51 protein-coding genes and 1 riboswitch (2 of these 52 only partly in view) are annotated in these 56,140 nt (G+C 73.7%); of the genes, 19 read left to right on the forward strand and 32 right to left on the reverse strand.

The genetic code is table 11. The features are described 5' to 3' along the window. The 4 genes in view from CNQ36_RS05590 to CNQ36_RS05605 are tightly spaced (at most 24 nt apart) and all read right to left on the reverse strand, a layout consistent with a single transcriptional unit that may run on beyond the window. On the reverse strand, positions 1-366 hold the beginning of the coding sequence (locus tag CNQ36_RS05590) for a hydantoinase B/oxoprolinase family protein (protein ID WP_121545182.1). 3,315 nt of this gene lie to the left of the window's left edge; only the first 366 of its 3,681 coding nucleotides appear in the window; the start codon lies at positions 364-366; its stop codon lies off the left edge, out of view. A gap of 24 nt (positions 367-390) precedes the next feature. Beyond that, positions 391-786, reverse strand: coding sequence for a DUF742 domain-containing protein (locus CNQ36_RS05595; protein ID WP_004934182.1), 396 nt, complete (start codon positions 784-786; stop codon positions 391-393). A 9-nt stretch (positions 787-795) separates the two neighbouring features. After that, positions 796-1,230 carry a roadblock/LC7 domain-containing protein gene (locus CNQ36_RS05600; protein WP_004934180.1) on the reverse strand — a complete coding sequence of 145 codons (435 nt, stop codon included), beginning with the start codon at positions 1,228-1,230 and terminating at the stop codon, positions 796-798. After that, entirely contained in the window at positions 1,227-4,220 is a 2,994-nt protein-coding gene (locus CNQ36_RS05605; protein WP_121545183.1) for a sensor histidine kinase, read from the reverse strand. The genes CNQ36_RS05600 and CNQ36_RS05605 overlap by 4 nt, the downstream gene beginning before the upstream one ends. Before the next feature lie 417 nt (positions 4,221-4,637). Here CNQ36_RS05605 and CNQ36_RS05610 point away from each other — a divergent pair, with 417 nt between their 5' ends. Both CNQ36_RS05610 and CNQ36_RS05615 read left to right on the forward strand, forming a co-directional pair. Further along, complete coding sequence (locus CNQ36_RS05610) at positions 4,638-5,204, forward strand: hypothetical protein (RefSeq protein WP_121545184.1); 567 nt, start codon at positions 4,638-4,640, stop codon at positions 5,202-5,204. A gap of 106 nt (positions 5,205-5,310) precedes the next feature. Then, a complete protein-coding gene (locus CNQ36_RS05615) occupies positions 5,311-6,108 on the forward strand; it encodes an IclR family transcriptional regulator (RefSeq protein ID WP_176116575.1) in 798 nt (265 codons plus the stop codon). Between the two features lie 24 nt (positions 6,109-6,132). On the opposite strand, the gene CNQ36_RS05620 is transcribed toward CNQ36_RS05615, so the two are convergent. From CNQ36_RS05620 to CNQ36_RS05635, 4 genes are all read right to left on the reverse strand, one after another. Further along, positions 6,133-10,755, reverse strand: a complete 4,623-nt coding sequence (locus CNQ36_RS05620) for a coiled-coil domain-containing protein (RefSeq protein ID WP_121545186.1) — start codon at positions 10,753-10,755, stop codon at positions 6,133-6,135. Positions 10,756-10,789: 34 nt separating this feature from the next. Beyond that, positions 10,790-11,671: a hypothetical protein gene (locus CNQ36_RS05625; protein WP_004934169.1), complete on the reverse strand. Its 882-nt coding sequence runs from the start codon at positions 11,669-11,671 to the stop codon at positions 10,790-10,792. 49 nt (positions 11,672-11,720) lie between these two features. Further along, the gene (locus CNQ36_RS05630) at positions 11,721-13,247 is read right to left on the reverse strand and encodes a hypothetical protein (RefSeq protein WP_121545187.1); all 1,527 of its coding nucleotides are present in this window, start codon (positions 13,245-13,247) and stop codon (positions 11,721-11,723) included. Positions 13,248-13,316: 69 nt separating this feature from the next. After that, entirely contained in the window at positions 13,317-14,033 is a 717-nt protein-coding gene (locus tag CNQ36_RS05635) for a GntR family transcriptional regulator (protein ID WP_121545188.1), read from the reverse strand. Positions 14,034-14,168: 135 nt separating this feature from the next. Here CNQ36_RS05635 and CNQ36_RS05640 point away from each other — a divergent pair, with 135 nt between their 5' ends. Genes CNQ36_RS05640 through CNQ36_RS05660 form a run of 5 tightly spaced genes read left to right on the forward strand, consistent with a single transcriptional unit; the run spans position 14,169 to position 18,622 of the window. Continuing rightward, positions 14,169-15,488 (forward strand): MFS transporter, encoded by a 1,320-nt coding sequence (locus CNQ36_RS05640; protein ID WP_121545189.1) that lies wholly within the window; start codon positions 14,169-14,171, stop codon positions 15,486-15,488. Next, on the forward strand, positions 15,485-16,330 hold the full coding sequence (locus CNQ36_RS05645) for a putative hydro-lyase (protein ID WP_206278429.1): 846 nt from the start codon (positions 15,485-15,487) through the stop codon (positions 16,328-16,330). Before CNQ36_RS05640 ends, CNQ36_RS05645 begins: the two co-directional genes overlap by 4 nt. 38 nt (positions 16,331-16,368) lie before the next feature. After that, positions 16,369-17,127, forward strand: a complete 759-nt coding sequence (locus CNQ36_RS05650) for a LamB/YcsF family protein (protein WP_121545190.1) — start codon at positions 16,369-16,371, stop codon at positions 17,125-17,127. Next, positions 17,124-17,753, forward strand: coding sequence for a 5-oxoprolinase subunit B family protein (locus CNQ36_RS05655; RefSeq protein ID WP_121545191.1), 630 nt, complete (start codon positions 17,124-17,126; stop codon positions 17,751-17,753). The genes CNQ36_RS05650 and CNQ36_RS05655 overlap by 4 nt, the downstream gene beginning before the upstream one ends. Next, the gene (locus CNQ36_RS05660) at positions 17,750-18,622 is read left to right on the forward strand and encodes a 5-oxoprolinase subunit C family protein (RefSeq protein ID WP_121545192.1); all 873 of its coding nucleotides are present in this window, start codon (positions 17,750-17,752) and stop codon (positions 18,620-18,622) included. Before CNQ36_RS05655 ends, CNQ36_RS05660 begins: the two co-directional genes overlap by 4 nt. Before the next feature lie 157 nt (positions 18,623-18,779). Here the strand turns inward: CNQ36_RS05660 and CNQ36_RS05665 are convergent, their stop codons facing one another. The 5 genes from CNQ36_RS05665 to CNQ36_RS05690 form a co-directional block, all read right to left on the reverse strand. After that, positions 18,780-19,649, reverse strand: coding sequence for an SGNH/GDSL hydrolase family protein (locus tag CNQ36_RS05665; RefSeq protein WP_121545193.1), 870 nt, complete (start codon positions 19,647-19,649; stop codon positions 18,780-18,782). Then, a complete protein-coding gene (locus tag CNQ36_RS05670) occupies positions 19,646-20,839 on the reverse strand; it encodes a glycosyltransferase (protein WP_121545194.1) in 1,194 nt (397 codons plus the stop codon). The genes CNQ36_RS05665 and CNQ36_RS05670 overlap by 4 nt, the downstream gene beginning before the upstream one ends. Then, positions 20,836-21,960 carry a glycosyltransferase family 4 protein gene (locus tag CNQ36_RS05675; RefSeq protein WP_121545195.1) on the reverse strand — a complete coding sequence of 375 codons (1,125 nt, stop codon included), beginning with the start codon at positions 21,958-21,960 and terminating at the stop codon, positions 20,836-20,838. The genes CNQ36_RS05670 and CNQ36_RS05675 overlap by 4 nt, the downstream gene beginning before the upstream one ends. Before the next feature lie 163 nt (positions 21,961-22,123). Further along, positions 22,124-23,542, reverse strand: a complete 1,419-nt coding sequence (locus tag CNQ36_RS05680; RefSeq protein WP_121545196.1) for a HEAT repeat domain-containing protein — start codon at positions 23,540-23,542, stop codon at positions 22,124-22,126. A gap of 300 nt (positions 23,543-23,842) precedes the next feature. Then, entirely contained in the window at positions 23,843-24,235 is a 393-nt protein-coding gene (locus tag CNQ36_RS05690) for an ankyrin repeat domain-containing protein (protein WP_121545197.1), read from the reverse strand. A gap of 263 nt (positions 24,236-24,498) precedes the next feature. Between CNQ36_RS05690 and CNQ36_RS05695 the strand changes: the two genes are divergently transcribed. Both CNQ36_RS05695 and CNQ36_RS05700 read left to right on the forward strand, forming a co-directional pair. Then, positions 24,499-24,693: a hypothetical protein gene (locus CNQ36_RS05695; RefSeq protein ID WP_040907711.1), complete on the forward strand. Its 195-nt coding sequence runs from the start codon at positions 24,499-24,501 to the stop codon at positions 24,691-24,693. Between the two features lie 49 nt (positions 24,694-24,742). Further along, complete coding sequence (locus CNQ36_RS05700) at positions 24,743-26,437, forward strand: P-loop NTPase family protein (RefSeq protein ID WP_121545198.1); 1,695 nt, start codon at positions 24,743-24,745, stop codon at positions 26,435-26,437. Positions 26,438-26,449: 12 nt separating this feature from the next. Here the strand turns inward: CNQ36_RS05700 and CNQ36_RS05705 are convergent, their stop codons facing one another. Then, positions 26,450-27,949, reverse strand: a complete 1,500-nt coding sequence (locus CNQ36_RS05705; protein WP_121545199.1) for an SCO1417 family PLP biosynthesis transcription factor — start codon at positions 27,947-27,949, stop codon at positions 26,450-26,452. A gap of 64 nt (positions 27,950-28,013) precedes the next feature. On the opposite strand from CNQ36_RS05705, the gene yczE reads away from it, so the two are divergent. The 4 genes from yczE (at position 28,014) to CNQ36_RS05725 (ending at position 31,530) form a co-directional block, all read left to right on the forward strand. Beyond that, positions 28,014-28,715 (forward strand): membrane protein YczE, encoded by a 702-nt coding sequence (gene yczE / locus CNQ36_RS05710; RefSeq protein WP_176116583.1) that lies wholly within the window; start codon positions 28,014-28,016, stop codon positions 28,713-28,715. Continuing rightward, positions 28,712-29,479, forward strand: a complete 768-nt coding sequence (locus CNQ36_RS05715; protein ID WP_004934140.1) for a glycerophosphodiester phosphodiesterase family protein — start codon at positions 28,712-28,714, stop codon at positions 29,477-29,479. The genes yczE and CNQ36_RS05715 overlap by 4 nt, the downstream gene beginning before the upstream one ends. 51 nt (positions 29,480-29,530) lie before the next feature. Beyond that, positions 29,531-30,877, forward strand: a complete 1,347-nt coding sequence (locus tag CNQ36_RS05720) for an MFS transporter (RefSeq protein WP_121545201.1) — start codon at positions 29,531-29,533, stop codon at positions 30,875-30,877. 278 nt (positions 30,878-31,155) lie between these two features. Then, complete coding sequence (locus CNQ36_RS05725) at positions 31,156-31,530, forward strand: RNA polymerase-binding protein RbpA (RefSeq protein WP_003977404.1); 375 nt, start codon at positions 31,156-31,158, stop codon at positions 31,528-31,530. A gap of 103 nt (positions 31,531-31,633) precedes the next feature. Here the strand turns inward: CNQ36_RS05725 and fxsA are convergent, their stop codons facing one another. The 4 genes from fxsA to CNQ36_RS05745 form a co-directional block, all read right to left on the reverse strand. After that, complete coding sequence (fxsA, locus tag CNQ36_RS05730) at positions 31,634-32,215, reverse strand: FxsA family membrane protein (RefSeq protein WP_121545202.1); 582 nt, start codon at positions 32,213-32,215, stop codon at positions 31,634-31,636. Between the two features lie 69 nt (positions 32,216-32,284). Next, on the reverse strand, positions 32,285-33,160 hold the full coding sequence (locus CNQ36_RS05735; RefSeq protein ID WP_228312921.1) for a polyprenol monophosphomannose synthase: 876 nt from the start codon (positions 33,158-33,160) through the stop codon (positions 32,285-32,287). A 539-nt stretch (positions 33,161-33,699) separates the two neighbouring features. Next, positions 33,700-35,304, reverse strand: a complete 1,605-nt coding sequence (locus tag CNQ36_RS05740; RefSeq protein ID WP_121545204.1) for an amidohydrolase — start codon at positions 35,302-35,304, stop codon at positions 33,700-33,702. 78 nt (positions 35,305-35,382) lie between these two features. Next, positions 35,383-35,823 carry an Lrp/AsnC family transcriptional regulator gene (locus CNQ36_RS05745; protein WP_040907705.1) on the reverse strand — a complete coding sequence of 147 codons (441 nt, stop codon included), beginning with the start codon at positions 35,821-35,823 and terminating at the stop codon, positions 35,383-35,385. Positions 35,824-36,090: 267 nt separating this feature from the next. On the opposite strand from CNQ36_RS05745, the gene CNQ36_RS05750 reads away from it, so the two are divergent. Next, the gene (locus CNQ36_RS05750; RefSeq protein WP_004934097.1) at positions 36,091-36,525 is read left to right on the forward strand and encodes a hypothetical protein; all 435 of its coding nucleotides are present in this window, start codon (positions 36,091-36,093) and stop codon (positions 36,523-36,525) included. A gap of 335 nt (positions 36,526-36,860) precedes the next feature. Here CNQ36_RS05750 and CNQ36_RS05760 read toward each other — a convergent pair whose 3' ends face one another. Next, entirely contained in the window at positions 36,861-38,033 is a 1,173-nt protein-coding gene (locus CNQ36_RS05760) for an acyl-CoA dehydrogenase family protein (protein ID WP_121545206.1), read from the reverse strand. A gap of 334 nt (positions 38,034-38,367) precedes the next feature. Here CNQ36_RS05760 and CNQ36_RS05765 point away from each other — a divergent pair, with 334 nt between their 5' ends. Further along, positions 38,368-39,600, forward strand: coding sequence for a glycoside hydrolase family 18 protein (locus tag CNQ36_RS05765; protein ID WP_004934090.1), 1,233 nt, complete (start codon positions 38,368-38,370; stop codon positions 39,598-39,600). 65 nt (positions 39,601-39,665) lie between these two features. On the opposite strand, the gene CNQ36_RS05770 is transcribed toward CNQ36_RS05765, so the two are convergent. From CNQ36_RS05770 to CNQ36_RS05780, 3 genes are all read right to left on the reverse strand, one after another. Next, complete coding sequence (locus tag CNQ36_RS05770) at positions 39,666-40,322, reverse strand: TetR/AcrR family transcriptional regulator (protein WP_121545207.1); 657 nt, start codon at positions 40,320-40,322, stop codon at positions 39,666-39,668. A gap of 93 nt (positions 40,323-40,415) precedes the next feature. Then, on the reverse strand, positions 40,416-40,556 hold the full coding sequence (locus CNQ36_RS05775) for an SCO1431 family membrane protein (RefSeq protein ID WP_106429083.1): 141 nt from the start codon (positions 40,554-40,556) through the stop codon (positions 40,416-40,418). A 142-nt stretch (positions 40,557-40,698) separates the two neighbouring features. After that, positions 40,699-42,087, reverse strand: coding sequence for a peptidase C39 family protein (locus CNQ36_RS05780; protein ID WP_121545208.1), 1,389 nt, complete (start codon positions 42,085-42,087; stop codon positions 40,699-40,701). 225 nt (positions 42,088-42,312) lie between these two features. Here CNQ36_RS05780 and CNQ36_RS05785 point away from each other — a divergent pair, with 225 nt between their 5' ends. Together CNQ36_RS05785 and CNQ36_RS05790 are read left to right on the forward strand one after the other, a co-directional pair. Further along, positions 42,313-42,948 carry a uridine kinase family protein gene (locus CNQ36_RS05785; RefSeq protein WP_121548378.1) on the forward strand — a complete coding sequence of 212 codons (636 nt, stop codon included), beginning with the start codon at positions 42,313-42,315 and terminating at the stop codon, positions 42,946-42,948. A gap of 451 nt (positions 42,949-43,399) precedes the next feature. Then, positions 43,400-45,259, forward strand: a complete 1,860-nt coding sequence (locus CNQ36_RS05790) for an AAA family ATPase (protein WP_121545209.1) — start codon at positions 43,400-43,402, stop codon at positions 45,257-45,259. Between the two features lie 43 nt (positions 45,260-45,302). Here the strand turns inward: CNQ36_RS05790 and CNQ36_RS05795 are convergent, their stop codons facing one another. The 9 genes from CNQ36_RS05795 to CNQ36_RS05835 all read right to left on the reverse strand — a co-directional run bounded on the left by CNQ36_RS05795 (position 45,303) and on the right by CNQ36_RS05835 (position 52,722). After that, positions 45,303-46,376, reverse strand: a complete 1,074-nt coding sequence (locus CNQ36_RS05795; RefSeq protein ID WP_121545210.1) for a hemolysin family protein — start codon at positions 46,374-46,376, stop codon at positions 45,303-45,305. Beyond that, the gene (locus CNQ36_RS05800; RefSeq protein ID WP_121545211.1) at positions 46,373-47,701 is read right to left on the reverse strand and encodes a hemolysin family protein; all 1,329 of its coding nucleotides are present in this window, start codon (positions 47,699-47,701) and stop codon (positions 46,373-46,375) included. The genes CNQ36_RS05795 and CNQ36_RS05800 overlap by 4 nt, the downstream gene beginning before the upstream one ends. A 246-nt stretch (positions 47,702-47,947) precedes the next feature. Further along, on the reverse strand, positions 47,948-48,418 hold the full coding sequence (locus CNQ36_RS05805; protein WP_004934069.1) for a PH domain-containing protein: 471 nt from the start codon (positions 48,416-48,418) through the stop codon (positions 47,948-47,950). A 20-nt stretch (positions 48,419-48,438) separates the two neighbouring features. After that, entirely contained in the window at positions 48,439-49,323 is an 885-nt protein-coding gene (gene hisG / locus CNQ36_RS05810) for an ATP phosphoribosyltransferase (RefSeq protein WP_004934066.1), read from the reverse strand. Between the two features lie 47 nt (positions 49,324-49,370). Then, positions 49,371-49,643: a phosphoribosyl-ATP diphosphatase gene (locus CNQ36_RS05815; RefSeq protein WP_103543716.1), complete on the reverse strand. Its 273-nt coding sequence runs from the start codon at positions 49,641-49,643 to the stop codon at positions 49,371-49,373. A gap of 34 nt (positions 49,644-49,677) precedes the next feature. Further along, positions 49,678-50,163, reverse strand: coding sequence for a 6,7-dimethyl-8-ribityllumazine synthase (ribH, locus tag CNQ36_RS05820; RefSeq protein WP_004934060.1), 486 nt, complete (start codon positions 50,161-50,163; stop codon positions 49,678-49,680). 20 nt (positions 50,164-50,183) lie between these two features. Further along, entirely contained in the window at positions 50,184-51,473 is a 1,290-nt protein-coding gene (locus tag CNQ36_RS05825) for a bifunctional 3,4-dihydroxy-2-butanone-4-phosphate synthase/GTP cyclohydrolase II (protein ID WP_004934056.1), read from the reverse strand. Continuing rightward, complete coding sequence (locus CNQ36_RS05830; protein ID WP_121545212.1) at positions 51,470-52,111, reverse strand: nicotinamide mononucleotide transporter family protein; 642 nt, start codon at positions 52,109-52,111, stop codon at positions 51,470-51,472. Before CNQ36_RS05830 ends, CNQ36_RS05825 begins: the two co-directional genes overlap by 4 nt. Further along, entirely contained in the window at positions 52,108-52,722 is a 615-nt protein-coding gene (locus tag CNQ36_RS05835; protein ID WP_040907699.1) for a riboflavin synthase, read from the reverse strand. Before CNQ36_RS05835 ends, CNQ36_RS05830 begins: the two co-directional genes overlap by 4 nt. Positions 52,723-52,868: 146 nt before the next feature. Beyond that, positions 52,869-52,999: riboswitch (FMN riboswitch) on the reverse strand. Positions 53,000-53,405: 406 nt separating this feature from the next. Here CNQ36_RS05835 and CNQ36_RS05840 point away from each other — a divergent pair. Further along, a complete protein-coding gene (locus CNQ36_RS05840; RefSeq protein WP_121548379.1) occupies positions 53,406-54,164 on the forward strand; it encodes an SDR family oxidoreductase in 759 nt (252 codons plus the stop codon). Between the two features lie 457 nt (positions 54,165-54,621). Here the strand turns inward: CNQ36_RS05840 and CNQ36_RS05845 are convergent, their stop codons facing one another. Next, positions 54,622-55,806, reverse strand: a complete 1,185-nt coding sequence (locus CNQ36_RS05845; RefSeq protein WP_121545213.1) for an ROK family transcriptional regulator — start codon at positions 55,804-55,806, stop codon at positions 54,622-54,624. Positions 55,807-55,961: 155 nt separating this feature from the next. Here CNQ36_RS05845 and CNQ36_RS05850 point away from each other — a divergent pair, with 155 nt between their 5' ends. Continuing rightward, positions 55,962-56,140 carry the 5' end (the start) of an MFS transporter gene (locus CNQ36_RS05850; RefSeq protein ID WP_004934044.1) on the forward strand. 1,030 nt of this gene lie beyond the right edge of the window, so the window shows 179 of its 1,209 coding nt (coding positions 1-179); its start codon is at positions 55,962-55,964; its stop codon lies off the right edge, out of view.

A 56,140-nucleotide genomic window follows, 5' to 3' on the forward strand; every position in this document is an offset into this window, starting at 1 on the left:
CGGCAGGTCGATGCGGCGGGCGAAGATGCGGGGGCGGTTCTGGTAGGCGATGCGCAGGGCGTCGCGGAAGCCGCGGGTGACGACCAGCAGGGTCCGCTCGCCCTTGCGTTCGAGGAGGGCGTTGGTGGCGACGGTGGTCCCCATGCGGACGGCGTCGACGGGATCGCCGGACCCGGCCAGCAGCGCGCGGACGCCCACGACGGCCGCGTCGGCGCCGCCGCTCCCCCGGCTCCCGTGCGGCGCGGCGGGGTCCGGGGCCGGATTGTCGGACAGCACCTTGTGCGTCAGCAGCCGGCCGTCGGGGCGCCTCGCGACGATGTCGGTGAAGGTGCCGCCTCGGTCGACCCAGAACTGCCAGCCAGTCACGTCAGTATCCCGCTTCCGCGCCGGTCACAGCGCCCGGAGGCCGTTGATCACGTCGCGCAGAATACTCTCGTCCGGCAGCTCGGCCGGGGGTACCGGCCGGTTCACATGGACGAATTCCGCATCCACGAGATCGCCGACGAGGACCCGGACCACTCCGATCGGCAGATCGAGTTCGGCGGAGAGCTCGGCGACCGTCTGCGAGGTGTCGCGGCACAGTTCGACGATGTCCACGTGCTCCGGGGAGAGCGTGGGGTCGGCCTCCGGATCGTCCGCGAGCGGCTCCGTGACGACCACCGCGATCAGGTCGAGGCGGTGCTGGGCCGCACTGGTGGTGCGGCCCCGCGTCATGGCGTACGGACGGACGACCGGTCCGGCCTCGTCGTCGAACCAGTGGTTTCCGCCCTGACCGTCAGCACTCATGTCATCCCACTACCCGCCCGCGGACAGATCGGTGCGTGGGGCGGCTCCCAGATGCACACCGACCCGCTTCACGAGCAGCGTCATCTCGTAGGCGACCTGTCCGACGTCCGAGTCGGCGTCCGCGAGGACGGCGAGGCAGCTGCCGTCGCCCGCCGCGGTGACGAACAGGAACGCCTCGTCGAGTTCGACGACGGTCTGCCGGACGTCACCGGCCTCGAAGTGACGGCCGACGCCCTTGGCGAGGCTGTGGAAGCCGGACGCGACGGCGGCCAGGTGCTCGCTGTCCTCCCGAGTGAGATCCTTCGAGGCGCCCGTGGGCAGGCCGTCGCCGGAGAGCACGATCGCCTTGCGGATGCTGGCGACGCGGTCCACCAGGTCGTCGAGGAGCCAGTTCAGCTCGCCCTTGTCGGTCGCGGTGTGGCCGGTGGCCCTCGGTGCGGTCATCGACCGTCCCCCTCTGTCGTTCGTCGTGGTGCTGTGCCGCTGCCGGCTTCGTCGCCAGCGGCGTTCTCCTCGCGGCCGCGCTGCCAGCCGCGCTGGAGCGAGGCCATGCGGCTGCGTACTTCGTCGGCGTCCCGTTCAACGGGCCGGGCCGGCTCCTCGTTCCGCCGCTCGGCACTCCGTTTGAGCTGCGGGGCGAGGCTGGCCTGGCGTACCCGCCGGGGAAGCGATCCGCCTCCGGGCGGCGCGGCGTCGGTGTCCGTCGCGGCCGGGGCGGGCGAGGAGTCGTCGGGGCCGCTCGCCGTGACGGCGGGACGGCGGGTGCGGCGGGGCAGGCCGGTGGAGGGCTCAGGGCGGTCGTCGCGCGGGGGTCCGGAGGCCGCCGGGGCGTCGTCCCGCTCCGCGGCACCGGCCGGGTCGGGGTCCGGGCCGCGTCGGCGGGCGGGCAGCGGAGGAAGCGACTCCGCGGCGTCCCGCGCTTCGCCCTCCGAGCCGGAGGAGGGTCGGTCGGCACGGCGGCGGGCGGGGAGCGGGGAGAGCGGCTCCGGGACCGGGCGGCCCGGTCCCCGGCGTCCCCCGGCCTCCTCGCCGCGGCGGCGGGCGGGCAGCGGGGGCGCCGGCTCCAGCTCGGGACGGGACGGCTCGGCGGTCCTGCCCTCGTCGTCCGTCCGCTCGCCGCGCGCGCGTGCGTCGCGGACGGGGCGCCCGTGGGAGCTGACCAGCTTGGGGGTCCGCCGGCGGGCCAGCGGGACCGGGGCGCTCGCCGGGTCGCCGGCCGCCGGGTCCACGGTCTCGCGGGTGTCGGGGTTCCGCTGGTGCTGATCGCGGCCGGGCCGCTCCTCCGGGGAGCCGGTGAGGGAGCGGCGGGGGCGGAAGAGGCCGCCGTGCTCGCCGTCCTCGTCGGCCGGTGTGCCGGGGAAGCCGTCGGCCGCCCTCAGATCGACGGGGGCCTCCAGCTCGACCGGCCCGTCGAGCAGCGAGGCGGGGAGCCGGGGCAGTTGCACGGGCGCCCGGGAGTGCGCGACGCGGCGGCCGTCCTCCGGTTCGCGGTCCTTGGAGCGCTGCGGCCGGTCGAGGCGGAAGCCGACACCATTGGTGTCCGGAACGTCGTCCGTCAGCAGCGCGTCGGGAAGGAAGACGACCGCCGTGGTGCCGCCGTACGGGGAGGGCTGCAGGGAGACCCGGACGTTCTGGCGCTGCGCGAGCCGGCTGACGACGAACAGACCGAGCCGGTCCGTGTCGGAGAGCTCGAACTCGGGGGTCTCGGCGAGTCTGAGGTTGGCGTCCAGCAGGGCGTCGGCCGCCATGCCGAGCCCCCGGTCGTGGATCTCCAGGGTGAAGCCGTTGGCCACGCGCTCGCCGAGGACCTGGACCGCGGTGTGCGGCGGGGAGAACACCGTCGCGTTCTCCAGCAGTTCGGCCACGAGGTGGGTGAGGTCGGCGACGGCCGGGCCGGTGACGGCGACCTTCGGCAGCCGGCGGACCTCGATGCGCTCGTAGTCCTCGACCTCGGCGACGGCGGCGCGTACGACGTCCATGAGCTGGACCGGTTTGCGCCACTGCCGGGAGGGCGCGGCGCCGGAGAGGATCACCAGGCCCTCGGCGTGCCGGCGCATGCGGGTGGTCAGGTGGTCCAGCCGGAACAGGTCGGCGAGTTCCTCGGTGTCGTCGGTCCGGCGCTCCATGGTGTCCAGCAGGGTGAGCTGCTTGTGCAGCAGGACCTGGCTGCGGCGGGCGAGGTTGACGAACACCTCGGAGACTCCGGCGCGCAGTTCGGCCTGCTTGACCGCGGCCTCGACGGCGGCGCGCTGGAGGGTGTTGAGGGCCTGGCCGACCTCACCCATCTCGTTCTTGTCGTACTCGAGACGGGGGACCTCGGTCTCCACGTCGACCTGTTCGCCCGCCGAGAGGCGGCGCATCACGCTGGGCAGCCGCACGCCGGACGCCTCGTGGGCCTCCAGGCGCAGCTGCCGGAGGTCCCGGATGAGCCCGCGGCCGACGCGTACGGAGAGGAAGAGGGAGACCAGCAGCGCGACCAGACCGAGGACGCCGGCGACGACGGCCTGGGCGATGACGCCCACGGCGATGGGCCGGACGCGGTCCTGATAGCGGTCGGCGGCCCCGTCGTTGAGGGTGCCGAGTTCGGAGAGCACCTTGCCCGCGGCGACGTCCCAGCTCTTGGCCGTGATGCCGCGGGGCTCCCCGGTGCCGGCGGCGACGGCCGCCTCCTCGCCCACGCGCAGCGGGGCGGAGGTGGCGTTCTTCCAGAAGGCCTCGTAGCGGTCGCGTTCGGACGCGGGCAGCTGCGGCAGGCCGGCGTCGTACATCAGGGTGCGCTGGGCCATGAGGTCGGAGACGTCCCGCACTTCGGAGCGGGACAGTCTGCCGACGATCAGGGCGGAGCCGAGCAGGGCGTCCTCGCGGGAGAGCAGTTCGCGGGCGCGGGCGAGGCTGACCAGTGCGCGGTACTGCTTGTCAAGCTCCACGTCCTCGACCACATGCAGATTGGCCAGCAGGACGTAACACGGGTCGATCAGCCTGTTGTACAGGTCGAGGGCCTGGGAGCGGTCGACGGTGCCGTCCTCGACGCTGCGCCGCAGGGACTCGATGCCCTCGAAGGAGTCCAGCACCGCGCCCAGCTCGCCGGAGTCCTCGTGCATGGCCTTGCCCATCTCGACGTTCTCCGCGTTCCTGCGGACCTTGTCGACGGCCTGGTCGGTGGCGACGCGGCTCCGTCTGAGGGCGGCGAGCCCTTCGGAGGCCCGGGGGTCGGCGAGATGAACGAGGGTCTGCCGGCGCTCCTGCTGGAGGACGCGGACCGTGTCCTCGATGGGGTAGCCGACCTCCTCCATCACCGAGGAGACGTCGAACAGATGGCTTGCCTCGCGGCCCGTGATCACTGTGGTGAAGGCCCAGATCGTGGTCAGGGACAACAGCGGCACGAGAAGCAGCGCCACGATCTTCCGGCGGATGGACTTCCCGCGAAAGCGCATGGCCTCCCCCAGCTCGGCCCCCGAGCGGCCGGGGGTACACATGTGCGTCAACAAACGGCGCGAGCCTACTACCGCGCCGGGGTGAACTCTAAGAGCCGTCCGGAAGCTGCAGTTCCGTACCGAGGCCGGGAGATGGGGAGTTGTCCCGCCATTGCGGGGCATTGCCGCCCGGAATCGGGAGCGCGCCCGTCGGCGCGAACTCCCGTGCGAGGAGGAAGTGTTGGCCGATTTCTTTCCCATCGGGAATCTTCACGACGTGCCGTTCGTCCTTCTCTGTGGGAGATGGGGGCGGAATCGGCCACAGGAGCCGCGCCCCGCATCCGGGCGGCGTAGAACGGCGCAAGCAGGGCAGCCACTGGAGAAGCGGGTCTTCGGACACGAGTGCGCGGCCTGCCGGCGGAGGGGAGTGGCACGGTGATGGGCACGGCGGAGCGCCGCGAGGCGCCTGACGAGGGCGTGGTGGCGCAGGTGAGGACGCGGCCGGACGGCGGAGCGCCGGGGCGGGGTACGGCCGCGGCCGGCCACGGGACATTTGGAAGGCGCGACGACGTGGAGTACGTCGGCGGGCCCGAGGACTCCCGGGGGAAGGCCTCCTACCGGCCACTGTGGGTCGAGGAGCCGGCCCGGCGGCGCCGCCTGCCGGATCCGGTGCGGACGGCGGCCGTTCGGGCGGTGCTCCTCATCGCGGTGACGCTGATTCAGGCCATGGTGGCCTTCCTGAGCACGCTGGCGGGGTCCTGGCTGGCCTTCCCCATGGTCATCAGCAGCGTCGTCAGCACGATCCTGGCGACCTGGGGGGTGCTGGACGTCTGGGTGACCCGCCAGGTCTGGAACCAGCGCAACGGTGTGGTGTCCGTGCCCAGCAGCACCGCGCGGGCGCTGCGGCGTGAACGGCGCCGTGCCCGCCGCCGGGAGCGGTCCGCCCAGCGGGCGGAGGCCCGCATACGCCGGCGCGGCGGCGCGGGGCAGCTGTCGCACCCCTGAGACCGCTCCCCCACCGCGCCACGGGCCGTGGGTACGCTGAGGTCGCGTACCGCGCGACGGCAGGCGCCCCGCGCGACGGTTGCCTACGGATGGTGAGAGCCGAGCCATGACCCGCCCGCAGAGCCCGCCCGGGGGGAACGGGAAGGGCACTCCGAGTGCCGTGCAGTCGGTGGACCGCGCCGTGACGGTGCTGGAGATCCTCGCCCGCCACGGCGAGGCGGGAGTCACGGAGATCGCCGGCGAACTGGGCGTGCACAAGTCCACGGCCTTCCGGCTGCTCGGTGTCCTGGAGAACCGCGGTCTGGTGGCGCAGACCAAGGACCGCGGCAAGTACCACCTGGGGGCCGGGGTGCTGCGCCTGGCGGGCGCGGCGGCCGTACGGCTGGACATCTCGCAGGAGGGCGTCCCGGTGTGCCGGGAGCTCGCCGACGAACTGGGCGAGACGGTGAACATAGCGGTGCTGGACGACGACGCGGCCGTCAACATCATGCAGGCCCGGGGCACCGCGTCGGTCACGGCGCAGAACTGGCTCGGCAGGCGCACCCCGCTCCACGCCACCGCCGGGGGCAAGGTGTTCCTCGCCCACGTGGAGCCCGCCGTCCGGGAGGCCCATTTCGGCCGCCCGCTGCGCCGGTTCACGGAGCGGACGGTGACCACGGCCTCGGCGTTGCGCGGTGAGCTGGAGACGGTGGTCGAGCGGGGGTACGCCACGACGCTGGAGGAGCTGGAGCCGGGCCTCGCGGCCGTCGCCGCACCGGTCCGCTCGCACGACGGCTCGGTGATCGCGGCGATCAGCGTCTCGGGCCCGGTCTACCGGCTGACCGCGGTCCGGCTGCCCGAGCTGGGAAGCCGGACGGCGACGGCGGCAGCCGGGCTGTCCCGGCGCATGGGCTACGGATTCTGAGCAGCGCCGGGGCGTCGCACCCGGTCAGCCGGCCGCCGGAGCGGGCCGCTTGAACATGCGGGTCGCCGTGATCTCGCTGTGCGCCTCCTCGGCGGGGTCCTGCTGCGGCAGTCCCGGCCTCAGGTGCTCCTCCACGCTGATGTACTTCAGTCCGGCCCTCAGGTCGGCGTCGTTGCGCAGCCGGATGACCAGCGGGAACTCGGCGAGCGCCGTCGTGTCGAACAGACCGGTGGTGTAGAGGAGCTGCACGCCGAGCGCGTCGGCGACCGCCCGCTGGAGCTCCAGCAGATAGGTGGCGTTGGCGCGGCCGATGGGGTTGTCCAGGAACAGCGTGCCGGCGTGCCGGTGCCTCTCCCTGCCCCGGTCGTTGGAGCGCAGGGCGGCCATCGTGCAGTAGAGCGCGATGGCGGCGGTGAGCAGCTGGCCGCCGGAGAACACGTCGCCCATCTGGCCGACCGGCACACGTTCGGCGCGCAGTACGGCGTCGGGCTTGAGGATCTCGACGGCGACGCCCTTCGGCTGGAGGGCGGCGGCGACCCCGCGCAGCAGCAGGGACATGCCGTCGCGCCGCAGGTCGGAGTTCTTCCTGACGGCCGCACGGGTCGCCTCGTCGATGACCTCGCCGAGCCGCTCGGTGAGGGTGGCCTGGTCGGGTTCCTCGAAGCGGATGCGCAGGAACTCCTGTCCTGACCACTCGCCGAGCCCTTCCGGCAGCCGGGACAGCCGCTGGGCCGAGCGGAGGGTGGCGAGGGCGGACTCCACCAGCCCCCGCAGCCGGTCCACGATCGAGTCGCGGTTGCGCTCCAGCTGCGCCAGCTCGTCGGTGAGGACCCGCAGCCGGGGCGCGAAGGCGTCCGCCCACTTCTGGGCGTGCTCGGGCAGCGCGGAGGCGGGCAGCTCGCGGATCTGCTGGCGCGCGGGGGTGCGGACCTGCTCGTAGCGGGTGGAGTTGGCGTGCCGGACGAGGATGTCGCTCGCCTCGCGCACGGCGGACTCGGCGGCGGACAGGTCGGCGGCGCAGCCGCGCAGCGAGCGGCGGGCCTCGGCGGCGGACTGCCGGGCCTCGTCGAGGCCGCCCGGGTAGGGCTCGGGCTGTTCCTGCTCCTCCTCGGCCGCGTGGTCGCGCAGCAGGTCGCGGAGCATGGCGGCGATCTCGTCGAAGCCGCCGGCCGCGTCCTCGGCGGCGCGGTGCGCGTCGAGGAGTTCGGTGTGCGCGTCCCGGGTCCGGCTCAGGGCCTCGCTGTGGGCGGCGAGTTCGGACGTGGCGGTGCGCAGCAGCGCCTGCGCGTGCTCGGCGTCGCGCGGAACGAGCTCCTCGGCAAGCTCGGTGTGCGTCTCGCCTTCCCGGGGCGCGAGCCGCTCGGCCTCGCCGCGCAGCCGCCCGAGCTGTTCGCTCGCGCCGGACATCCGGGTCTCCAGAAGCTGCACCAGTTCCTCGGCGCGGGCGGCGGCGGCCTGCCGGCTGGGCCCGTCGGAGCCGTCGGGTGACTGCAGCAACTGCTCCGCGCGGGTGCGGACCTTGTTGCTGAGCCGGTCCAGTTCGGCGCGGGCGGCGCTCTCGTCGCTCTCCGCGCGGGCCTGTTCGGCGCGCAGGTCGGCGCCGACGCCGACCTTCTCGTACACCTGGGAGGCGGCCCGGTAGGCCTCGCGCAGGGCGGGCAGGGACGACTGGGGCGCGCCGGCGCCGTCCTCGGGCACGTCGTCGGGGGCGCCGGCGATCTCGGCGCGCTCGGCGCGCAGCGCACGGGCGGTGCGCCGGGCGTCGTCGGCGGCGCGCTGGGTGCCGCGCCGGTCCTCGTCGGCGGCGCGCGCCCGCTCCAGGCAGGTCTGGGCGCGTGCCTCCGCCTCGGTCGCGTCGTCGGCCAGCTCCCGCAGTTTGACCTGCCAGCCGGCCCGCTCGCGCAGCCGGAAGGCGAGGCCCGCGAGGGCGTCGGCAGCGCGCCGTGCCTTCTGCGCCGCCTCCTGCCGCTCGTCACGGACGCGGACGGCCTCGGCGGCGGCTTCCTCGGACTCCGCCCGTACGGTGCGCGCCTCGGTCAGTTCGGCCTCGGCCTCCTCGGCGAAGGCGCGGGCCTCCTGCGCCGTGCCGGCCAGCTCCGTGAGCCGGCCGGCCGGGCAGCCGGTGCGCCAGGAGGCGAGCCGCGCGGCCAGTTCGCGGTCCTTGCCGAGCCGGGCGGCGAGCGCGCGGATCTCCTCGTCCCGCTCGGTGGCCCGCGCGCGCAGTGCCTGCCGTTCCTCGTCGGCGGCGTGCTCGTCGTGCATGGCCGGGTTCGGCGGTACGAGGAAGACGTCCCCGGTGTCCGTGCCGGGCGCCGGGGTGGGGGCGAGCAGGGCGGCGGCGGTGCCGACGGCGACGGCGGACCGGGGCAGCAGGGCGGCGTCGCTCAGCGCCTCCCGGGCGCGCAGATGGGAGTCGGGGTCGGTGATGACGACGCCGTCGACCAGCTCGGGGCGGGCGGCCAGCACCCGCGCGTGGTCGGCGGGGTCGACGGCCTGGGCGAGGTAGCGCCACCCGGGGAGCGCCGGGATGCCGTGCTCGCCGAGGAACTCGACCGTCGCCAGTACGTCGGGGCCGGGCGGCAGCAGTCCGCCGTCGCCGAGGGCGCCGAGGATGCGGGCGTCGTCGGCTGCGGCGGTGCGCAGGTCGAACAGCTGCCGTTCGGCGGAGGAGACGGCGTCGTCGAGGAGTTCGCGCAGTTCGTCGGCGAACCGGTCGAGCCCGTCGGCGGTCAGGGCGCCTTCGCCGGGGCCGGGCCCGGCCCCGGAGTCGCCCGCCGCGCCGGTCCCCCGGACGCCGGAGGCTCCCGGAAGGCTCAGCAGCTCCGCCGGACGGGGCTCGGCGGCGAGCGCCTCGGCCGTGCGGCGCTCGACCTCGTGGGCGCGCTCGGCGGCCGTGGCCGCGTCGGCGGCGCGGGCCGCGGTGAGTTCGGCGCGGCTCTCGGCGGCGGCCGACTCACGCGCCTGCTCGGTGGCCCGGCGGGCCGCCTCGCGGGCGGTGTCCCAGGCGGCGACGGCCGTCTTCTCGGCGTCGCTGGCGGCGAGGGCGGCCCGGGCGGGGTCGGCGTCGGGGGCACTGTCGTCGAGCCAGCCGGCCCGTACGGCCTCGGCGGTCTCCTGCTCGACCTCGGTGAGGCGCTGCCGCAGGTGCCCGATCTCGCTGCGGGCCCGCTGCGCCTCGGTGGCGGCGGCGGTGGAGTCGCGGTAGGCGCCGTCGCTGACCTCCTGGAGGGCGGCGGAGCGCTCCTCCTGCTCGTTGGCGAGGTCCTCGGCTTTCTGCGCGGCCGCGTGCAGGGCGCGGACCAGGTCCGCGGCGGCCCTGGAGCGGGCGGCCAGCGCCGGCGCCGCGTCCCGCTCGGCCTCCTGGATCGCGGCGGACACCCGCGCGACCCGGTCGGCGGCGGCACGGTGGCGCAGTACGGCCTCGGCTGCCTGCCAGGCCGCGTGCAGGGTGCGCGCGTCGGCGAGTTCGCGTTTCTGGGCGGCGGCGGACTTCTCGGCGGCGGCCAGTGCCAGGGAGGCGTGCCGGTAGGCGAGTTCGGCGGAGATCAGCGCGCTGTGCTCGCGCGCCGACTCGGCGTGGGTGACCGCGTGCGCGGCCGCGGTGACCTGGTGCGCCAGGTCGGCGGCGCGGACGCGTTCCCGGGCGCCGCGTGCGGAGAGCCGGCGGGCCAGGGTGCGGGTGCGGCGCTCGGCGGCGGTGTGGATCTCCCGGGCGCGGGCGCGGGCTTCGGCGGACTCGACGATCCGGCCGAGCAGGTCGACGGATCCGGCGGTGAAGTCGCGTTCGGCGATCAGCTCGGCGCGGCGGCCCAGTTTGCTGCCGAAGCCGCCGACGAGGTCGGCGAGTCCGTCGGTGTCGCGGGTGTCGGTGACGGCGCGCAGCAGCAGGTCGGTGAAGTCGGAGTCCTTCTTGACCGCGAAGAGGCCGGCGGCCTCGCCCTCGTCGGCGTTCATCTCGCGCTGGTAGCGGAAGAGTTCCGGGTCGAGGCCCAGGTCGCCGAGGTGCTCGGTCCAGCGCTCGTGGATCTCCTCCCAGTGCACCTCGAGGTGCGGGTAGTTCTTGCCGGACTCCATGAGGGCGTCCCGGAAGCCCTTCATGGTGCGGCGCCTGCCGCGCGCCCCCGACTGGCCCTCGGCGGACGGCCGTACGGCCGTGGACTCGGCGACGGGGAGGTTGTCCAGGCCGAGACCGGGGCCGGGCCGGAAGGAGTACCAGGCCTCGGCGAACTTCCGGGGGTCGTTGGAGACCTGGCGGCCCCGCCATTCGCTGACCTTGCCGACGACGACGCACTCGCCGGTCTGCACGTGCTGCCACTCGAGCGCCACATGGCCGCAGTCGTCGGCGAGCAGGAACTTGCGGAGCACGCCGGAGCTGGCGCCGCCGAGGGTGTTGCGGTGACCGGGGAGCATCACGGAGAAGATCAGCTTCAGCAGGACCGACTTGCCGCCGCCGTTCTCCAGGAAGAGCACCCCGGCGGGGGCGGGCCGGCGGGGCGGGCCGACCGGCTCGTCCTCGAAGAACTCCGCCTGCGCGGGAGCGGGGTCGGGCACGACCGCGCCGACACCGCGCAGGTCGAGCACGGTGTCGGCGTAGCGCGCACCGGCAGGCCCGATGGAGTAGAGGCGGACCCGGGACAGCTCGTACATGGCGGACTCTCGTGAGGCTTCGTGAGGCGGTGGTTCAGGCGGAGTGGAACGGCAGGCCGGCGTCGGCGACGAGCTCCAGGTCGTCGGCGTCCTCGGGCGGCAGCAGGGTGGGAGTGCCGTCGGTGACCGGGACGACGCCCAGTTCCAGCAGTTCGGCCATGGCGGCGCCGCCGGCCAGGTCGCGCACCTGGAGCTGGTAGCGGGCCGTGGTGCGGTACGTGCCGCCGCTGTCGTCGCCGGTGCGCTGGAGGAAGCCGGAGTCGGTGAGGAAGGCGACGGCCTTGGCGACGATGCCGGTGGTGGAGCCCGCGAGCCGGCGTGCGTCCTTGGTGGCGCCGGTCGCGCTGCGCCGGGCCCAGATCCGCCAGGCGGCCTCCAGGCCGGGGGCGTCGGTGGCCGGGTCGGTGTTCTCGCCCTGCTCCGCGGCCCGCTCCTCCAGGCGGTGGCAGGCCTGGCGGACGAAGGCGTCGACGCCGTTGACGGTGACGCGTCCGATGTAGCCGTCGTCGGCGAGGTCCTCGGGGCGCGGGAAGGCCATGGCGGCGACGGCGAGGTGGGCGAGCCCGTGCAGGAACCGGTCGCCGCCGTCGGCGGAGGTGCGGCGGGCGTAGTCGCCCATGCGCACGGCGAAGACGGAGTCCTCGGCCGCGGTGACGGCCATGCCGGCGCGCGGGGACACCTCCAGCACGATCAGTCCGAGGCCGGTGGCCACCGCGTCGGCGAGCCGCGCGAACGGGGGGTCCTCGCGGTAACGGCGCAGCAGGTCCGCGTACTCCTGGTCGCGGGCGGGCTGGAGCTTGGGCTGGAGGCCGAAGGCGACGAGCCGCGCCGCGTCGGCGGCGTCGGCGGGTGTGACGGGGGCGCCCGCCGGTGCGGCAACGGCCTCCGGCTCACTCCACTCGACGTGCTCGGTCACGGTCGGGACTCCTCGCTGTGGGACATGTCGGTACGGACGGCTCCCTCCCTCACGCGGCCTCCGTCCGGTCCGCGGCCATCCCGGCCGCGTCGAGCAGGGCGGTGCCGACGACGAGGTCGGCTCCGCCGAACTCGGGGTCGTCGAGTTCGGTTCCGTCGTCCACGGCGAACAGCAGCCTGCGTTCGCCCTGGCGGTAGGCGGTGCCGACCGGGGGGCTGGCGGCGTGCACGGCCAGCAGGGCGACCAGGTAGGGCAGTTCGGGGTCCCGGCGGCGGGCGTCGGCGAGCAGTCCGGAGAGCCGGCGCGGCGCGTCGGCCGGCAGGTCCAGCAGCTCCGTGGCGGCCGCCAGCTGCTCCTCGCTGAAGCGGCTGTCGTCGGGCGTGGCGATCAGGTCGGGCTCGGGCATCTCGGCGCCGAGGTGCTCCCGCTCCACGGGCGGGGTCAGCAGGATGTCGACGAGGTCGGCGACCCGGACGGACACCGGGGTGCGCAGTCCGGTGCCGTGGGCGAAGAAGGCGTCGGTGACCCGGGCCGCCCGCTCCACGGGCAGCGGCAGCAGGGGGGCCAGGAGGTGGCCGTAGAGGTCGGTTCCCGAGGCGGACGTGGGGGTGGCGAAGGCCTGCCGGTCCTGTTCGGCGCGGAACAGCGGTCCGGCCTCCAGCAGCCGGGACTGCAGCTGGGTGTGGCGCCGGATGCAGTCCTTGACGATGTCCACGAGTTCGGCGGCCCGGCGCTTGTGCTCGGCGTCCTCGGTCTCGTCGCGGGCCTTGCGGATGTTGGTGAGGATGGCGTTCTCGTGGCGGTACCGGTCCGCGACGTGGTCGAGGGCCTCGGCGATCATGTCGGGCACGGTGCTGAGCCAGTCCACCGCGCGGACGTTGCGGCGGGTGGCCTCCAGGGCCCGGCGGAGGGTCTCGGAGTACTGCACGGTCCGGTAGCGGGCCTGCTCGGCGGCGAGCTGGGCGTCGGCGAGCCTGCCCCGGCTGATCAGCACCTCCAGCTTGACCTCGGCGGCGATCTGCGCGCTGGTGACATCGGTGTCCAGGGCGCCGACCAGGACGTTGACCGCCTCGTCGGTGGTGCGCAGGTACACCGTGCCGCCGGGGCCCGGGACCTCCTCGATCAGCTTGAAGTCGTAGTCGCGGCGCACATAGGTGCCGTCCGCGCCGAACACGCCGTAGACCGCGCGGAAGCCGCGGTCGACGCTGCCGACGTTGATCAGGTTCTCCAGGACCCAGCGGGCCACCCGCTCGTGTTCGGCGGCGGGGCGGCGCGGGGCCTGGGCGGCGATGCGCGGGATGAGCCGGGCCACTATCTGGTCGTGATCGGCGCCCGTGTCGAAGTCCATGTTCAGCGTGACCAGGTCGATGGCGGAGAGGGCGACCTCCGCCATGCCGTACACCGAGTACTCGCCGGCCAGGTTGGCCTTGCGCGCGTCGAGGTCGTGCAGCGGCGCGGTGCACGCGAGCGCGCGCAGCCGCCGCGCCAGCCCTTCGTCGGCGGCCGGGCCCGGCGCGGGGCGCGGCCCCGCGCTGAGCTGGGGCGGAACGCTGTCCGTCGATGCAGGCGAAGTCACGGTGCACAGACTAGGTCCTAGGTCTGACAAGGACCCAAACGACCGTGTTGCGCCCCGGCGCGACGGTCGTCACACCGTGGGCGTGCCGTCCCGGCCGTCCTCGCCGACCCGGCGCCGGTACACCTCGACCACCCGTTCCAGCGAGACCTCGAGGTAGGCCGCCAGCAGCGCCTCGGCCCTGTCACGGTCCCCGTCCTCCAGGGCCTGAAGAATGCCGACATTGCGTTCGATGTACGGTTCGTGCAGCCGCTGGGGCTCGTCCACCACGTGGAAGGCAAGCCGCAGTTCGGCGAAGACGCTGCGCATCAGCTCGTCCGTGCGCTCACTGGCGGCGAGGGCCACCAGTTCCCGGTGGAAGTGGATATTGGCCGTACCCACACCTTTCCAGTCACCTTCGCGGGCCGCTCCGCGCCCCTCCTCCACCGCCTCGGCGAGCCCGGCGAGCGCGTAGGGCGGTTCGCCGAGGCCGCGTACGACGGCGCACTCGACGAGCCGCCGGGTGCGGTAGATGTCCTCGACGTCCTCGACGGTCAGCACCCGGACGAACACGCCCCGGTTGAGTTCGTGGACGAGCAGCCGTTCGTGCGTGAGCAGTCGGAACGCCTCGCGCAGGGTGTTGCGGGAGACGCCCAGGGCGCCGCCGATGCTGTCCTCCGACAGCCGGGTCCCGGGCGGGAAGTAGCCCTCGGCGATCCGGCTCCTGAGGATGTCCGCGACCCGCTCGGCCGTGCTGGTGCGGCCCAACAGGGCACGGTCGTCGGCCAATCCGCTCAACTGCTCCGTCATGCCCGGAATTCAATCGCACGCAGAAGGACGAAACAACAGGGGTATTGAAGGATCGTTCAACGATCCTCTACCTTGCTGCGCACGGCACTGCCCAGTTCTGCCCGCACCCTTCGTCCCCCCTCTTGCGAGGTGCCCATGAGCGCATCCCCTCCCCAGCAGGCCCCGAGCGGCACACCACGCCCCGCACCGCCCGAACACGGACCCGACGACGGGGCGTTCGGCTGGCTGCGGGCACTGGGGCCGCGCGGCCGGCGCGCCTTCGGCGGCGCGTTCGGCGGCTACGCGCTGGACTCCTACGACTACTTCACGCTGCCGCTGACGATGGTCGCGCTGTCGGCGTACTTCGGCCTGAACAGCGGCCAGACCGGTCTGCTCACGACGGTCACCCTGGTGGTCTCCGCGGTCGGCGGCGCCCTCGCCGGCGTGCTGGCGGACCGCATCGGCCGGGTCAAGGCGCTGCTGCTGACGGTGATCACCTACGCGGTGTTCACCGTGGCCTGCGGCTTCGCGCCCAACTACGAGACGCTGCTGGTGTTCCGCGCGCTGCAGGGCCTCGGCTTCGGCGGCGAGTGGGCGGTCGGCGCGATCCTGGTCGCCGAGTACGCGAGCTCCCGGCACCGGGGCCGCACCCTCGGCGCGGTCCAGAGTTCCTGGGCCGTGGGCTGGGCGCTGGCCGTGATCGTGTACACGGTGATCTTCTCGGTGGCCGGTGACGACCTGGCCTGGCGCGTGATGTTCTGGACCGGTGCGCTGCCGGCGCTGCTCGTCGTGTGGGTGCGGCGCAGCGTGCGGGACGCGCCCCAGGCGGCCGCCGCCCGGGAGAAGAGCGCGCAGAAGGGCTCGTTCGCGGTCATCTTCCGTCGGGACACGGCGGGTTCGCCGGGCCTGCTGCGCACCACGCTGTTCGCCGTGCTGCTCTCCACCGGCGTCCAGGGCGGCTACTACACCCTCGCCACCTGGGTGCCGACCTATCTGAAGACGGAGCGCGACCTGTCGGTCGTCGGCACCGGCGGCTATCTGACGTTCCTGATCTCCGGCGCCTTCATCGGCTATCTGACCGGCGGTTACCTCACCGACCGCCTGGGCCGCCGGCGCAACATCTGGCTGTTCGCGCTGCTCTCCGCGGTCTGCGTCCTGGCGTACACGAACATCCCGAGCGGCGCCAACACCCTGATCCTGATACTCGGTTTCCCGCTCGGGTTCTGCACGTCGGCGATCTTCAGCGGCTTCGGCTCCTATCTGAGCGAGCTGTACCCGACGGCGGTGCGCGGCACGGGCCAGGGCTTCACGTACAACACCGGACGCGCCGTGGGCGCCGTCTTCCCCACGACGGTCGGCTTCCTGGCCGACAGCTGGGGTGTGGGCGGCGCGCTGGTCTTCGGCGCGATCGGCTACGGTCTGGCGGCGCTGGCGCTGCTGGGACTGCCGGAGACGCGCGGGAAGGAACTGCAGTGACCCACACCCACGACCGTACGCCGACCACGGTGGACGACCGACCCGTGACCCTCGTCGACGAGGACTCGCGCGCCTGGAGCCCCCGAACGGCCCGCGCCCGCTTCCGGGAGGGGCTGGCGGGCCCCACCGCGGGCGTCGCCCGGGGGCACACGCAGGCCAACCTGATCTCGGTGCCCGCGGACTGGGCGTACGAGATGCTGCTGTTCTGCCAGCGCAACCCCAAGCCGTGTCCGGTGCTCGACGTCACCGACGCCGGTTCCGTCACCACCGTCCTCGCCCCGGACGCGGATCTGCGCACCGATCTGCCGCGCTACCGGGTGTGGGAGAACGGTGAGCTGGTGGACGAGCCGACGGACGTGCGGGAGCACTGGCGCGGTGACCTGGTGTCCTTCCTGATCGGCTGCAGCTTCACGTTCGAATGGGCGCTGACGGCGGCGGGCGTCCCGGTCCGGCACGTCGAGCAGGGCCGCAACGTTCCCATGTACGTGACGAGTTGGCAGTGCCGTCCGGCGGGGCGGCTGCGCGGGCCGATGGTGGTGTCCATGCGGCCGGTGCCGCCCGGGCTGCTCTCCGCGGCGATCCGGGAGAGCAGCCTGCTGCCTGCGGTGCACGGCGGCCCCGTGCACTGCGGCGACCCCTCGGGGCTGGGCATCGAGGACCTCGGCCGCCCGGACTTCGGCGACCCGGTGGACTTCGAGCCGGACGACATCCCGGTGTTCTGGGCCTGCGGGGTGACCCCGCAGGCCGCGGTCATGGCCTCCCGCCCGCCGTTCGCCCTCACGCACGCACCGGGGCAGATGTTCCTCAGCGACGCCCGCGACGAGCAGTTCCGCGTGGCCTGACAGACCTGCGCGACACGAGCAGGGGAAACGAAGGACCGATGACGTCGATCGATCTCAACGCCGACCTCGGGGAGGGCTTCGGCCGCTGGCTGCTCACCGACGACGAGCGGCTGCTGTCCGTGGTCACCAGCGCCAACGTGGCGTGCGGCTTCCACGCGGGGGACGCGGCCACCATGCGCCGGGTGTGCGAGCTCGCGGCCGGGCGCGGGGTGCGGATCGGCGCCCAGGTCTCCTACCGGGACCTGGCGGGTTTCGGGCGGCGCGCGATGGACGTGCCGCCCGCCGAGCTGGCGGCCGAGATGGCCTACCAGATCGGCGCCCTGGAGGTCTTCGCCCGCGCGGCGGGCTCCCGCGTGGCGTACGTCAAACCGCACGGGGCGCTCTACAACCGGGTGGTGCGGGACGAGGAGCAGGCCGGCGCGGTCGTCGACGGGGTGCTCCTGGCGGATCCCACTCTGCCCGTGCTCGGCCTGCCCGGCTCGCGTCTGCTGGAGCTGGCCGGGAAGGCGGGGCTGCCGGTGGTGACGGAGGCGTTCTCCGACCGGGCGTACACCGACGAGGGCACGCTGGTGCCACGCGGCCAGGAGGGCGCCGTGGTCACCGACCAGGAGGCCGTGGTGGCGCGGTCGGTGGACCTGGCACGTGACGGGGAGGTCGCCGCGCGCTCCGGGCGGCGCATCGGCGTGCGGGCGCGTTCCCTGTGCCTGCACGGCGACACGCCCGGCGCGGTGGACCTGGCCCGCCGGGTGCGTGCCGCCCTGGAGTCGTCCGGGGTCCGTGTGGAGGCCTTCGCATGAGGGTGCTGCCCGTCGGTGCGCACGCCCTGCTCGTCGAGGTCTCCTCGGGCGACGAGGCCCAGGCGCTCCACGCGGAGCTGCTGCGGCGCCGCGCGGAGGGCTCGCTGCCGGCCGGCGAGATCGTCCCGGCGGCGCGCACGGTCCTGCTGGACGGCGTGTCCGACCCCGTCCGGCTGACGGCCGAGCTGACCGCCCTCGCGCTGCCGCCCGTGCCGGAGCAGGCGCCGGAGACGGTGGAGATCCCGGTGCGCTACGACGGCCCGGACCTCGCGGACGTCGCCGCCCACTGGGGTGTGTCCGCGCGGGAGGTGGCCCGTGTCCACGCGGGAACCGAATTCCGTGTCGCCTTCTGCGGGTTCGCGCCCGGCTTCGGCTATCTCACCGGTCTGCCGGCGCGTTGCGACGTGCCCCGCCGGCCCACCCCGCGCACCGCCGTGCCGGCCGGTTCGGTGGCCCTGGCCGGGCCCTACACGGGTGTGTACCCGCGGTCCTCGCCGGGCGGCTGGCAGCTCATCGGCACGACCGACCTGGTGCTGTGGGACCCGGCGCGGGTGCCGGCGGCGCTGCTCTCCCCCGGCACCCGCGTGCGCTTCGTACCGGTGGGCGCGACGGGGCCGGCGGCATGACGGACCGTGCGCTCGCCGTCGTCCGCGCGGGAGCCCTGACCACCGTGCAGGACCGGGGCCGTCCCGGCCACGCCCACCTCGGCGTGCCCCGTTCCGGGGCGCTGGACGGGCCGGCGGCGGCGCTCGCCAACCGGCTGGCCGGCAACCCGCCGGACGCCGCCGTCCTGGAGACGACCCTCGACGGCTGTTCCCTGCGGCCCCGTACGCCGGTCACCGTGGCGGTCACCGGCGCTCCCTGCCCGGTCTCCGTGGACGGCCGCCCGGTCGCCTGGGGCGCTCCGGTGCGGGTGCGGGCCGGGTCCGTGCTGGACCTAGGGGCGGTGGTCTCCGGGGTGCGCGCCTATGTGGGCGTACGCGGTGGGATCGGCGTCGAGCCGGTGCTCGGGAGCCGGTCCACGGACCTGCTCTCCGGTCTCGGCCCGGCCCCCCTCACCGACGGCGCCGTCCTCCCCCTCGGCGCCCCGCGCGAGGGCGGCGACGCTTACGTGGACGTCGCACCGCAGCCGGCCGCCCCGGACGAGCTCGTCCTGCGCGTGACCCTCGGCCCGCGCGACGACTGGTTCACCCCCGCCGCGGTACGGCTCCTCACCTCCCGCGCGTACCGGGTCTCCCCCGCGAGCAATCGCATCGGACTGCGCACCACCGGACCGGCCCTGGAACGGGCCCGGCCGGACGAGCTCCCCAGCGAGGGCATGGTGCTCGGCGCGGTCCAGGTGCCGCCCGACGGCACGCCGGTGGTCTTCCTGGCCGACCACCCGACCACCGGGGGCTACCCGGTGATCGCGGTCGTCCGCCCCGCCGACCTCCCGGCCGCCGCGCAGGCGCGCCCCGGCACCCCGGTCCGCTTCGTGGCCGTGCGCCGCCGCTGAAGCCGACAGGCCCCAGGGCCTGTCGTTCGGATCACGCGGGGCCGGCGCGCCCGGGCACCCCCGCCTCGCCGCGCTGTCGTCGGTTGCCCTGGCTCCGCGACGGCGCGCTCCTCCGCCTCGCGAGGCACGGCCCCGGACCCCGCTCACTGATCCGGCCCTATCCGAACGAGGGACCCTGGGCCTCGCCGGGTCGTCGTTCCCCGGTCGAGAGGGCGGCCAGGGCCGCCGAGACGGCGGCGGAGGCGCGCAGGTCCAGGCGGACGCCGGTGCCCCGCGCGTGGTGGCACAGCTCACCGGCGGCGAGGGAGAGCAGTTGCGGCAGCAGGTCGGTGCAGCGGCGGGCCACCCAGCCGGTGCCCGCGGTGGCCAGCCACCGCAGGCTCGCCCACCGGGTGGGCGCCGGGGAGCCGGGCTCGGGCGAGGGGGCGGGCCCGGCCGCGAAACCGTGTTCCGCGAGCAGCGCGTGGAAGCGCACGGCGAGTTGACGGTGTCCCGGCTCACCGGGGTGCAGCCGGTCCGCGCTCCACATCGCGCGGTCCCCGATCCAGTCGCCCTCGCAGGCGTGGAGGTGCACGGCGCCGTACCGGTCGGAGAGAGCGTGCACCACGGTGTTCACCGCGCGCTGCCGGCGGGCGAGCGGCCGGGCCAGTGGTCCGGGGAGTCCCAGCATCGCGCCGGGGTGGGGCAGGCACGCGGTGAGCAGCACGGCGCCCTGACCGGCGCAGGCCGCGTACACCCGGTCCAGCCGTGCCGCGATGTCGCGGATGTCGAAGGTGCGGCGCAGGGTGTCGTTGACGCCGACGACGACGGAGACCAGGTCGGGCCGCAGTTCCAGGGCGGCGGGCAGCTGCCGTTCGAGCACGTCGCGCGTCTGCGCCCCGCTGACCGCGAGGTTGGTGAAGCCGACCGGCCCGGCGCCCAGCGACGGCGCGAGCAGCGCGGCCCAGCCCCGCCATCCGCCGCCGGCCCGGTCCCCGACGCCCTCGGTGAGCGAGTCCCCGAGGGCCACGAACCGCAGGGGTCTCACAAGAGCCCCCGGGACACGGCGGGCCGTGCCGGTGCGACGCCCCGGACCACGGCTTGCGGCACCGTCGACGGCGCGTCGTGGGCGGCGAGGAACGCCGCCACCGCCGTCCCCCACCCGAAGCGCTCCGCACGCGCGCGGGCCGCCTCCCGGCGGCCGGTCTCCGCCCGGTCCAGCAGCATTTCGACGGCTTCCGCGAAGGCCTCGCCGCGGTCCTCGGCGACCGCCCCCGCCCCGCCGATCACCTCCGGCAGCGCCGACGACGCGCTCGCCACGACGGGCGTGCCGCACGCCATCGCCTCCAGCGCGGCGAGCCCGAAGGTCTCGGCGGGCCCCGGGGCGAGGCACACGTCGGCGGACGCCTGGAGCGCGCCCAGCAGCCGCCGGTCGCCCACGTGCCCCAGGAAGGTCACCGGCAGTCCGCGCTCCCGCGCCCGCTGTTCCAGCCGCCCCCGCAGCGGCCCGTCGCCGGCCACCACCAGCACCGCCGGCCGCCCGCGCCGCAGCAGCGCCTCCAGGGCGTCCAGGGCGGTCCCGGGCCGTTTCTCCAGGGACAGCCGGGAGCACATCACGAGCAGCGTCCGGGGCGGGGGCGCGTACTGGGCGCGCAGTCCGGGGTCGCGCAGCGCGGGGTGCCGCTCCCTCAGGTCGACGCCCAGCGGGGCCCGTACGACGTTGCGGGCCCCGATGCGCACGAACTCCCGTTCGGCGAACCCGGTGGTGCACACCACCCGGGCGTAGGTGTGCGCGGTACGGGTGTTGAGGGCGTCGGCGGTGCGCCGGGCGGCCCGCTCCGGAAGTCCCCAGGTGCGGAGCACCCCGTCGGCGCTCTCGTGCGAGACCATGACGGCCGGGACCCGGGCCCGCCGGGCCCACCGGCCGGTCCAGCGCAGCGTCGTGCGGTCGGACACCTCCAGCCGGTCGGGAGCCAGGTCCTCCAGCAGCGCGGCGACCCGCCGCCTGTCGGTGAGGACGCGGTAGCCGCCGGTGCCGGGCAGCAGCGGACCCGGCAGGGTGATCACCCGCCCCTGTTCGGTGTCGTGGTCGCTCTCCCGCTCCCCGGGGACGATCAGCACGGGCCGGTGCCCCGCCGCCAGATAGCCCTTGCCGAGTTCGCGCAGCGCGGTGCGCAGTCCGCCGGAGGCGGGCGCCACGAAGTTCGCCAGCCGGACGATCCGCAGGGGCCCGTTCATGCCGCCACCGCCGTCCGGCGGCCGGCGAGCACCTCGGCGTAGTACCCGATCAGCTGGTCGCCGACGGCCGCCCAGGTGCGTCCCTCGACCCTGGCGCGCCCGGCCGCCCCGAACGCGGCCCGCCGCCCGGGGTCGGCGGCCAGGGACCACACCGCGTCGCGCACCGCGTCGGCGTCGCGCGGCGGGACCAGCAGGCCGGTGCGTCCGTGGGCCACCAGGTCCAGCGGTCCGCCCACCGCGGGCGCGACGACGGGCACGCCGCCGGCCATCGCCTCCTGGACGGTCTGGCAGAAGGTCTCGAACGGTCCGGTGTGCACGAAGACGTCGAGCGAGGCGAAGATCCGGGCGAGGTCGTCGCCGGTGCGGCGGCCGAGGAAGACCGCGCCGGGGAGCGACTGCTCCAGCGCGGGCCGGCTGGGCCCGTCGCCGACCACCACGACCCGCACTCCCGGCAGGGCGCAGGCCCCGGCCAGCAGTTCGACCTGCTTCTCCGGGGCGAGCCGGCCGACATAGCCGACCACGAGTTCGCCGTTCGGGGCGAGGGTGCGGCGCAGTGCTTCGTCGCGCAGGCCGGGCCGGAAACGGGCGGTGTCCACGCCGCGCGGCCAGAGCCGCACCCGGGGCACGCCGTGTGCCTCCAGGTCGCGCAGGGCCGCGCCGGACGGGGCCAGGGTGAGGTCGGCGGAGGCGTGCACGGAGCGGATGCGCCGCCAGGCGGCGGCCTCGCCGGCGCCCATGTACGTACGGGCGTATCCGGCGAGGTCGGTCTGGTAGACGGCGACGGCAGGCAGGCCCAGGCGGGCGGCGGCCGTCATGCCGCGCACGCCGAGGACGAAGGGGCTGGCCAGGTGGACGACGTCCGCCCGGTGCGCGGAGACGGCGGCGGCCAGTCGCCGGCTGGGCAGGGCGACGCGGACCTGGGGATAGCCGGGCAGCGGCAGGGAGGGGACGCGGACGACGGGGCAGGGCGCCCCGTCGTCGGGCTCGTCGCCCGCGGTGGCGGGGGCGACGACGAGGGGGCTGTGGCCGCGGTCGACGAGGTGTCGGGCGGTCTGGAGCGCGCAGTGGGCCACGCCGTTCACATCGGGGGGAAAGGACTCGGTCACGATGACGACACGCATACCGGTGTTGTCGCCGCGCCGGACGTGGCCACGTCAACGTGGATCTTTCCTGGCGGGAAACGCGCCATGAGCGTTGCCTCCCTCGCCCTCGCAGGTCAGGCGGCATCCACACGCACCTGACCCGCGGGTCATCCGCCGTTCACGCCACTCGGGCGGAAGGGGGTCACACGGCGGTCTCCCCGGGACCGATCCGGCTGCGCACGGCGGTCTGCACCTCGGCCTCCTCGGCCGGGTCCGCGGCGAGGCGGCGCAGTCGTTCGACGACGCGGGTGTCGCCGGTCTCGGCGTGCCGGGCGGCGATCTCGCGGGTGGACTCCTCGCAGTCCCAGAGGCATTCGACGGCGAAGCCGGTGGCGTAGGAGGGGTCGGTCGCGGCGAGGGCGCGGGCCGCGCGGCCGCGCAGATGGGAGGAGGCGGTCTCGCGGTAGATGTGGCGCAGGACGGGGGCGGCGCAGGCGATGCCCAGGCGTCCGGCGCCGTCCACGAGGGTCCACAGGGTGGGCGCGTCGGGTCCCTCGCCCCGTACCGCCTCACGGATGGCCGCGAGGACCAGGTCGCGGTCCTGTACTCCGCCGCGGCAGGCGAGGACGCGGCCGGCGGCGGCGCCCAGCGGGTCGGGCCGGCGGGCCCAGCCGCGCGCCCGGTCGACGGCGGCGAGACTGTGCATGCGTTCGAAGGCGCCGACGGCGGCCTCCACGACAGCCGCCGAGCCGGTGGCCACGGCGCCCTCGATCAGTTCGAGGACGTCCGGATCGTGGTTGTCGGCGAGGTACCGCAGCGCGGTGCACCGGGCTCCGTCGGTGCCGTCCTGGGCGGCCCGGACGATCTCGGGCCGGTCCTCGGGTCCCGCCACGGCGCCGAGGCAGCGGGCGGCGGGGACATGGAGCGCGGCACCGCGCTCGAAGCCCTGCTGGGCCCACTCGAACACGGCCCGCACGCTCCAGCCGGGGCGGGGCCCGGTGGGCCGCATCTGCCGCTGCCACCGGTCGAAGGAGCCGGCCTCCTGGGCGGCACGCACACGTGTGGCGACGGACTCGCGCGGGTCCTCGGCCCACAGCCGCCAGGGCCGTGGCTCGAAGGCGTCCCGGACGGTGGCGGCGAGCTCCGCCTCACCCTCGGCGTCGGTGGGGAACCGCGCGAGGACCGGGGCGGCGAGGGCGCGCAGGCCCGCGTCGTCGTCCCTGAGGGCCAGCTCGTCCAGGGCCCAGGCCCAGTTGGTGCCGTGGGCGGCGTACCTGCGCAGCAGCGCGAGGGCGTCCCGCCTGCCGTAGGAGGCGAGGTGTCCGAGGACGGCGAGGGCGAGTCCGGTGCGGGACTCGTCGCCGTCGAGGACGTCCTCCGGATCGAAGAGGTGGGCCTCGACCGCGTCCAGTTCGCCGTGCAGATCGAGGTAGAGGCGGGCGTAGTAGAGGGAGCGGTTCTCCACCTGCCAGTCGTGGCGCGGGTCGCGCAGCACACAGTGGTTCAGCGCCGCCAGCGCCTCGGGGCGCGGGGCGGTGAGCGCGTGCAGCGTGCCGTCGCCGCGGCCCCGCTGGAGCAGGCCGAGCAGCGTACCGCTGGGCGCTATGACCGGATCGAACATGGGAAACAGCCTCACATCAAGCGTCGACGCAACCGGGGACGTGCATTACCTGGCCGCGTGACAACACGTCGGGGCGCCCGCCGTTTCCTGCTTGCTGTAGACCATCTCTCTCTGCCTCTCGTCGGTGGCCCATGCGGACCGCATCACGGCCCGCGCGGTGCGGCAACACCTGCCCAGCCATCGCGTCCGTGAATCACGTCGTCATGATGACCCGGCGGTCACATCTACCGCGACCGAAATTTCGGCGGCCCTGTACCGCCTCCCCCGTTTTCCGTGTCGTCGCTGGTCGGAGCGGGTCGCTCAGTGCTCGCCGAACAGCTCGAGCAGTTCCGTGCGCCCGAACATCCGGGCCGTGTCGACGGCCGAGGGGGTGCCCGCCGACGGGTCGGCTCCGCTCTTCAGGAGGGCCTCGATGACCTCGGTCTCCCCCTTGAAGACCGCTCCCGCGAGTGGTGTCTGGCCGCGGTCGTTGACGCGGTCGGCGGCGGCGCCGCGCTCGAGCAGCGCGCGGACCGCCCCGGCGTGGCCGTGGTACGCCGCGAGCATCACGAGCGAGTCGCCGCGGTCGTTGGTGAGGTCGGCCGGCACGCCCGCGTCGACGTAGGCCACGAGCTCCTCGGTCCGGCCCCGCCGGGCCAGGTCGAAGATCTTGGTCGCCAGCTCCACGACCTCGGGGTCGGGGGCTTCAGTCATCGGCCGGACCGCCTCTCACTGCACGTGCTTCACGCATCGGGGACAGGACGTACGTCTGCGAGCGGTGCAGAGCCGTACGGGTGAATCGCCAGCGTACTGGCTCGCGAGACACATGACCCGTTGCGCCCGAGGTAAAGATCACGGCAGGCCCAACCGGGGGGAATCAGCGAATATCCACCCAGTTGCACCTTTTATCGTATAGATACATTCTGTGATCCTGGAAGTACTCATGGTGACTGTCCCCGCGAACCAGGAGAACTCACATGATCATCTCGATCTCATGCGTGGTGCTGCTCGGCGTCGTCGTCTTCGTCTTCTTCCGCAAGGACGGACTGAAGGCGTCGCACGCCCTGGTGGCGATGCTGTTCGGCTTCTATCTGGCCAGCACGGCCATCGCCCCCAGTATCAAGGCGGGCGGCGAGAGCCTGGCCGGCCTCCTGGGCGGATTCAAGTTCTGATCCGCCCGACCACGCCCCGCCCGCCCGTACGCACCCTCTGGAGACAGCAGTGGCCCGGCGCCCCCTCCCCCGCATCCTGAGCAACGGCAGCGCACAGCTCGCCCGCAGCCGGGAGCTGGCCAGGACGGCCGCCGACAGCGCCACGGACGTCCTCCACCCGCTGATCACCATCACGCGTGGTCTGCGCCGGCTGGCCTCGGCCGGGCGGCGCAGGTGGGCCGGCACGCCCAAGGACCGGCGCGGCGCGCTGCTCTTCCTGATGGCGTCGGTCGTGCTGGTCGTGGCCCTTGCCCCGTACGGCCCGCTGCTCGCCGTCATCACCCTGATGGCGGCGGCGGCCTGGCACGGCCGGGACCGCGCGCCGTCGGCGCCCGCCGGGCCCGACGAGGACCAGTGCCGGCGCCTGAAGTCGCTCTACGAGGCACTGGTGCCGTACTTCTCCGCCGCCGAGGACCCGGAACCGCTCTACGCCCACGGCGGCGACTGGGAGAAGGTCTTCACCGAGTGCGAGTTCGACTCCACCGGCCGGATCGCGCACCTGGTGATCGGCTACCCCGCCTACTTCACCGACGGCGAGCCGGAGTCCCGGGCGCGGATCGAGCACCTGCTCGGCGCCAAGTCCGGGCGCGGCCGCGAGTACCACTTCGGGTGGGACGAGGAGGCCAACCAGCTCACGGTCCGCGTCCTCGCGCCGCTGCCCACCGACATCACCGCCCAGCCCTTCGTCACGGCCCCCGGCGAGACGGTCCTCGGCTTCACCGACCCGATCAGGGTCCAGCGGACGCTGCCGCTCACCCACGGCGCACACGGCGAGGAGCGGCGCGACGTCCCGCCCGTCGTCTGGCGCACCGGCCTGCGCTCCACCGAGCCCCATCTGCTGGCGACCGGCCAGCCGGGCAGCGGCACCTCGACGCTGCTGCGGTCCATCGCCCTGCAGGCCCTGCACCACGGCGACGTGGTGATCGTCGACGGCGGCGGCACCGGCGAGTACGCCTGCCTCACCGGCCGGGACGGCGTGCTCGCCGTCGAGTGCGGGCTGACGGGCACGCTGACCAGCCTGGAGTGGGCGGCGCACGAGACGGAGCGGCGGCTGATCGCGGCCGGCCGGGCCCACCAGGCGGGCGATCCTCCGCCGGAGGACACCCGGCGCCCCCTGTGGCTCCTGCTGGACCGGCCGAGCGCGTTCACGCACCTGGCCGCGGCGGACGGCCGCGCGGACCCCCAGGCACTGCTGCAGGTCCCGCTGCGGCACGGCCGCCCGGCGAACGTCACCGTGGTCGTCGCCGAACAGCTCGACGGCCTGGAGGCCCTCAGCGACGCGGTGCGGCAGCACACCCGCGCCCGTGTCGTCCTCGGGCCCGCGACCGCGGAGCAGCTGGAGGCCGTGCTGGGAGCGCCCCCGCACACCACCCCCGTCGACCAGGTCGCCCCGGGGCGCGGTTACGCCCGGCTCGGTTCGGGGCCGGTGCACCGCCTCCAGGTCCCCGCGACGCCGGATCCGTACGACGACGCGACCAGTGACGCCGAACGGCAGGCGGTGCTGGAGCTGCTGCCGCCCAGGACGACCCCGGCGGACGAGGAGCCGGAGCGCCTGGAGACGGCGGTTCCGGTGGAGTCGGTGCGGCTGGAGAAGGTGACGGTGGAGAAGACCGCCACCGCGGCGGGGACCGGGAGCGAGGAGCCGGCGCAGGCGCCCGCGGAAGCGGTCGGCGCCGAGGCGGCGGTCGCGGAGCACACCTCCTAAGGGTCTGTCGCGCTACGCCACGAAGGTGCGCGGGGTCTCCGCACCCGTCGTCCCGCCGGTCTCCACCACATGGGCCGCCGCGGCCAGGCGGGTCGCCGCTTCGTCGGCCAGGGCGCCGCCCACCGTGAACGGCAGCCGCACATAGCCCTCGAATGCCCCGTCGACCCCGAAGCGCGGCCCGGACGGCACCCGTACGCCCACGCGTTCGCCCGCCTCGGCGAGCCGGGAACCGGACAGGCCCCCGGTGCGCACCCACAGGGTGAGTCCACCGCGCGGCACCTCGAACTCCCAGTCGGGCAGCTCCCGCCGCACCGCGGCGACCAGCTCGTCCCGGTTCTGCCGGGCCTGGGCGCGCCGTACCTCCACCGCCTGCTCCCAGCCCCCGGTGCCGAACAGCCAGTTCACGGCCAGCTGTTCCAGCACCGGCGTGCCCAGATCGGCGTACGCGCGAGCCGCGACGAGGCTGCGGATGACGTCGGGGGCGGCGCGCACCCAGCCGATGCGCAGGCCGGCCCAGAAGGCCTTGCTCGCCGAGCCGACCGTGATCACCGTGGACCCGGCCGGGTCGAAGGCGCACACCGGGCGCGGCATCTCCACGTCGGGGTCGAGCCACAGCTCGCTCATCGTCTCGTCGGCGACCAGCACCGTCCCCGCCGAGCGCGCCGCGTCCACCAGGCGGCGCCGCTGGTCCTCGTCGGCGAGCGCGCCGGTCGGGTTGTGGAAGTCGGCGACGACATACGCGACGCGGGGCGCCGCCTCGCGCAGCACCTGGCGCCAGCGGTCCATGTCCCAGCCGGCCAGGCCCTTGGCCATGGCGACGGGGACGAGCCGGGCGCCGGCCTCCCGCATCAGCTGGAGGATGTTGGCGTAGGAGGGCGACTCGACCGCGATCCGCTCGCCGCGCCCCCCGAAGAGGTGGCAGATGGCGTCGATGGCGCCCATCGCGCCGGTCGTCACCATGATCTGCTCGGGCATGGTCGGGATGCCCCGCGCGGTGTAGCGGTCCGCGATCATGGACCGCAGCGCGGGGAGCCCGGCGGGATAGTCGCCGTGGGTGTGGGCGTAGGGCGGAAGCTCCTCCAGCGCGCCCTGGACGGCCCGGGTGAGCCACGGCTCGGGCGCGGGCAGGGCGGCACAGCCGAGGTCGATCATCGAGCCGAGGGCCTCGGGCGGCAGCGGCTCCAGCCCCCGCGCGGGCACCGGGTTGCCCGCCGGGACCGCGGTCCAGCTGCCCGCCCCGCGCCGGGACTCCAGGAACCCCTCGGCGCGCAGCGCCTCGTAGGCGGCGGCGACGGTGGTGCGGCTGACGGAGAGGGCGAGGGCCAGTTCCCGCTCGGCGGGCAGTCGCGCGGCCACCGGCACGCGCCCTTCGAGCACCAGCAGCCGGACGCCGTCGGCGAGCGCGCGGTAGGCGGGCGGGCGGCGGCTACCGGGGCCGGACGGACGGTCCTGCTGGGAGTTGAGCAGCCGGGCGAGCTGAGCCGCGCCCACCGCCGAGGTCCACTGCGCCATGAAAATCAGTCCACCTTCCCCGGATTGGCCATGGATGGCTTCACCAACCACGCCACAGGGTGTCATGCGTCGGTCCACTTTCACCACAGGGGGGCACATAGTGGCCAGGTACGCATCCCGCCAGGGGCATCTCACCCGGCGTCTGTTCCAGCTGTACGCCGGTCTGGCGCTGTACGGCGCCAGCTCGGCCCTGCTCGTGCGTTCCGGGCTCGGCCTCGAACCGTGGAATGTGCTGCACCAGGGCCTGTCCGGGCGGACGGGACTGTCGATGGGCGTGGTGCTGACCCTGGTCGGGGCCGCGGTGCTGCTGCTGTGGATCCCGCTGCGGCAGCGGCCCGGACTGGGCACCGTCTCCAACGTGCTGGTGATCGGGGCGGCCATGGACGCCACGCTGGCCGTGGTGCCGGACGCGCACGCCATGGCCGTGCGCGTGCCGCTGATGGCGGCGGGCATCGTGCTGAACGGCGCGGCGACCGGTCTGTACATCGCGGCGCGCTTCGGACCCGGCCCGCGCGACGGCCTGATGACGGGGCTGAACCGGCGCACGGGGGTGTCGGTGCGCCTGGTCCGCACCGCCATCGAGATCGCCGTGGTCGTCACGGGCTTCGTCCTCGGCGGCACGGTGGGCGTCGGCACCCTCCTCTACGCGGTGACGATCGGCCCGCTCGCCCAGCTGTTCCTGCGGCTCTTCGCCGTCCCCCCGGCGTCCGACGGCAGCACGGTCGTTGCCGCCGGTCAACCACGACGCGCGATACTGCCCTCGTGACCCCGCGGATACGCCACCCCTACCTCGACCATCCGGCCCCCGTCGCCTTCGCCCACCGGGGCGGGGCGGCGGACGGCCTGGAGAACACCGTGCGGCAGTTCCGGTGCGCCGTCCGGGCGGGCTACCGGTACATCGAGACCGACGTCCACGCCACGCGCGACGGCCGGCTCGTCGCCTTCCACGACTCGACCCTCGACAGGGTGACGGACGGGGCGGGACGGATCGCCGACCTGCCGTGGCGGGACGTGGCGGACGCGCGCGTGGCCGGCGCGGAACCGGTCCCGCTGTTCGAGGAGCTGCTGGAGACCTTCCCCGAGGTCCGCTGGAACGTCGACGTGAAGGCGGAACCGGCCCTCCTGCCCTTCCTCGACCTCATCGAGCGCGCCGGCGCCTGGGACCGGGTCTGCCTCGGCTCCTTCTCCGAGGCCCGGGTGGTGCGCGCCCAGCGGCTGGCCGGCCCGCGGCTGGCCACCTCGTACGGCACCCGGGGCGTGCTGAACCTGCGGGTGCGGTCCTGGGGCCTGCCCGCCGCGGTGCGCCGGTCGGCGGTCGCCGCGCAGGTGCCCGAGCGGCAGTCGGGCGTCCGCGTCGTCGACCGCCGGTTCGTACGGACCGCCCACGCGCTCGGGCTGCAGGTGCACGTGTGGACCGTCAACGAGGCCGAGCGGATGCACCGGCTCCTGGACCTCGGAGTGGATGGCATCATGACCGATCACATCGACACACTGCGCGAGGTCATGGAGGACCGCGGCATCTGGGTCTGAGACCCCCGCGCCCCGTCGCCGCCGCGCGTTCACGGGGAAGCGAGGGCACGGGTGGACACCGACACCGTGCGGTCACCGGCGCCGGACGAGGCGGCCGGCCGACGGCGTGAGCAACGCGGCTGGTACTTCTACGACTGGGCGTGCTCCGTGTACTCCACGAGCGTGCTCACCGTGTTCCTCGGCCCCTATCTGACGTCGGTGGCCGAGGCCGCCTCCGACGCGGACGGCTTCGTCCACCCGCTGGGCATACCGGTGCGCGCGGGCTCCTTCTTCCCGTACGCGGTCTCCCTGTCGGTGATCCTCGCCGTGGTGGTGATGCCGCTGGTGGGCGCCGCCGCCGACCGCACCGGGCGCAAGAAGCCGCTGCTCGCGGCCGCCGCCTACACCGGCGCCGCGGCCACCGCGGGCATGTTCTTCCTGGACGGCGAGCGCTATCTGCTCGGCGGTCTGCTGCTGGTGGTGGCGAACGCGGCGCAGTCCGTCGCGATGATGCTGTACAACTCCTACCTCCCGCAGATCGCCCCGCCCGAGGAGCGCGACGCGGTCTCCTCGCGCGGCTGGGCCTTCGGGTACGCGGCCGGGGCCCTGGTCCTCGTACTGAACCTCGTGCTCTACACGGGTCACGACCGCTTCGGCGTCTCCGAGGGCATGGCGGTGCGCATCTGCCTGGCCTCGGCCGGTCTGTGGTGGGGCGCCTTCGCGCTGGTGCCGCTGCGCCGGCTGCGCGACCGCCGGGCGCCCGAGCGGGAGGCATCTCTGCCGGGCTTCCGGCAGCTCGCGGCGACGGTCCGCGACATGCGCCGGCACCCCCTGACCCTGGCCTTCCTGCTGGCGTACCTGGTCTACAACGACGGCATCCAGACGGTGATCTCCCAGGCCTCCGTGTACGGCTCGAAGGAGCTGGGGCTCGAGCAGTCGACGCTCATCGTGGCCGTGCTGCTGGTCCAGGTGCTCGCGGTGGCGGGCGCGCTGGCGATGGGCCGGCTGGCCCGGCGGTACGGCGCGAAGCGCACGATCCTCGGATCCCTGGTCGCGTGGACCCTGACCCTGGCGGCCGGCTACTTCCTGCCCGCCGGGGCGCCGATGTGGTTCTTCGTGCTGGCGGCCGGAATCGGTCTGGTCCTCGGCGGCAGCCAGGCGCTGTCCCGCTCGCTCTTCTCCCACCTCGTCCCGCCCGGCAAGGAGGCCGAGTACTTCTCGGCGTACGAGCTGAGCGACCGCGGGATGAGCTGGCTCGGCCCGCTGCTGTTCGGCCTCACGTACCAGCTGACCGGCAGTTACCGGGACGCGATCGTCTCCCTGGTGGGCTTCTTCGCGCTGGGCTTCGTGCTCCTCGCGCGGGTGCCGGTGCGGCGGGCGATCGCCGACGCGGGCAACCCGGTTCCCGAGAGGATTTAGCACTCGGCGCGAAAGGGCTGTAGTGTACGCGTTTGGCCTGCCAGGCGTACCGTTACTGCGCGACAAAGATGCCGAACGCTGTGTCACATCTGCCTTCAGAGGTGACAAACCGGATGTCCGGGGGTACTGCACTGGTTGACAAGGCTGCGGCTACGACGGCGACGCATGACCCGGATCGGGGACTCGGGACGGGAATCTTTACCGCCGCCCGGACGTTGACCGGATGACGACGACAGCGACACCTGTCCTGTGGGCGACAAGCCCGGGAGGCACGATTCATGAGTGAGCGAGCTCTTCGCGGCACGCGCCTCGTGGTGACCAGCTACGAGACGGACCGCGGCATCGACCTGGCCCCGCGCCAGGCCGTGGAGTACGCATGCGAGAAGGGGCACCGCTTCGAGATGCCCTTCTCGGTCGAGGCGGAGATCCCGCCGGAGTGGGAGTGCAAGGTCTGCGGTGCCCAGGCACTCCTGGTGGACGGAGACGGCCCCGAGGAGAAGAAGGCCAAGCCCGCCCGAACGCACTGGGACATGCTGATGGAGCGGCGCACCCGAGAGGAACTCGAAGAGGTCCTCGAGGAGCGTCTCGCCGTTCTGCGCTCCGGTGCGATGAACATCGCGGTGCACCCGCGGGACAGCCGAAAGTCGGCTTGATCCCGGCGGGGCCTGGGCCAAGCCTCGACGCACAGCGAGACAGGACCGCGGGCGCCGTACCTCCGGGTACGGCGCCCGCGGTCCTGTCGTGCGCGCGGGGCGCTCAGCGGGTGAGCGGCGGGCGCGGACCCTGCGGGGCGTCGTCCGCGGCGCTCCCCGGCTCGTCCCGGACGACCTCGCCCTGGACGACCTTGCCGTCGGGCCGGCGCATACGGGCCTGCTGGAAGGCGTCCCCGAGGGAGCCCTGCGCGGCCTCGCGGAGCTTGCGGTCGAAGGTCCGCTCGGCGTAGCGGCTCACGGCCTTCTGGACCGGCGGCACGAGCAGCAGCAGTCCCACCGCGTCCGAGATCATGCCGGGGACGATCAACAGCAGGCCGCCCAGCATCGTCAGGCCGTTGCCCTCGCTGTTCGGCCGGGCCTGCGGCATCATCCCGCTCTGCTGCTGTTGCAGCGTCTCGGTGAGGTTCTTGAAGGCGCGCCGGCCGGCCCTCTTGATGACGACCGAGCCGAGTACGAGGCCGGCCACCAGGATCAGGAAGACCACCAGTCCGTTCGACGCCCCGGCGACCATGGTGAGCAGCCAGATCTCCAGCACGAGCCACGCGGCCACGCCCAGCGGCAGGAAGGTGCGCAGCCGGGAGCGCCGGGGCCGGGCCGGGTAAGGGGTCTGAGCGCCAGTCGTCATGCTTCCAGTGTGCCTGGGCCCGGCTCAGAGCGGGATAAGCGGGACCCGCCGGGGCAGCCGGCCGGCCGCCTACGACTCCGGCTGCTTGACTCCCTGCCCGGCCTGCGACTCGGCCTGGGGCTCCGACGGCGGGGTCTCCGGTGCGGGCCGCGGCTTCTCGTCGCCGCGCCCGAGGACCTTGCCGACCCTCTCCCCCACGCCCCACGCCGTGACCCGCCACAGGGCCTCGACGAGGATGTCGCGGCTCATCTTGGAGTCGCCGAGCTCCCGCTCGACGAAGGTGATCGGCACCTCGACGACGTGATAGCCGGCCTTGACCGCGCGGCGGGCCAGGTCGACCTGGAAGCAGTACCCCTGGGAGGCCACCTCCTCGAGACCCAGACCCTCCAGCGTCTCGCGGCGGAACGCCCGGAAGCCGCCGGTGATGTCACGCAGCGGCAGGTCGAGCGCCACGCGCGAGTAGAGGCTGCCCCCGCGCGAGATGTACTCACGGGACTTCGGCCAGTTCACCACCCGTCCGCCCGGCACCCAGCGCGAACCGAGCACCAGGTCGGCGCCCTTGAGGGCGGTCAGCAGCCGGGAGAGCTCCTCGGGCTGGTGGGAGCCGTCGGCGTCCATCTCGACCAGTACGCCGTAGCCGTGCTCCATGCCCCAGCGGAAGCCCGCGAGGTACGCCGCCCCGAGGCCCTCCTTGCCCTTGCGGTGCAGCACCTGGACGTGGTCGTCCGTGGCGGCCAGTTCGTCGGCGAGCTTGCCCGTGCCGTCGGGGCTGTTGTCGTCGGCCACGAGAACGTGGGCCTCCGGAACGGCCTTGCGGACCCGGCCGACGATCGCCTTGATGTTCTCCGCCTCGTTGTAGGTCGGAATGATCACCAGTGCCGTGCCGAGCGGGCCGAAGTTCCGCTCCTGGGATCCTGCCGCGCGGGTCCCGTCGCCGTCGTTCACTGCTGCCCCTTCATGTCCTGTGCGCAGGGTCCCACCATAGTGGGCACAGCCTGCGCCGACGTGACAGGACGTTCATACGGTGGTGTCGTCTACCGAAGATCGGGTAGGAACACACTTTTTGGGCGCGTGACGGCAAGCAGCGGATGGGGGCCCGGCGCCCTTCGGGCCGGCCAGGGACCCGCCGGCTGCGGATCGACCTGAAGCCGTTGTCTACTGAGCACCGGGCCCCACCCGGGGTCGCACCTCCCCGGCCGGCTGGCACGTCCCTCGGTACCGCGCCGCCGCTGAGCCTGGTTCCCAGTGGCGGTGGTCCGGTGCGGAGCACCGCCCCTGACCCAGCGGCGCCGACACGAGTGGCCGGACGTTCTCCGGTCGGGCGTCCGGTGGTGGACCCGGCCGAACCTACCGGCCACCCGCCGCAGCCTGTCAACAGTCGTTTGACCTGCGTAATGTGGTTCAAATGCCTGGTCAGCGCGGAGGATGCGCAGGTCGCGAGACGGGGGCCCGGGGCATGATCGTCACCGCGCCGCCCTCGTAGATCACTCGCCCGGCCGTACGAACACCGTGCGCCCGCCGACCACGGTACGCAGACAGACCGGCAGGTCACGGCCGGGAGCGAGGTCGGGCAGGCCGGGGGTGCCGGAGCGCGGGTCGGTGGACCAGCGCGCGACCCGATCGTCGGGTGCCTGGACCACGAGTTCACCGGTGCGCCAGACGGCGTAGTCGGCGGGTGCTCCGGGCACCAGGACGCCCGCGTCGTCGCGTCCGGTCGCCCGCCAGCCGCCGCGCGTGTGCGCGGTGAAGGCGGCGCGCACGGAGACGCGGTGCTCGGGTGTGCGGTGGAAGGCGGCGGCCCGGACGGTGCCCCAGGGGTCGAGCGGGGTGACCGGGCTGTCGGAGCCGAAGGCGAGCGGGACACCGGCGCGCAGCAGCGCCGCGAAGGGGTTCAGGGTGCGGGCCCGCTCCGCTCCCAGCCGCCGGGCGTACATGCCGTCCTCGCCGCCCCACAGGGCGTCGAAGGCGGGTTGGACGGAGGCGGTGAGGCCGAGTTCGGCGAAGGCGGCGACGGTCTCCGCGGTGACCATCTCGGCGTGCTCGACGCGGTGCCGGGCGGCACGGACGCGGGCGAGGCCGATCTTCTCGGCGGCGGCCCGCACGCCGTCGACGACGGTGCTCACGGCGGCGTCGCCGATGGCGTGGAAGCCGGCCTGGAGGCCCGCCTCGGTGCAGGCCACCACGTGGGCGGCGACAGCGGCGGCGTCCAGGTGCGCGGTCCCGGTGTGGCCTGCGTCGGCGTAGGGCTCGTGGAGGCAGGCGGTGTGCGAACCGAGGGCGCCGTCGGCGAACAGGTCTCCGGCGGCCCCGAGCGCGCCCAGTTCCTTCGCCTTCGCGACGTCCTGTTCCGCCCAGTAGCCGACGACCCGCGGACCGGTCTCCTCGGCCGCGAGCCGCAGCAGGCCGGTGAAGTCGTCCTCGGAGGAGATCTCCGGGCCGCCGCACTCGTGGACCGTGCCAATGCCCAGGGAGGCGGCGTGGGCCAGGGCGGCGCGCTGGGCACCGGTGCGCTGGGCCGGTGTGACGGCGGCCAGGGCCGCGGCGCGCACGGCGTGGTGGGCGTCACCGGTGAGCGGGCGGTCCTCGCGGCCGGTCCCGCCTCCCACCAGGTCGAGCAGGGCGGTGGTGACGACCGCGGAGTGGACGTCGATGCGGCTGAGGTAGAGGGGACGGCCGCCGGTGGCCTCGTCGAGTTCCGCGCGGGTCGGCGGGCGGCCGCCGGGCCAGCGGGCGGCGTCCCAGCCGTGACCGAGGAGGACCCGGTCCTCCGGGCGGGCGGCGGCGAACTCCCGTACGCGGGCCAGCGCCGCCTCGAGCGACGGGGCGGCGGACAGGTCCAGGCCGGTGAGGGCGAGGCCGGTGGCCGTGGTGTGCACGTGCGCGTCCGTGAACGCGGGGGTGACCAGCGCCCCGTCGAGGTCGATCACCTCGTCGGCGCCGTCCGCGAAGGCGTCGGCGGCGCCCTCGGAGCCGACCCAGGCGACCTGACCGCGCTCGACGACCATCGCGGTGGCGAAGGGGTCGGCGGGGCTGTGGACCTCGCCGCGGCGAAGCAGGACGGTGTGCGGCGGGACGGTGCGTTCACTCATGCCCCCAGTTTCCCGCGTGCCCCGGCGGTAGCCGCACCCGCCCCCGCGGACCTCCGCGGGGCCGCGGCGGCGGACCCCTCAGATGCGCGGCGGGCGGGACTCGTACGGGGTGGAGAGGACCACCGTGGTGCGGGTCGAGACGCCGGCGAGCGAGCGCACCCGGGCGAGCAGTTCCTCCAGTTCGTGCGGTGTGGACACGCGCACCTTAAGGATGTAGTTCTCGTCGCCCGCGACGCTGTGGCAGGCCTCGATCTCGGGTGTGCCGGCGAGCCGCTCCGCGATGTCGTCGGGGGCGCTGGGGTCGAAGGGTTTGACCGAGATGAAGGCCGTCATGGGCAGGCCGACGGCCTCCGGGTCGACCACCGCGGCATAGCCGCGGATGACGCCGCGCTGCTCCAGCCGGCGCACCCGCTGGTGCACGGCCGACGTGGACAGGCCCGTGGCCTTGCCCAGGTCGGTGTAGCTCATCCGCCCGTCCTTGACGAGCAGCTGCACGATCTGTCGGTCCAGCTCCTCCATGGCGCAAGAACCTACAGTGCGCTTGATCTCCTCGGATACCTGAGCCGCCCGGGTCATGCCCGGTTCGTGATGTACCGGGCCCCGCCGGGCACGGCCCGGGGGGACAAAGCAGTCGCACGGGGCACCCTCACGCGGCATGTGACGAACGCCACAGCCTTCGAACGGTCTCCGTGATGTTCTCGTGATTACCCCGGTGGGGGGACGGGAAGTGCTTGCTGTGGTCGAGGCCGCAGTGCCTTCACGGCCCAGCCCGAGGGGGAGAACCCAATGCAGAGTCTTAAGCGCCTTGGTCGTACCACGTCCAAGAGGCAGCAGCCGGTCGTCGAGCTCGCTCCGGAGTACGTCGAACCCGACGTCCAGGACGACGAGTTCGATGCGTACGACACCTTCGAGATGTACCGGGTCGTCTGCCCGGACTGCGCGCAGCCCATCGCCCTGCTCGCGGACGAGGACGTCCTGCCGGAGCACGCGCTGTGCGCGTCGCCGTGGAACCCGTTCGGTCTGACGGTCTGCGCCGGCACCGGCCGCCGGGCCGCCGACGCGCGGCCCGCCGACGAGTCGGTGACGCCCCAGGAGCAGGACACCGCCCTGCTGCTGACGCTCCCTCAGGGTCTCGACTGGCGGACCCAGCCCTTCTCGCACGTCGGCGGCCCGGGCTCGCGCCCGATCAGGGTGCCGGCGATGCGGCGCCACGCCGCCTGAGCGCACCCGGATGCGAGGACGGCGCGGCCCGCCGCCCTCGTCCGCCGCGGGGGACGGCCGCGAACGCACGCCCTATTCCCGGGATCGGTGACCGGTCCCGCCGGTCCCGCGTTGCCCAGGCATGACGACCCCCACGTACTCGACGACCGGGCGTCAACGCCGCGTCTTCGTGCCGCCTCCCACCGAGGCGGCCGCGCCCGCGCGGCCCCGGCTCCCCGATCCGCCGATCTACCGCGATCTGATGCGGACCTGGGCGGACCGGGGCCGTACGCTGCCGGGGCGTCAGGACCCGGAGTGGACGCGGCTCGCCGCGCCCTGGCGGGGGCCCGACCGGATCAGCGCGTCTCCGGCCCCGCGAGGTGCCGGGCGATGACCATGCGCTGGATCTGGTTGGTGCCCTCGACGATCTGCAGGACCTTGGCCTCACGCATCAGGCGCTCGGCGGGGAAGTCCGCGGTGTACCCGTAGCCGCCGAGGACCTGCACGGCGTCGGTGGTGACCCGCATCGCGGTGTCGGTGCAGTGCAGCTTGGCCATGGCCGCCTGCTTGGCGAACGGCCGCCCCGCGTCGCGCAGCCGGGCCGCGGCCAGGTACAGCGCGCGCCCCGCCTCGATCTGCGTGGCCATGTCGGCGAGCATGAAGCGCAGCCCCTGGAAGTCGGCGATCGGCTTGCCGAACTGCCGCCGCTCGGTCGCGTAGCCGAGCGCCTCGTCGAGCGCGGCCTGGGCCAGGCCGATCGCGCAGGCGGCGATGCCGAGCCGGCCACCGTCCAGCGCCGACAGGGCGATGGCGAAGCCCTGTCCCTCCTCGCCGATGCGGCGCGCGTCGGGGACCCGGACGCCGTCGAGGTGGACCTGGGCGGTGGGCGAGCCCTTCATCCCCATCTTCTTCTCCGGCACGGCGGCGCCGAGTCCTTCGGCGTCACCGGGCACCAGGAAGGCGGAGATGCCCCGCGAGCCCTCCTCGCCGGTGCGGGCCATGACGGTGTAGAAGTCGGCGATGCCGCCGTGGGTGATCCACGCCTTGGTGCCGGTGATCACCCAGTCGTCGCCGTCGCGCACCGCCCTGGTGCGCAGCGAGGCCGCGTCCGAGCCCGAGGAGGGCTCGGAGAGACAGTAGGCGCCGAGCAGTCCGCCGCCGAGCATCGCGGGCAGGTACTCGGCCTGCTGCTCCTTGGCGCCGAAGGCGGCGAGCGCGTAGGAGGCCAGGGTGTGCACGCTGACGCCGAGGCCGACGGTGAGACGGGCCGCGGCGAGCTCTTCGAGGACCTGGAGGTAGACCTCGTACGGCTGGTCGCCGCCGCCGTACTCGGCGTCGTAGGGCAGGCCGAGCAGGCCGGACTCGGAGAGCAGGGTGAACAGTTCGCGGGGGAAGCGTCCCGCGTCCTCCTCCTCGGCCGCCTTGGGGGCGATCTCACGCCGGGCGATGTCGCGGACGAGCGAGATCAGGTCCCGGGCCTCGTCGGTGGGCAGTTGCCGGTCCACCGGCTCCGGGGCGCGGTCGGGCATGGCGACGCTCTCCTCCCTGTAGGGCACATCGGCGTGCGCCTTGGGTGGGGGCGGCTCCGCCGGGGTCGTATCGGTGCCTGGCCGATGCTCGCACTCCCGGGTCTCGGAAGCTGCTGACCAGCGGCTGTGCGCTGCGAGTATGCCCGATCGGCGGCATCGAGTCACCAGTTAACGACCGCTTACTTCACGATACCCGGCGCGGGCCCCTCGTCGAACCACATTGGTCCGCACCATTGACCAACTGGTCTAGTCCTTCTAGTGTTTCGCTTCCACCGAGTCACCGCGTTCATGCCAATCGACTCGTGTTCCCCTCCCCCCACGAGGAGACAACCGGATGCCATCCCCCCACCGCCCCCTGCGGGCACTCCTGTCCACCGTGTGCGCCGCCCTGCTCGGCGCCGGACTGCTCGCCGGCGCGGGCACCCCGACCGCGACCGCCGCGACCCCGGCTCAGGAGGCCGCCGCCGGTTCCAAGGTCATCGGGTACTTCACCGAATGGGGCACCTACGACCGCAAGTACTACGTCAAGAACATCGAGACGTCGGGCTCCGCGGACAGGCTGACCCACATCAACTACGCCTTCGGCAACGTCACCGGCGGCAAGTGCGCGATGGGCGACTCCTACGCGGCCACCGAGCGCGCCTACACGGCGGCCGAGTCCGTCGACGGCGTCGCGGACACCTGGGACCAGCCGCTGCGCGGCACCTTCAACGAACTGCGGGAACTGAAGAAGAAGCACCCGGACCTCAAAGTCCTGTGGTCCTTCGGCGGCTGGACCTGGTCGGGCGGCTTCGGCGAGGCCGCCAGGAACCCGGCGGCCTTCGCCCAGTCCTGCTACGACCTGGTCGAGAACTCGAAGTGGGCCGACGTCTTCGACGGCATCGACATCGACTGGGAGTACCCGAACGCCTGCGGGGCCACCTGTGACACCAGCGGCCGGGACGCCTTCCGGGACCTGATGTCGGCGCTGCGCGCCAAGTTCGGCTCCGACGGCCTGGTCACCGCGGCGATCACCGCGGACGCCACCCCGGGCGGCAAGATCGACGCCGCCGACTACGCGGGCGCCGCCCAGTACGTCGACTGGTACAACCCGATGACGTACGACTTCTTCGGCGCCTGGGACGCGGCGGGACCCACCGCTCCGCACTCGGCGCTCACCTCGTACGACGGCATTCCGAAGGCCGGCTTCCACAGCGCGGCGACCATCGCCAGGCTCAAGGACCTCGGCATCCCCGCCTCCAAGCTGCTGCTCGGCATCGGCTTCTACGGCCGCGGCTGGACCGGCGTCACCCAGTCGGCGCCCGGCGGCACCGCGACCGGCCCGGCGGCGGGCACCTACGAACAGGGCATCGACGACTACAAGGTGCTCAGGGCCAAGTGCCCGGCGACCGGCACGGTGGGCGGCACGGCCTACGCCAAGTGCGGCAGCGACTGGTGGAGCTACGACACCCCGGCCACCATCGGCACCAAGATGGCCTACAAGGACGAACAGGGCCTGGCCGGCACGTTCTTCTGGGAGCTGAGCGGCGACACCGCGGACGGGGAGCTGATCAAGGCGATCCGCTAGCCCCTCCGGGCGCGCGGGGGCGGGGTTCCACGGGGGCTCCCGCCCCCGCCGCCGTGCGGGTCCGCTCAGCCGTCGCGGCGGGCGGGCGCCGGGGCCGGGTAGGCGGGATCCAACTCCTCGATGGCGCGCATGGCTCCGCCGAGCGTCTTCACCAGCAGCTCGCTCATGGTCTCGCGGGAGAGTTCACCGCGCTCGATCCAGGCGAGCGCGGCGCCCTCCACGCTGCACACCCAGGCCAGCAGCCCCATCCGTGCCACCGGCGCGATGTCGGCGCGCCCGTAGGCGCCCTCGGCGATCGTCGCGACGATCGCCTCACGCACACCGTCCCGGACGGCGTGCACCTCGGTGTCGAAGCCGACGCCGCCGCTGACGATCGCGCGGTAGGCGGCCTGGTTGTGCTCGGCGTACCGCAGATAGCTGTCGACGGTGCGCAGCACCCGCTGCACGGGCGGCAGTGCGGCCCCGCTCTCCGCGAAGCTCACCAGGCCGGCCACCGAGTCCTCGATGATCGCCAGGTAGTAGCCCCGCTTGGAGTGGAAGTAGTAGTAGATCAGCCCCTTGGCGACCTGCGCCTGGCGCGCGATGTCGTCCATCGACAGTGCGTCGTACGAGGTGTCGGCGAACAGTCTCCGCCCGATGGCGATGAGTTCGGCGCGGCGCGCCGACGAACGCTCGGTGCCGCGCGCCGCAGGGCGTACGGCGGACTGCCGGCTGATGTTCAATGCGGACCCAGGTCTTCCTGCGGGAGGTGGGACATCCGCCGCATTATGGCAGGTCGGCCGCGGGGCCCCGACCGGCAGCCCCACGGCCTCGGGTCACAGCAGTCCCAGCCGGGTCACGAGCATCGCGACGGCCACGACGAGGACCCATCCCAGGGCGTGTTCGAGGATCTTCGGGCCGTCCTCCCGGGGGCCGCCGGTGCGGGCACGGGTGACGGTGGCTGCGTTGGTGGTCATGGCTTCTCGCTGGTCCCTGCGGTGTGGTGGACTCCCCCGCGAACGTCCTCCACCCTGCCACCGTGTACGGCCCCGGCAGCCGAGACGTTGCTCACACGCGGCCGGCGGGCCCCGGTCGTCCGGGCCCCGCCGGCCGGCCGGCTCAGCGCACGCCCACCGCGGCGAGCGCCTTGCGCTGACGCGGGGTCGGACGCGCCGGGAAGTAGAGGTAGCACACCCCACCGGTGCCGGAGACGACCCTGCCGGAGGCGTTGTACCGCTTGGTCCGCAGCCAGATGTTCTCCCACTCACGCCGCTTGTAGACGCGGCGCACGGCCTCGTTGTCGTCCGAGGCGGGGTCGTTGGCGATCACGTCGCCGTCCGCGGTGAAGCCGATCACCGTCATCAGGTGCCCGGAGGTGCCGTAGCCCGCCCCGGTCAGCTCCTTCTCCAGGAACGACTGGGACGTTATGGCCGGGATGCCCGCGGCGATCAGCGTCTCCAGGTCGGTGAGCGAGCCGAGGCGCGTGACCACGCCCTGGAGGCCCTCGAAGGTGGCCGCGTAGGCGGCGTTGAAGGGCCAGTTGCCGCAGCCGGCGTACTGGTGGTCGTACGTGTACCGGGCCGCGTGGCAGATCTGCGGGTCGGCGTAGGACGGGTCGACCCAGGACAGCTGCTCCTCGGAGAGCCTGCCGCCCCAGTACTCGATGATCATCTGCGAGGAGGTCGGGCTGCACCAGGCCTCGCCGCCGTTGTCGTACTCCGGGTACTGGCCCTTGTGGATCTCCTGCGAGTAGCGCGGGACGATCAGCTCCCCGGCCCGGCCGGGCTCGGAGGCGGGGACGGTGAACCGGTCGGGGATGTCGGAGCCCATCGCGCCGAGCCGCCACACGGTCGGGGTGAGCCGGGTGCCGGGGCGGCGGTGGAGCGTGAGGCGCAGCCGGTAGGAGACCAGGCGCAGACCGGTGGCCGGGTCGTCGACGGAGAAGGTGTCCGTCCAGACGGTGCTCCTGCCGTCTGTCTGGTCGTCCACCGAGGTGCGTCGGATGTCCTGGTCGCCGGCCGCCCAGCGGCCCATGACGTACCAGGGGGTGGCGGTGCCGTCCGAGTACGTTCCCTGCAGCTCGATCTGGATCCAGGTGCCCTCGGCGGTGTGCGCGTTCCAGGAGGCGATGACCTCCGTCGCCGGGACCTCGAGACGGTGCACGGGCGAGGTCCAGGTGGCGTACTCCCAGGCGGCCGTGGAGCCGGTGTGCGGATCGGTGTAGTCCGTGGTGCCGGAGGGCCGCGCGATCACGAGGCCGGGGCGGGCGCCGGCCACCGCGCGGGTGCCGCCGGCGGTGCCGCCGCGCCAGTCGGTGTACGAGGTCCAGGCCCGGTTGTCGACGGTGCGGGCGGCGGCCCGGCCGGCGTCCGTGGTGACACCGGCGCCTCCGTTCGGGGTGCCGGCGGTCGTGGTGCCGGCGGACGCCGGGCCCGCGCTCCCGGCGACGGCGGCGACGACCGCCGCGGCCAGGACGGTTCTGCGGGACGGCAGTTCGGCTCTGCTCATGGGTGGAAGACCCCCAGGTGTCGGAGTCGGGACGGGACCGGTGCAGGTCGGCGGACGGTCCCCGTCCGCCGGCCGGATGGAACGGGTGTGCGCCAACTATGAACGCACCCGGGCGGATCCTGCCAGCACCCCGGCCGGTGCCGCACCGACCAACATGGGACTCGACCAATGACGGGACCCGTGACCGGGCCCCCGGCGGTCCGTCCGGCCGAACGCCTAGAGTGCTTGCGTCAGCCCCTCCCCCCAACCCGGGAACCAGCCATTCACGATCTCGCCTCCCGTGTCCGCCGGCTCGGCCCCTCGTGCGGTCCGGTCCGGCTCGTCGCCGTCGACGGGCACGCCGGTTCCGGGAAGTCGACCTTCGCCCTGCGGCTGGCCGAGGCCCTCGGCGGCGCCCCGGTGCTGCGGCTCGACGACATCGCCTGCCACGGCGAACTGTTCGGCTGGACCGGCCGGCTGCTGAGCCAGGTGATCGAACCGCTCGGCCGCGGCGAGACCGCGCACTACTCCCCCTACGACTGGCGGGCCCGCCGCTTCGGGCCGCCCCGAGCGCTGCCGCCCGCACCCGTGATCGTCCTGGAGGGCGTCGGCGCCGGACGCCGCGCCCTGCGCCCGCATCTCGCGCTGCTGCTGTGGATGGACCTGCCCCGCGAGGAGTCCTGGACGCGGGGACGGGCGCGGGACGGGGAGGAACAGCGCGAGTTCTGGGACGGCTGGGTGCCCGCGGAGAACGAGCACTTCGCCGGCGACCCCTCCCGGCCCTTCGCGGACCTTCTGGTGCGAGGGCGGCCGGAGGGGTACGAGCTGCTTCCCGGGCCGTCCGGGGCGGCCGGAACCGACCCTTCCGATCACACACGGTGACCGACCATCCGCAATGTGGTGAACTTGTGAAGAGCGGCCCCGGGCAAGTTGCCCGAGTCCCTCAACTCGGCTTGACCGGGGGCCCGTACAGGTCTTACGTTCTCAATGTGCGGCTCTTCGGAGTCGTCGGCAGACGCGAAGCCCCCGGTTGTTCCCCCGTGATCGGGGGCTTCGTTCTGCCCTTTTCGCGTTTTCCGGCCGCCCAGTGGCATATGACGATCACTCTCCGTCACACGGCGAGTCCCCCGTACGCCTCCCACCTCGCGGTTCGGCGGGTACGGCACCCTACGGACGTGCCGCCGCCGCAGGTACGATGCCCTCGGTGCGACCTACGGACGCTGCTTCGCGCACCTTGCAACTCCGGTCCGCGGCACAGCGGTTCGACCAACGGGAGCCGAGGGGCGAGGGCCGGGCCGGCACACCGACGGGGGCACGGTCTGTGGGGGACGCGATGGACTTCGGCACGCAGGGCCCGCAGGCCCCGGCCGACCTCGCCTGGCTGCGAGGCGTGGACGCCTACACGATGGGCGCCTATCCGCAGGCAGAGGAGGAGTTCCGGGCCGCGGTACGGATCGACCCGGGGATGGCCGACGGCTGGCTCGGACTGCACGCCCTGCGCGTCGACACGACGACCGCGTTGCTGAGGATGTTCCGGCACCGGGAACGCTTCGGCGAACAGCGCACCCGGCACCGCCGCACCCTCAACTCCTGGTACTGGCTGGGCTGGTGGGTGCAGCCGGTGCTGGAGAGCCCCCGCGATCTGCTGCTGGCGCACGCCTCCCACTGGCTGGACGGCCGCCACGTCCCCGAACTGGACCGGGCGCTCGCCGGACTGCCCCCGGTGGACACCGATCCGCAGGTCCGCTTCCTGCACTCCTGCCGCGCCTATCTGGTCAAGGACTGGGAGCGGCTGGTCCGGTACACGGACTCGCTGGTGGATGACCCGTTGCTGGGCATCGAGGCCGGTCTGTTCGCCGGCATGGCCCGGGTGCGCCTGGAGATGTACGGGCAGGCCGAACCGCTGCTGTTGGCGGCGCTGATGCGGTGCCGCAGCGAGCAGCCGCAGCGCAAGGAGCTGCGCTACTGGCTGGCCCGCGCCCACGAGGGCACCGGCCGCAGCGCCGCCGCGCTGCCCCTGTACCGGGCCGTGCACCGGGTCGATCCCGCCTTCATGGACACCTCCGCCCGGCTCGCCGCGATCGCCGAGGGCGACGGGTACGACGACTCCGCCGATCTGGCCGCGATCGCACTCACCGGCGCCGGGCAGGACATGATGGACGGCCCGGACATGCTCGACCCGCTCTTCGGCACGGAAGGGCGCGACCTGCGGCTGTCCGACCCCGAGCCGCCGCCGCCGGTCCCGGTGGCCGGCGCGGGAGGCGTGCGTGAGCGGACCGCCGCCGGGGCGCCGGGGCTGCCCACCGGGCCCACGGACCCCGCCTTACTGGAGGAGGCGCTCGCCGAGCTGGAGCGCATGGTGGGTCTGGAACCGGTGAAGCGCCAGGTCAAGGCCCTGTCTGCGCAGCTCAACATGGCGCGGCTGCGGGCCGGGCAGGGGCTGCCGGTGCAGCCGCCGAAACGCCACTTCGTCTTCTCCGGGCCCTCCGGGACGGGCAAGACGACGGTGGCCCGCATCCTGGGCCGGGTCTTCTACGCCCTCGGGCTGCTCGGCGGTGACCATCTGGTGGAGGCGCAGCGGGCCGATCTCGTCGGCGAGTACCTCGGGCAGACCGCGGTGAAGGCGAACGAGCTGATCGACTCGGCCCTCGGCGGGGTGCTGTTCGTCGACGAGGCGTACGCGCTCTCCAACTCCGGTTACGGCAAGGGGGACGCCTACGGGGACGAGGCGCTGCAGGTGCTGCTGAAGCGGGCGGAGGACAACCGGGACCATCTCGTGGTGATCCTCGCGGGGTATCCGGAGGGGATGGACCGGCTGCTGGCCGCGAACCCGGGGCTGTCGTCGCGGTTCACCACACGGGTGGACTTCCCCTCGTACCGGCCGCTGGAGCTCACCTCGATCGGCGAGGTGCTGGCCGGTGAGAACGGGGACGTGTGGGACGAGGAGGCGCTGGACGAGCTGCGGTCGATCGCCGGGCACGTGGTGGACCAGGGCTGGATCGACGAGCTGGGGAACGGGCGCTTCCTGCGGACGCTGTACGAGAAGAGCTGTGCGTACCGGGACCTGCGGCTGTCGGTGTATCCGGGGGCGCTGACCCGGGACGACCTGGCCACGTTGCGGCTGCCGGACCTCATGCAGGCGTACGGGGAGGTCCTGTCGGGGCGGGGGCCGGCCGACCCGCCGGGGCCGTGAGGCCCCGGCGGGCGGGTGAACGGGCGCTCTGACGGGGCCCTCGTCAGGCCGGGACCTCCTCGGGGGCTCCGGTCGTCCTCTGTTCCGTCAGCCGCACTTCCCGGTGGGCCGGGTCCCGCACCTCGCCGACCAGGAGCTCCAGGACGTCCTCCAGGGCCACCAGGCCCAGTATCCGGCCGGAGGCGTCGGAGACCTGGGCGAGGTGGGTCGCGGCGCGGCGCATCACCGTGAGGGCGTCGTCCAGCGGCAGTTCGGGACGGAGGGTCGTCATCGGACGCCAGAGCTGCTGGGGCACCGCCCGGTCGGAGTCCTCCAGGTCCAGTACGTCCTTCACGTGCAGATAGCCCATGAAGGCCCCGCTCTCCGCGGCCACCGGGAAACGGCTGTACCCGGTGCGGGCGGTGAGCTCCACGATCTGCCCCGGCGTGACCGCCGGGGTGACCGTCACCAGTGACTCGCCCTTCAGCAGGACGTCCGTCACCGGGCGGGAACCCAGCTCCAGGGCGTCCTCCAGACGTTCGGCCGCCTCGGGGTCGAGCAGGCCCGCCTGGCCGGAGTCCTCCACCAGCCGGTTGAGCTGCTCGCTGGTGAAGACCGCCTCGACCTCGTCCTTGGGCTCGACGTGGAAGAGCCGCAGGATGGCCCGGGCGCAGGCGCCGAGCGCGATCGTGACGGGCCTGCACAGGCGGGCGAACCAGACCAGGCCGGGGCTCAGCCACAGCGCGGCCTTCTCGGGGGCCGCCATCGCCAGGTTCTTCGGGACCATCTCACCGATGACGAGGTGGAAGAAGACCACGGCGGCGAGGGCGATGACGTAGCCGAGCGGGTGGATCATGCCGTGCGGGATGTGCATCCACGCGAAGACCGGCTCCAGCAGATGGGCGACCGTCGGCTCGGCGACCGCGCCCAGGGTCAGCGAGCAGACGGTGATGCCGAACTGGGCGGCCGCCATCATCTGCGGCAGATGCTCCAGTCCGTACAGCACCTGGCGGGCGCGTACGGTGCCGAGCGGTTCGACCTGGCTGCGGCGGACCGAGACGAGCGCGAACTCGGCGCCCACGAAGAAGCCGTTGGCGAGCACGAGCAGCGCGGCGAAGAGGAGTTGCAGGACGCTCATCCGGCGGCCTCCACGAGCAGCGGTGCCGTTCTGACCAGCCGGACGCGTTCCGCGCGGTAGTGGCGGACGCGGCGTACGGACAGCCGCCAGCCGGGCAGTTCCGCGCGGTCGCCGACGGCCGGGATCCGGCCGAGGAGATCGGCGACCAGCCCGGCCACCGTCTCGTACGGGCCCTCGGGCACCTCCATGCCTATGCGCAGCAGGATGTCGACCCGGACGCCGCCGTCGACGTCCCAGGCGGGGTTGCCGTCCTCGGGCGGGGCGGCGGCCAGTTCGGGAGCCTCCTGACCGTCGTGCTCGTCGCGCACCTCGCCGACGACCTCCTCGACGATGTCCTCCAGGGTGACGACCCCGGCCGTGCCGCCGTACTCGTCGACGACGACCGCGATGGGCTGCTCGCTGCGCAGCCGGGTGAGCAGCGGCCGCACCGGGAGCGTCTCGGGGACGAGCAGCGCCGGGCGGGCGATACGGCCCACCGGAGTGCGCAGCCGGTCGGGCACGGACACCGCGAGGGCGTCCTTCAGGTGCACCATGCCGACGATCTCGTCGATCCGCTCCCGGTACACGGGGAAGCGGGACAGCCCGGTGGCCCGGGTCAGGTTGACCACGTCCTCGGCGGTCGCCGAGGACTGCAGCGCGCTGACCTTCACCCGCGGGGTCATGACGTGCTGCGCGGTGAGTTCGCCGAGGGAGAGGGTGCGGACGAAGAGGTCCGCCGTGTCCTGTTCCAGGGCGCCGGCCCGGGCGGAGTGCCGGGCCAGGGAGACGAGTTCGCCGGGGGTGCGGGCGGAGGCCAGCTCCTCGGCGGGTTCGATGCCTAGGGCGCGCACCAGCCGGTTGGCCACGGCGTTCAGCCCGGCGATGACCGGGCGGAACAGGCGGGCGAACGCGTGCTGGGGACCCGCCACGAAGCGGGCGACCTGCATCGGGCGGGACACCGCCCAGTTCTTGGGCACGAGTTCGCCGATCACCATCTGCACGGCCGAGGCCAGCAGCATGCCGACGACGACGGAGACACCGGAGACGGCGCCCGCGGGCAGGCCCATGCCCGTGAAGGGGCCGTGCAGCAGTCCGGCGAGAGCCGGTTCCGCCAGCATGCCGACGACCAGGGAGGTGATGGTGATGCCGAGCTGGGTGCCGGAGAGCTGGAAGGAGAGTTCCTTCAGCGACTCGACGACCCGGCGGGCGCGCCGGTCGCCGCTCGCGGCGGCCTCTTCGGCGTCCGGTCGCTCGACGGTGACCAGGCCGAACTCGGCGGCCACGAAGAATCCGTTGGCCAGGATCAGCAGGAAAGCGGCTGCGAGCAGCAGCAGTGGGGTGGTCATGATGCCGCCGCCTCCGCATGCGCGCGGGCCTCGGGATGCGGGTCCGCGCTATGTCGGCAGGGGGCGGCGCAGGTACTGCAGGACGATCCGTCCATCGCCGGAGAGGGTCACTCCTCGGGTAGCTGGAGCCCCTGGGCTCCGGGCGGGGCGGCAGGGGCGGAGGCGCTGTCGTCGCGCCTCCGCACACCAGATTAATCAAGACAGGGGCGACTGCGGCAGGTGGACGTCCCCGGCGCTTGCCCCGAGTCAGTCCCGGGGGGCGTCGGGAGCGGCCGTGGAGCGGGCCTCGGCGAGCGCCCGCAGGGCCCGCGCGTCGGCGATGGCCTGCTGCTTGGCGATGCCCGGCTGGATGCCGAGCGCGGGCAGGCTGGTGCCGTCGCTGAGGTTCAGGAAGACCCAGGGATCACCGGGACGGAGGTTCACCTGAAGGATCTCCGCCCACTCCAGACGGCGCCGGCTCACGATGTTGACGACCGTGACGCCGGTCTCGTCGGCGACGACCTTCGGGCGAGCCAGCAGGAACAGCACGCCGGCCAGCAGCGCGGCGGTGAACACGAAGCTGACCCGCTCCCCCGGGTTGAGCTGGTCCAGCAGCAGCGCGATCAGCGTGATGACCGCGAAGAGGGCTGTTCCGGCCGTCAGCAGCACCGCGCGGGTGCGGCCGGGGCGGAAGGTGGCGGGCAGTGCGGGCGGGGGGCCCTGGATCGTGTCCGGCATGAGAGTGCTCCGGGGCCCGGTCAGAGGCGACAGGCGTGGATGGCCGTGGTGAGGATGGCGCGGGCGCCGATGTCGTACAGGTCGTCCATGATCCGCTGGGCCTCCTTGGAGGGGACCATCGCGCGGACGGCCACCCAGCCCTCGTTGTGCAGCGGGGACACCGTGGGGGACTCCAGGCCGGGGGTGAGGGCGACGGCCTTCTCGAGCTGTTCGACGCGGCAGTCGTAGTCCATCATCACGTACGTGCGGGCGACCAGGACGCCCTGGAGGCGGCGCAGGAACTGCCGCACCTTGGGCTCCTCGCCGTCCGCGCCGGTGGTGGGGGTCCCCCCGGGCGAGTGGGTTCGGGCCCGGGGGAGGATGACGACGGCCTCGGACTTCATGATCGGCTCGCCGACGACCTCCAGACCGGCGTTGCGCAGCGAGGTGCCGGTCTCGACGACGTCCGCGATGACCTGGGCGACGCCGAGCTGGATCGCGGTCTCGACGGCGCCGTCGAGGTGGACGACGGAGGCGGCGATGCCGTTGTCCGCGAGGTGCGCCGCGACGATGCCCTCGTACGAGGTGGCGACCGTCTTGCCCGCCAGGTCCGCCAGGTCTCCGAGGGTGCCCGGCTTGGTGGCGTAGTGAAAGGTGGAGCGGGCGAAGCCGAGGGGGAGGATCTCCTCGGCCGCGGCACCGGAGTCGATCAGCAGGTCGCGTCCGGTGATGCCGATGTCGAGCTGGCCGGAGGCGACGTAGATGGCGATGTCGCGGGGGCGGAGGTAGAAGAACTCGACCTCGTTCGTCGGGTCGACGATCCGCAGTTCCTTGGAGTCGCGGCGCTGCTGGTAGCCGGCCTCATGCAGCATCTCCCCCGCGGGGCCTGACAGGGAACCCTTGTTGGGGACGGCGATGCGCAGCATGAGGTCGGCTTCCTTCGTGTGGAGGGGTGTGTCGCGGACGTCGGTTCTTACAGGTGGGCGTAGACGTCGTCGAGGGAGATGCCGCGGGCGACCATCATCACCTGGACGTGGTAGAGCAGCTGCGAGATCTCCTCGGCGGCCGCTTCCCTGCCCTCGTACTCGGCGGCCATCCAGACCTCGGCGGCCTCCTCGACGACCTTCTTGCCGATGGCGTGGACGCCCTTGTCGACCAGCTCGGCGGTGCGGGAGGTGGCGGGATCGCCGTGGGCGGCCTTGTGCTGGAGCTCGGTGAAGAGCTCCTCGAACGTCTTCTTGGACATGGTGCTCCTTACCCTACGCGGTGACGGGGACTGCTCACCGCCAGGGCTCGGATACCGAACGCAGACAGGCCGCGGTCGCCACCGCCGCGGTGACCGCCTCGTGCCCCTTGTCCTCGCTGGAGCCGGGCAGTCCGGCGCGGTCCAGTGCCTGCTCCTCGTTGTCGCAGGTGAGCACTCCGAAGCCGACGGGGACACCGGTGTCGACCGAGACCTGGGTAAGGCCCTGGGTGACGCCCTGGCACACGTACTCGAAGTGGGGGGTGCCGCCCCGGACGACGACGCCGAGGGCGACGACCGCGTCGTACCCCCGCTCGGCCAGGACCTTGGCGACGACCGGGAGTTCCCAGCTGCCGGGGACCCGGAGCAGGGTCGGTTCGTCGATCCCGAGGTCGTGCAGGGCGCGCAGCGCGCCGTCCACCAGTCCGTCCATCACCTTCTCGTGCCACTGCGCGGCGATGACGGCGACCCGCAGGTCCCCCACGTCGCGTACGGACAGTTCCGGTGCACCCTTGCCGCTCACGTCTCTCCTCGCTGGTTCTGTTACTGGTTGCCGCAGGCGGGCACGGTCGGCGTGTCCAGCCAGGGCAGGTCGTGGCCCATCCGGTCCCGCTTGGTGCGCAGGTAGCGGAGGTTGTGCTCGCTCGCGGTGACGGGCATCGGCTCGCGTCCGTTGACCGTGATCCCGTGCCGGGCGAGCGCGTCGGCCTTGTCGGGGTTGTTGGTCAGCAGGCGGACGCTGCGCACGCCGAGGTCGGCGAGGATCTGCGCGCCGGCGCCGTAGTCGCGGGCGTCGGCGGGCAGGCCGAGTTCGAGGTTGGCGTCGAGGGTGTCCCGGCCGCGCTCCTGGAGTTCGTAGGCGCGCAGCTTGGACATCAGGCCGATGCCGCGTCCCTCGTGGCCGCGCAGGTAGACCACGACGCCCCGGTCCTCGGCCTGGACGCGCTCCAGGGAGGCGTCCAGCTGGGGGCCGCAGTCGCAGCGCTGGGAGCCGAAGATGTCGCCGGTGAGGCATTCGGAGTGGACCCGGACGACGACGTCCTCGCCGTCGCCGATGTCACCGTGGACGAGGGCGACGTGCTCGACGCCGTCGACGGTGGAGCGATAGCCGTAGGCGGTGAAGGTGCCGTGCGCGGTGGGCAGACGCACCTCGGCCTCGCGGCGGACGGTGGGTTCGGCGGAGCGTCGGTACGCGATCAGGTCCTCGATGGAGATGATCGTCAGGCCGTGCTTGCGGGCGAAGGGGATCAGCTCGGGCAGCCGGAGCATGGTGCCGTCCTCGCCGGCGATCTCCACGATGGCGCCGGCCGGGCGCAGTCCGGCGAGGCGGGCGAGGTCGACGGCGGCCTCGGTGTGGCCGTTGCGCACGAGCACACCGCCGGGGCGGGCGCGCAGCGGGAAGACATGGCCGGGGCGGACGAGGTCGGAGGGTTCGGCGGCGCCGCTCGCCAGCACCTGGAGGGTGGTGGCGCGGTCGGCGGCGGAGATGCCGGTGCCCACTCCGTGGGCGGCGGAGGCGTCGACGGAGACGGTGAAGGCGGTCTTCATCGACTCGGTGTTGTCGTCCACCATCTGGGGGAGGCGCAGCCGGTCCAGTTCGTCGCCCTCCATGGGGGCGCAGATGAGGCCGCGGCACTCGCTCATCATGAAGGCGACGATCTCGGGGGTGGCCTTCTCGGCGGCGATGACGAGGTCGCCCTCGTTCTCGCGGTCCTCGTCGTCGACGACCACGACCGGGCGGCCGGCGGCGATGTCGGCGACGGCCCGCTCGACCGGGTCGAGGGTGAGGTCCTCGAAGCCGTCGGCGCTGTACAGGATCGGTGCCGCGCTCATGCCGGCGCTCCTTCCAGGGCGGGCCGCGCGTCGCGGGAGCGCAGCCACCAGTCGCGCATGCCCCACAGGACGAGCGCGCCGTAGATGACGTAGACGAAGCCGGAGAAGGCGAAGCCGTTGGCGAAGTTGAGGGGGACGCCTACGAGGTCGACGAGCAGCCAGGCGAACCAGAACTCGACCATGCCGCGGGCCTGCGCGTACATGGCGACGACGGTGCCGACGAAGATGTAGGCGTCCGGCCAGGGGTCCCAGGACAGCGACGGGTAGAGGGTGAACAGTCCGCCGACCGCGAGGGTGCCGAGGGCGGCCCCGGCGAGCAGTGCGCCGCGCTCGCGCCAGGTCGCGAACCGTACGGCGATGGAGCCGTCCTGTGCCTGCTGCCGGCCGCGGTTCCACTGCCAGAAGCCCCAGGCGGCGACCAGCATGACGACGACCTGCTTGCCCGCGCTGCCCGAGAGGTGGGCGGTGGCGAAGGCGGTGAAGAGGATCAGCCCGGAGACGAACTGGGCGGGCCACGTCCACAGGGAGCGTCGCCAGCCGAGCGCGAGGGCGACCAGACCGACCACGTTGCCGATCATGTCCGACCACTTGATGTGCTGGTCGAAGAGGGTGAAGGCCTCGGAGTTGAGCCAGTTCACCGGGCCGCCCCCTCACCGGTCAGCCGGTCGCCCAGCATCCGCTCGACGTACTTGGCGATGACGTCCACCTCGAGGTTGACCGGGTCGCCCGGCTGCTTGATGCCGAGCGTCGTCAGGGCGAGGGTGGTGGGGATGAGGCTGACGGTGAAGAAGTCGGACCCGGCGTCGACGACGGTGAGGCTGATGCCGTCGACGGTGATGGAGCCCTTCTCCACGACGTAGCGGGAGAGGCCGGCGGGAAGGGAGATCCTCACGATCTCCCAGTTCTCCGAGGGCTCGCGTCCGAGGATCTCGCCGGTGCCGTCGACGTGCCCCTGGACGATGTGGCCGCCGAGGCGGGAGCCCACGGCCGTGGGGCGTTCGAGGTTGACGCGGGAGCCGACGGCGAGGACGCCGAGGCTGGAGCGCTTCAGGGTCTCCGCCATCACGTCGGCGGTGAACTCGTCGCCCTCGTGCTCGACGACCGTGAGGCAGACTCCGTTGACGGCGATGGAGTCACCGTGTTTCGCGCCTTCGGTGACGACGGGGCCGCGCAGCCGGAAGCGACAGGCGTCGTCGAGGGTCTCGACGGCGGTGATCTCGCCCAGCTCTTCGACGATTCCGGTGAACACTTCCCGGGTCCTCCTGCCTCTTAGGGCACGGACTCCGGGGCTGTCGCTTGACGACAGAAACCGCGGACGACGACACCGGGAGCGACGCCGGACAGGGCTCGCCTCCACGGCGAACCGGTACGGCGGCGCGCATGGATGCCCGCCCGCCGCGCACTGCCTCCCATCCGGACTTTAACCGTCGGTCCAGGAATTTCACCTGGTCAACCGGCCGCTGGAGGCGACCGGGTCGCGGACTGTAACCGCCGGTTCGGACTTTCACCGACCCCGGAGTGCGCTGCTACTGGTACAGGGCCAGTGTGCCACGACCGGCCGCCCTCCATGCGGGCGAGGGGTGTGGAGTGGCTCACAAGGGGTGACTGTGGCGCGACTTTGCGCGCTTGGGCGACAACTCCCCACCCCTGGAACGCGCTTGAGAGCCTCGCCCAGTTGGTCCGTACCTATTGACGCAGTGGTCTAGTCCTCTTAGGGTCTGCGTCGACCTCCGTGGGAGGAACCCCGTGCGCCTGCGGCCAGGCGTGGGACACCTCGACCCGGAACCGGCCCGGCGGCGGTGACGACGGCCCTTGCCCGCCGCCGGGCCTCACCACGCGCGGATGCGCGGGGTGCCGGGCCCGGCGAAGCTGGACGGCGTACGACATGAGCCGGCACGGCCGGCCGACGGGTGTCCGAAGGGGCTGAACAGCATGACGACGATCCTGGTGACCGGCGGAACCGGAACGCTCGGCCGGCATGTCACCGAACGGCTCCGCGCGGCCGGGCACGAGGTGCGGGTGCTCAGCCGGCACACTCCGCCGTACGCCGTCGACCTGCGGGAGGGCGGGAGCGGGCTGGACGCCGCCGTCACGGGCGCGGACACGATCGTGCACTGCGCGACGTCCGCGCGGGGCGGCGACGAGCAGGCCGCGCGGAATCTGATCGCCGCGGCCCGGCGGGCCGGGGCCGGGCATCTGGTGTACATCTCGATCGTCGGTGTCGACCGCGTGCCGTTCGGTTACTACAAAACCAAGCTGGCGGTGGAACGGCTGGTCGAGGAGTCGGGGCTGGGCTGGACGGTGCTGCGCGCCACCCAGTTCCACGATCTGGTGCTCACGGTGCTCCAGGGCATGGCGAAGCTGCCGGTCCTGCTGCTGCCGGCCAGGGTGAAGGACCAGCCGGTCGAGGTCACCGAGGTGGCGGACCGGCTGGCGGAGCTGGCGCAGGGCGCGCCGGCCGGCCGCGCGGACGACATGGGCGGCCCGGAGGTACGTACGTTCGACTCCTTGGCCCGCGCCTATCTGAAGGCGTCCGGCCGCCGCCGTGCGGTGGTGAAGGTCCCCTTGCGGGGCGCGGCGTACGACGCCTTCCGCGACGGCGGCCACCTCGCCCCGGAACGGGCGGTGGGCAAGGGCACGTTCGACGAGTACCTGAGGAAGCGGTTCCCGGCCACCGCCGCGCACCGCTGACCCGACCGGGCCCGGACCACCTCCCGGCCCTCCGTGGCCGCCCCGCGACCGACATCCGGAACCTGGTGAACGGGCGTGGCGACCGACGGCCGAAACCCCCTGGCCCGACCCGCCGGTGCAGTCACGCGCCGGCGCCGGGGGCCGGGCGTGGCAGTCGGGCCACGGCAGTCGCCGAGGGGTCCGGACCTGAGCCACCCCGGTCCGCAGCCTCCGGAAGCGGCCTCGGCGGGTATGCGCCAGGCGGGCCGGCACGCGCAGGCCAGGAGGAGTCCTCCGGCTCGGGCCTGCTCCCGGGGTGACGCCCGACGGCGCGGCCGAACGCGGCCGGTGGGCGCGGTCGCTGGGCGGAGGCGGGCGGCGGGGCGCCGCCCGGCAACCGGCCACGACGCCGCCGGGGGCTCCCCGGCAGGATCCCGACGACGCCCCCTGAGGCAGGCGGCATATTCGCAACAGGCCCTTAGTGGGCGGACGCGCCGAAGAGGTCGTTCTGGGCGTGGTCGCGGGCCGTCAGGAGGGCTCCGCGCAGGACCGCGCCGCCGCCCAGGGTGCTGGGGCGCACGTCGGCGGGCAGCGGGGACATTACGGCGAGGCGGTCCCGCACCCGGGCGGCGAGCGGTTCGCCGCCCGCCCGGCCGATCTCGCCGCCCAGGACCACGTACCCGGGGTCCAGCAGCGCGACCACCGCGGCGGCGCCCACCGCGATCCGGTCGGCCAGGGTGTCCAGGAAGCGTGCTTCCGGGGACCCGGTCCCGGCCACGGCCGTCCGCACCGCCCCGGCCGCCGGCGGCTCGGTCCCGGGCTCCGCCGTCACGCCGTACTCCCCCGCCAGCTCGGCGACCGCCGCCGCCCCCGCCAGGGAGTGGAAGCCGCCCGCGCAGTCGGTGGCGGACGGCAGCCCGCGCGTGCCCGGTACCGGCAGGAAGCCGATCTCGCCCGTGCCACCGGAGGCGCCCCTGCGCAGGGTGCCGTCGAGGATCACGGCGGCGCCGGTGCCGTGGCCCAGCCACAGCAGGACGAAGGTGTCGCGGTCCCGGGCCGCCCCGTCGCGCTGCTCGGCCAGCGCGGCGAGGTTGGTCTCGTTCTCCACGATGACCCGGGCCTCGGGCAGCCGCTCCTGGAGCGCGGCGACCAGGCGCCGGTGCCACTCGGGCAGGCCGGTGGAGTCGCGGAGTTCGCCGCTCGCGGGGTCGATCAGGCCGGGCGCCCCGATCCCGACGGTGTGCAGCCGGTCGGCGCCCGCCTCCTTCACCGTCCGTTCGACCAGCGCCACCGCCTGCTCGACCGCCGGCCCGGTCCCCGCGTCGCCGGTGATGGGCAGGGACGCCTCGGCCAGCACCCCGCCGACGAGGTCCGACACGACCACGGAGACGCCCTCGGTGCGGACGTCCAGCGCGGCCAGGTGCGCCCGGCCGGCGACGATGCCGTACAGCCTGGCGTTGGGTCCGCGGCGCTGCTCCCCCGCCTCGCCGACCACCGCGATGAGCCCGGCGTCGGTGAGCCGTTCGACGAGGTCGGCGACGGTCGGCCGGGACAGCCCGGTGAGCTGCTTCAACTGCCCTGCGGTCAGAGGGCCTTCCTGCTGGAGCAGGCGCAGGGCGAGCCGGTCGTTGATGGCTCTGGCGGTGCTCGGGGATGCGGCCATGCCGGGATCCTTCCAGATCGGCGGGACCGGTCGGCGCGAGGACCGGCAGCGCGGAACGAGCGGGGGCGGACTCACCACCCTCTTATCTTTCAGGCAGGGTTCCTGATAGTTTACGGCGGCGCTTGACGGAACGGACCATCGGGAGGGGCGGGGAGATGAGTGCAGGGGTGTACGCACAGCGCGAGGTGAGGCGGGCGCGGTATGCCGTGGGAGCCGTGTTCGCCGTGCACGGCGCGGTCACCGGCTCGTTCGCCACCCGGGTCCCCTGGATCCAGGACCACGCCGGAGTCAGCGCGGGGCAGTTGGGCCTCGCGCTCGCCTTCCCGGCGCTCGG

The organism is Streptomyces fungicidicus, from assembly GCF_003665435.1.
Lineage (GTDB): Bacteria > Actinomycetota > Actinomycetes > Streptomycetales > Streptomycetaceae > Streptomyces > Streptomyces fungicidicus.

Coding starts and splice junctions, on each gene's coding strand:
- CNQ36_RS05595 (WP_004934182.1), bottom strand. CDS start 786: ATGAGTGCTGACGGTCAGGGCGGAAACCACTGGTTCGACGACGAGGCC.
- CNQ36_RS05600 (WP_004934180.1), bottom strand. CDS start 1,230: ATGACCGCACCGAGGGCCACCGGCCACACCGCGACCGACAAGGGCGAG.
- CNQ36_RS05605 (WP_121545183.1), bottom strand. CDS start 4,220: ATGCGCTTTCGCGGGAAGTCCATCCGCCGGAAGATCGTGGCGCTGCTT.
- CNQ36_RS05610 (WP_121545184.1), top strand. CDS start 4,638: ATGGGCACGGCGGAGCGCCGCGAGGCGCCTGACGAGGGCGTGGTGGCG.
- CNQ36_RS05615 (WP_176116575.1), top strand. CDS start 5,311: ATGACCCGCCCGCAGAGCCCGCCCGGGGGGAACGGGAAGGGCACTCCG.
- CNQ36_RS05620 (WP_121545186.1), bottom strand. CDS start 10,755: ATGTACGAGCTGTCCCGGGTCCGCCTCTACTCCATCGGGCCTGCCGGT.
- CNQ36_RS05635 (WP_121545188.1), bottom strand. CDS start 14,033: ATGACGGAGCAGTTGAGCGGATTGGCCGACGACCGTGCCCTGTTGGGC.
- CNQ36_RS05640 (WP_121545189.1), top strand. CDS start 14,169: ATGAGCGCATCCCCTCCCCAGCAGGCCCCGAGCGGCACACCACGCCCC.
- CNQ36_RS05650 (WP_121545190.1), top strand. CDS start 16,369: ATGACGTCGATCGATCTCAACGCCGACCTCGGGGAGGGCTTCGGCCGC.
- CNQ36_RS05655 (WP_121545191.1), top strand. CDS start 17,124: ATGAGGGTGCTGCCCGTCGGTGCGCACGCCCTGCTCGTCGAGGTCTCC.
- CNQ36_RS05660 (WP_121545192.1), top strand. CDS start 17,750: ATGACGGACCGTGCGCTCGCCGTCGTCCGCGCGGGAGCCCTGACCACC.
- CNQ36_RS05670 (WP_121545194.1), bottom strand. CDS start 20,839: ATGAACGGGCCCCTGCGGATCGTCCGGCTGGCGAACTTCGTGGCGCCC.
- CNQ36_RS05675 (WP_121545195.1), bottom strand. CDS start 21,960: ATGCGTGTCGTCATCGTGACCGAGTCCTTTCCCCCCGATGTGAACGGC.
- CNQ36_RS05680 (WP_121545196.1), bottom strand. CDS start 23,542: ATGTTCGATCCGGTCATAGCGCCCAGCGGTACGCTGCTCGGCCTGCTC.
- CNQ36_RS05690 (WP_121545197.1), bottom strand. CDS start 24,235: ATGACTGAAGCCCCCGACCCCGAGGTCGTGGAGCTGGCGACCAAGATC.
- CNQ36_RS05695 (WP_040907711.1), top strand. CDS start 24,499: ATGATCATCTCGATCTCATGCGTGGTGCTGCTCGGCGTCGTCGTCTTC.
- CNQ36_RS05705 (WP_121545199.1), bottom strand. CDS start 27,949: ATGGCGCAGTGGACCTCGGCGGTGGGCGCGGCTCAGCTCGCCCGGCTG.
- yczE (WP_176116583.1), top strand. CDS start 28,014: ATGCGTCGGTCCACTTTCACCACAGGGGGGCACATAGTGGCCAGGTAC.
- CNQ36_RS05725 (WP_003977404.1), top strand. CDS start 31,156: ATGAGTGAGCGAGCTCTTCGCGGCACGCGCCTCGTGGTGACCAGCTAC.
- fxsA (WP_121545202.1), bottom strand. CDS start 32,215: ATGACGACTGGCGCTCAGACCCCTTACCCGGCCCGGCCCCGGCGCTCC.
- CNQ36_RS05740 (WP_121545204.1), bottom strand. CDS start 35,304: ATGAGTGAACGCACCGTCCCGCCGCACACCGTCCTGCTTCGCCGCGGC.
- CNQ36_RS05745 (WP_040907705.1), bottom strand. CDS start 35,823: ATGGAGGAGCTGGACCGACAGATCGTGCAGCTGCTCGTCAAGGACGGG.
- CNQ36_RS05750 (WP_004934097.1), top strand. CDS start 36,091: ATGCAGAGTCTTAAGCGCCTTGGTCGTACCACGTCCAAGAGGCAGCAG.
- CNQ36_RS05760 (WP_121545206.1), bottom strand. CDS start 38,033: ATGCCCGACCGCGCCCCGGAGCCGGTGGACCGGCAACTGCCCACCGAC.
- CNQ36_RS05765 (WP_004934090.1), top strand. CDS start 38,368: ATGCCATCCCCCCACCGCCCCCTGCGGGCACTCCTGTCCACCGTGTGC.
- CNQ36_RS05775 (WP_106429083.1), bottom strand. CDS start 40,556: ATGACCACCAACGCAGCCACCGTCACCCGTGCCCGCACCGGCGGCCCC.
- CNQ36_RS05780 (WP_121545208.1), bottom strand. CDS start 42,087: ATGAGCAGAGCCGAACTGCCGTCCCGCAGAACCGTCCTGGCCGCGGCG.
- CNQ36_RS05790 (WP_121545209.1), top strand. CDS start 43,400: ATGGACTTCGGCACGCAGGGCCCGCAGGCCCCGGCCGACCTCGCCTGG.
- CNQ36_RS05795 (WP_121545210.1), bottom strand. CDS start 46,376: ATGAGCGTCCTGCAACTCCTCTTCGCCGCGCTGCTCGTGCTCGCCAAC.
- CNQ36_RS05800 (WP_121545211.1), bottom strand. CDS start 47,701: ATGACCACCCCACTGCTGCTGCTCGCAGCCGCTTTCCTGCTGATCCTG.
- CNQ36_RS05805 (WP_004934069.1), bottom strand. CDS start 48,418: ATGCCGGACACGATCCAGGGCCCCCCGCCCGCACTGCCCGCCACCTTC.
- hisG (WP_004934066.1), bottom strand. CDS start 49,323: ATGCTGCGCATCGCCGTCCCCAACAAGGGTTCCCTGTCAGGCCCCGCG.
- CNQ36_RS05815 (WP_103543716.1), bottom strand. CDS start 49,643: ATGTCCAAGAAGACGTTCGAGGAGCTCTTCACCGAGCTCCAGCACAAG.
- CNQ36_RS05825 (WP_004934056.1), bottom strand. CDS start 51,473: ATGAGCGCGGCACCGATCCTGTACAGCGCCGACGGCTTCGAGGACCTC.
- CNQ36_RS05840 (WP_121548379.1), top strand. CDS start 53,406: ATGACGACGATCCTGGTGACCGGCGGAACCGGAACGCTCGGCCGGCAT.
- CNQ36_RS05845 (WP_121545213.1), bottom strand. CDS start 55,806: ATGGCCGCATCCCCGAGCACCGCCAGAGCCATCAACGACCGGCTCGCC.